39 protein-coding genes are annotated in these 50,818 nt (G+C 71.7%); 8 read left to right on the top strand and 31 right to left on the bottom strand.

Going from position 1 to position 50,818, the window contains the following annotated elements; translation table 11 throughout:
• Nucleotides 1–207 precede the first annotated feature (207 nt).
• A complete protein-coding gene (locus FNH09_RS12910) occupies nucleotides 208–3,228 on the bottom strand; it encodes a glycoside hydrolase family 3 protein (protein WP_152887289.1) in 3,021 nt (1,006 codons plus the stop codon).
• A gap of 288 nt (nucleotides 3,229–3,516) precedes the next feature.
• Here FNH09_RS12910 and FNH09_RS12905 point away from each other — a divergent pair, with 288 nt between their 5' ends.
• Nucleotides 3,517–5,382, top strand: a complete 1,866-nt coding sequence (locus FNH09_RS12905; RefSeq protein WP_152887287.1) for a ricin-type beta-trefoil lectin domain protein — start codon at nucleotides 3,517–3,519, stop codon at nucleotides 5,380–5,382.
• Between the two features lie 58 nt (nucleotides 5,383–5,440).
• Here the strand turns inward: FNH09_RS12905 and cimA are convergent, their stop codons facing one another.
• The 5 genes from cimA to ureA form a co-directional block, all read right to left on the bottom strand.
• Complete coding sequence (gene cimA, locus FNH09_RS12900; RefSeq protein ID WP_152887285.1) at nucleotides 5,441–7,045, bottom strand: citramalate synthase; 1,605 nt, start codon at nucleotides 7,043–7,045, stop codon at nucleotides 5,441–5,443.
• 376 nt (nucleotides 7,046–7,421) lie between these two features.
• Complete coding sequence (locus FNH09_RS12890; protein ID WP_152887283.1) at nucleotides 7,422–8,042, bottom strand: TetR/AcrR family transcriptional regulator; 621 nt, start codon at nucleotides 8,040–8,042, stop codon at nucleotides 7,422–7,424.
• Between the two features lie 17 nt (nucleotides 8,043–8,059).
• Complete coding sequence (locus tag FNH09_RS12885) at nucleotides 8,060–9,097, bottom strand: agmatine deiminase family protein (RefSeq protein ID WP_152887281.1); 1,038 nt, start codon at nucleotides 9,095–9,097, stop codon at nucleotides 8,060–8,062.
• Nucleotides 9,098–9,105: 8 nt separating this feature from the next.
• Nucleotides 9,106–10,815 carry an urease subunit alpha gene (locus tag FNH09_RS12880; RefSeq protein ID WP_152887279.1) on the bottom strand — a complete coding sequence of 570 codons (1,710 nt, stop codon included), beginning with the start codon at nucleotides 10,813–10,815 and terminating at the stop codon, nucleotides 9,106–9,108.
• Nucleotides 10,812–11,516 (bottom strand): urease subunit gamma, encoded by a 705-nt coding sequence (gene ureA, locus FNH09_RS12875; protein WP_162468507.1) that lies wholly within the window; start codon nucleotides 11,514–11,516, stop codon nucleotides 10,812–10,814. The genes FNH09_RS12880 and ureA overlap by 4 nt, the downstream gene beginning before the upstream one ends.
• 178 nt (nucleotides 11,517–11,694) lie before the next feature.
• Between ureA and FNH09_RS12870 the strand changes: the two genes are divergently transcribed.
• Nucleotides 11,695–13,134 carry a cytosine permease gene (locus FNH09_RS12870; RefSeq protein ID WP_152887275.1) on the top strand — a complete coding sequence of 480 codons (1,440 nt, stop codon included), beginning with the start codon at nucleotides 11,695–11,697 and terminating at the stop codon, nucleotides 13,132–13,134.
• A 16-nt stretch (nucleotides 13,135–13,150) separates the two neighbouring features.
• Here the strand turns inward: FNH09_RS12870 and FNH09_RS12865 are convergent, their stop codons facing one another.
• Together FNH09_RS12865 and FNH09_RS12860 are read right to left on the bottom strand one after the other, a co-directional pair.
• The gene (locus FNH09_RS12865) at nucleotides 13,151–14,239 is read right to left on the bottom strand and encodes a branched-chain amino acid aminotransferase (RefSeq protein ID WP_152887273.1); all 1,089 of its coding nucleotides are present in this window, start codon (nucleotides 14,237–14,239) and stop codon (nucleotides 13,151–13,153) included.
• A 251-nt stretch (nucleotides 14,240–14,490) separates the two neighbouring features.
• Complete coding sequence (locus FNH09_RS12860; RefSeq protein ID WP_152887271.1) at nucleotides 14,491–15,534, bottom strand: 3-isopropylmalate dehydrogenase; 1,044 nt, start codon at nucleotides 15,532–15,534, stop codon at nucleotides 14,491–14,493.
• Nucleotides 15,535–15,676: 142 nt separating this feature from the next.
• On the opposite strand from FNH09_RS12860, the gene FNH09_RS12855 reads away from it, so the two are divergent.
• Nucleotides 15,677–17,275, top strand: a complete 1,599-nt coding sequence (locus FNH09_RS12855; RefSeq protein ID WP_152887270.1) for a purple acid phosphatase family protein — start codon at nucleotides 15,677–15,679, stop codon at nucleotides 17,273–17,275.
• A gap of 64 nt (nucleotides 17,276–17,339) precedes the next feature.
• Here the strand turns inward: FNH09_RS12855 and FNH09_RS49470 are convergent, their stop codons facing one another.
• From FNH09_RS49470 to FNH09_RS12835, 4 genes are all read right to left on the bottom strand, one after another.
• The gene (locus FNH09_RS49470) at nucleotides 17,340–17,471 is read right to left on the bottom strand and encodes a hypothetical protein (RefSeq protein ID WP_152887268.1); all 132 of its coding nucleotides are present in this window, start codon (nucleotides 17,469–17,471) and stop codon (nucleotides 17,340–17,342) included.
• A gap of 181 nt (nucleotides 17,472–17,652) precedes the next feature.
• A complete protein-coding gene (locus tag FNH09_RS12845) occupies nucleotides 17,653–18,534 on the bottom strand; it encodes an alpha/beta fold hydrolase (RefSeq protein ID WP_152887266.1) in 882 nt (293 codons plus the stop codon).
• An 81-nt stretch (nucleotides 18,535–18,615) separates the two neighbouring features.
• Complete coding sequence (gene pruA / locus FNH09_RS12840; protein WP_152887264.1) at nucleotides 18,616–20,247, bottom strand: L-glutamate gamma-semialdehyde dehydrogenase; 1,632 nt, start codon at nucleotides 20,245–20,247, stop codon at nucleotides 18,616–18,618.
• Nucleotides 20,248–20,285: 38 nt separating this feature from the next.
• Nucleotides 20,286–21,212: a proline dehydrogenase family protein gene (locus tag FNH09_RS12835; protein ID WP_162468506.1), complete on the bottom strand. Its 927-nt coding sequence runs from the start codon at nucleotides 21,210–21,212 to the stop codon at nucleotides 20,286–20,288.
• A 163-nt stretch (nucleotides 21,213–21,375) separates the two neighbouring features.
• Between FNH09_RS12835 and FNH09_RS12830 the strand changes: the two genes are divergently transcribed.
• Nucleotides 21,376–22,617 (top strand): PucR family transcriptional regulator, encoded by a 1,242-nt coding sequence (locus tag FNH09_RS12830; RefSeq protein ID WP_152887262.1) that lies wholly within the window; start codon nucleotides 21,376–21,378, stop codon nucleotides 22,615–22,617.
• Nucleotides 22,618–22,677: 60 nt separating this feature from the next.
• Here the strand turns inward: FNH09_RS12830 and FNH09_RS12825 are convergent, their stop codons facing one another.
• Complete coding sequence (locus tag FNH09_RS12825; RefSeq protein WP_152887260.1) at nucleotides 22,678–23,250, bottom strand: TetR/AcrR family transcriptional regulator; 573 nt, start codon at nucleotides 23,248–23,250, stop codon at nucleotides 22,678–22,680.
• 97 nt (nucleotides 23,251–23,347) lie between these two features.
• Between FNH09_RS12825 and FNH09_RS12820 the strand changes: the two genes are divergently transcribed.
• On the top strand, nucleotides 23,348–24,910 hold the full coding sequence (locus FNH09_RS12820; RefSeq protein WP_152887258.1) for an MFS transporter: 1,563 nt from the start codon (nucleotides 23,348–23,350) through the stop codon (nucleotides 24,908–24,910).
• A gap of 141 nt (nucleotides 24,911–25,051) precedes the next feature.
• Here the strand turns inward: FNH09_RS12820 and serA are convergent, their stop codons facing one another.
• From serA to FNH09_RS12785, 6 genes are all read right to left on the bottom strand, one after another.
• Complete coding sequence (gene serA / locus FNH09_RS12815; protein WP_162468505.1) at nucleotides 25,052–26,641, bottom strand: phosphoglycerate dehydrogenase; 1,590 nt, start codon at nucleotides 26,639–26,641, stop codon at nucleotides 25,052–25,054.
• A gap of 301 nt (nucleotides 26,642–26,942) precedes the next feature.
• The gene (gene ilvC, locus FNH09_RS12810; protein ID WP_162468504.1) at nucleotides 26,943–27,941 is read right to left on the bottom strand and encodes a ketol-acid reductoisomerase; all 999 of its coding nucleotides are present in this window, start codon (nucleotides 27,939–27,941) and stop codon (nucleotides 26,943–26,945) included.
• Nucleotides 27,942–28,060: 119 nt separating this feature from the next.
• Nucleotides 28,061–28,585: an acetolactate synthase small subunit gene (gene ilvN / locus FNH09_RS12805; protein ID WP_152887256.1), complete on the bottom strand. Its 525-nt coding sequence runs from the start codon at nucleotides 28,583–28,585 to the stop codon at nucleotides 28,061–28,063.
• Between the two features lie 20 nt (nucleotides 28,586–28,605).
• Nucleotides 28,606–30,462 (bottom strand): acetolactate synthase large subunit, encoded by a 1,857-nt coding sequence (locus FNH09_RS12800; RefSeq protein ID WP_152887254.1) that lies wholly within the window; start codon nucleotides 30,460–30,462, stop codon nucleotides 28,606–28,608.
• A gap of 235 nt (nucleotides 30,463–30,697) precedes the next feature.
• Nucleotides 30,698–33,715, bottom strand: a complete 3,018-nt coding sequence (locus tag FNH09_RS12795; protein WP_152887252.1) for a putative bifunctional diguanylate cyclase/phosphodiesterase — start codon at nucleotides 33,713–33,715, stop codon at nucleotides 30,698–30,700.
• Nucleotides 33,716–34,168: 453 nt separating this feature from the next.
• Complete coding sequence (locus FNH09_RS12785; RefSeq protein ID WP_152887250.1) at nucleotides 34,169–35,119, bottom strand: 2-hydroxyacid dehydrogenase; 951 nt, start codon at nucleotides 35,117–35,119, stop codon at nucleotides 34,169–34,171.
• Between the two features lie 74 nt (nucleotides 35,120–35,193).
• Between FNH09_RS12785 and FNH09_RS12780 the strand changes: the two genes are divergently transcribed.
• Together FNH09_RS12780 and FNH09_RS12775 are read left to right on the top strand one after the other, a co-directional pair.
• Nucleotides 35,194–36,192 (top strand): aldo/keto reductase, encoded by a 999-nt coding sequence (locus FNH09_RS12780; protein WP_162468503.1) that lies wholly within the window; start codon nucleotides 35,194–35,196, stop codon nucleotides 36,190–36,192.
• A 152-nt stretch (nucleotides 36,193–36,344) separates the two neighbouring features.
• A complete protein-coding gene (locus tag FNH09_RS12775) occupies nucleotides 36,345–37,514 on the top strand; it encodes a PQQ-dependent sugar dehydrogenase (RefSeq protein ID WP_152887248.1) in 1,170 nt (389 codons plus the stop codon).
• A gap of 19 nt (nucleotides 37,515–37,533) precedes the next feature.
• Here the strand turns inward: FNH09_RS12775 and FNH09_RS12770 are convergent, their stop codons facing one another.
• From FNH09_RS12770 to FNH09_RS12715, 12 genes are all read right to left on the bottom strand, one after another.
• The gene (locus FNH09_RS12770) at nucleotides 37,534–37,761 is read right to left on the bottom strand and encodes a DUF6191 domain-containing protein (RefSeq protein ID WP_162468502.1); all 228 of its coding nucleotides are present in this window, start codon (nucleotides 37,759–37,761) and stop codon (nucleotides 37,534–37,536) included.
• A gap of 36 nt (nucleotides 37,762–37,797) precedes the next feature.
• On the bottom strand, nucleotides 37,798–40,902 hold the full coding sequence (locus tag FNH09_RS12765) for a helix-turn-helix transcriptional regulator (RefSeq protein WP_152887300.1): 3,105 nt from the start codon (nucleotides 40,900–40,902) through the stop codon (nucleotides 37,798–37,800).
• Between the two features lie 212 nt (nucleotides 40,903–41,114).
• Nucleotides 41,115–41,300, bottom strand: coding sequence for a hypothetical protein (locus tag FNH09_RS12760; protein ID WP_152887245.1), 186 nt, complete (start codon nucleotides 41,298–41,300; stop codon nucleotides 41,115–41,117).
• A gap of 216 nt (nucleotides 41,301–41,516) precedes the next feature.
• Entirely contained in the window at nucleotides 41,517–42,125 is a 609-nt protein-coding gene (locus FNH09_RS12755; RefSeq protein WP_152887243.1) for a hypothetical protein, read from the bottom strand.
• Between the two features lie 55 nt (nucleotides 42,126–42,180).
• A complete protein-coding gene (locus FNH09_RS12750; protein ID WP_162468501.1) occupies nucleotides 42,181–44,427 on the bottom strand; it encodes an MMPL family transporter in 2,247 nt (748 codons plus the stop codon).
• Between the two features lie 192 nt (nucleotides 44,428–44,619).
• Nucleotides 44,620–45,195, bottom strand: coding sequence for a hypothetical protein (locus FNH09_RS49795; protein ID WP_338017551.1), 576 nt, complete (start codon nucleotides 45,193–45,195; stop codon nucleotides 44,620–44,622).
• Nucleotides 45,196–45,485: 290 nt separating this feature from the next.
• Nucleotides 45,486–47,003, bottom strand: coding sequence for an Asp-tRNA(Asn)/Glu-tRNA(Gln) amidotransferase subunit GatB (gatB, locus tag FNH09_RS12740; RefSeq protein WP_338017552.1), 1,518 nt, complete (start codon nucleotides 47,001–47,003; stop codon nucleotides 45,486–45,488).
• A 12-nt stretch (nucleotides 47,004–47,015) separates the two neighbouring features.
• On the bottom strand, nucleotides 47,016–47,258 hold the full coding sequence (locus FNH09_RS12735) for a hypothetical protein (protein ID WP_162468499.1): 243 nt from the start codon (nucleotides 47,256–47,258) through the stop codon (nucleotides 47,016–47,018).
• Complete coding sequence (gatA, locus tag FNH09_RS12730; RefSeq protein WP_152887241.1) at nucleotides 47,255–48,748, bottom strand: Asp-tRNA(Asn)/Glu-tRNA(Gln) amidotransferase subunit GatA; 1,494 nt, start codon at nucleotides 48,746–48,748, stop codon at nucleotides 47,255–47,257. Before gatA ends, FNH09_RS12735 begins: the two co-directional genes overlap by 4 nt.
• Nucleotides 48,749–48,755: 7 nt before the next feature.
• A complete protein-coding gene (gatC, locus tag FNH09_RS12725; RefSeq protein WP_015036350.1) occupies nucleotides 48,756–49,052 on the bottom strand; it encodes an Asp-tRNA(Asn)/Glu-tRNA(Gln) amidotransferase subunit GatC in 297 nt (98 codons plus the stop codon).
• Nucleotides 49,053–49,154: 102 nt separating this feature from the next.
• Nucleotides 49,155–49,646, bottom strand: coding sequence for a cupin domain-containing protein (locus FNH09_RS12720; RefSeq protein ID WP_152887239.1), 492 nt, complete (start codon nucleotides 49,644–49,646; stop codon nucleotides 49,155–49,157).
• 53 nt (nucleotides 49,647–49,699) lie between these two features.
• Nucleotides 49,700–50,071 (bottom strand): DUF4267 domain-containing protein, encoded by a 372-nt coding sequence (locus FNH09_RS12715; RefSeq protein WP_162468498.1) that lies wholly within the window; start codon nucleotides 50,069–50,071, stop codon nucleotides 49,700–49,702.
• Nucleotides 50,072–50,158: 87 nt separating this feature from the next.
• Between FNH09_RS12715 and FNH09_RS12710 the strand changes: the two genes are divergently transcribed.
• A complete protein-coding gene (locus FNH09_RS12710) occupies nucleotides 50,159–50,743 on the top strand; it encodes a TetR/AcrR family transcriptional regulator (protein ID WP_152887237.1) in 585 nt (194 codons plus the stop codon).
• Nucleotides 50,744–50,818: the final 75 nt, after the last annotated feature.

The following is a 50,818-nucleotide window of genomic DNA, read 5'->3' as shown; positions in this document are numbered from 1 at the left end:
GGCCGCGACGCCACCGGGGGTGTCCGAGGCGGTGGGGGCGGCCGAAGCGGGTGCCGGGCCCGCCCACACCGCGGCGAGGGCGGCGAGCAGGAGGGCCGGCACCAGCCGGGGGAGGCTTCGGGTCCGTACCACGTCCGTCATGGTTCGAAGTTACCCGAAGCCTCCCAAAAGAGGGCATTCACTCGTACGGGAGACGCGGTGCCCGGGTCAGGCCGCCCGGTACGCCTCCGTCAGCTTCCGCACGGCCGCGCCGTAGCGTCCGGTCAGCAGCAGGTGGTCGGCGTCGGCGAAGGGCTTCGCCAGCGCCGCGGTGATGTGCTGCCCCGCCTTCTGCTGGACGAGCAGCCGGGCCTTCGTGACGAGCGCGCGCCCCGCCGTCCCGCGGTGCGCCCGTTCGGCGGCGGCGGCCGCCAGCCCGAGCGCCTTCAGCGTCGACAGGCCGCCCGCGGGCGTCCTGCCGAGCGTCGTCAGGCCCCAGCCGTACGGGAACTGCGGGTCGTACGCCGAGTCGCCGACGTTGATCGGCAGCTGGGCCTCGGACCTGGGCCAGGTGACGGGGAGCTGTCCGGTGAACGGGCGCCTTCCGTACAGCACGTCGGCCACGCCCGCGCCCTCGGTGCCCGGCAGCCAGGAGGCCACCAGGGCGTCGATGTCACCCAGCCGGTCGCCGATGAGCTGCGGGCGCCCGGAGACGATCAGCACCGCGCACTTCATGGCCGCGCACACCTTGTCCACGGCCGCCTTGTCGGCCGCGGTCAGCTCCAGGTCGTTGCCGTTGCCGACGTCGCCGACGCCCTCGGCGTACGGGGTCTCGCCGACCACGACCACGCCCACGTCGTAACCGGCGGTCGGGGCCGAGGCGTCCTTGGAGTAGGTGACGTCGCCGCCCGCGTCGCGCATGCCCTGGAGGATGGTCGTGCCCTTGGTGATCGGGCCGGACGAGCCCTGCCAGGTGAGGGTCCAGCCGCCGGTCTGGTTGCCGAGGTCGTCGGCGTTCGAGCCGGCGACGTACACCTTCTGCGACTTCTTCAGGGGCAGTACGGCGTCCGCGTTCTTCAGCAGGACCTGGGACTCGGCGGCGGCCTGCCGCGCCACCGCCCGGTGCGCGGCCGAGCCGATCCGCGAGGCGCCGCCCGTGTCCGCGTAGGGCTTCTCGAAGAGGCCCAGCTCGAACTTCTGGGTCAGGATGCGGGAGACGGCGTCGTCGATCCGCCGCTCACTCACCCGGCCCGCGGTCGCCTCGGCGACGAGCGCCGTACGGAAGTCCTTGTAGGAGTAAGGCACCATCATCATGTCGACGCCCGCGTTGACCGAGGTGCGCACGTGCGAGGCGTAGTCGCCGGGGAGCTGGTCGATGGCGTTCCAGTCGCTGATGACGAAGCCGTCGAAGCCCATCCGGCCCTTGAGCACGCCGTTGATCATGTCGGCGCGGGCGTGCATCTTCACCGGTCCCAGGCCGTCGCCGACGATGTCGAGCGAGGAGTAGGACGGCATGACCGTGCCGACGCCCCGGTCGACCGCGGTCCTGAAGGGGGCCAGGTGGACGGCCTCCAGCTCCTGCCGGGTGACCTTGGTGACGCCCTGGTCCAGGGTGTACGAGCCCGTGGTGGACGTGCCGTACCCGGTGCCGCCGTCGCCGACGAAGTGCTTGGCGGTGGCGAGGACCTTGTCGCCGCGCTTGAGGTCCTTGCCGCTGCGGGCGCCCTGGAGGCCCTGGACGATCGTCTCCATGGACTCGACGAGCGCCGGGTCCTCGCCGAAGGACTCGTAGGAGCGGCCCCAGCGTTCGTCGCGCGACACGCACAGGCAGGGCGCGAAGTCCCAGGGGATGCCGGTGGCGCGTACCTCGGCCGCGGTCACCGCGCCCGTCCGCTCGGCGAGGGCCGGGTCACGGGTGGCGCCGATGCCGATGTTGTGGGGCATGACCGTGGCGCCGGCGAGGTTGTTGTGGCCGTGCACCGCGTCCACGCCGTAGATCAGCGGGATCTGGAACCGGGTGGCCTGCGCCCTGAGCTGGAAGCCGTCGATCATCTTGGCCCAGGCTTCGGGGGTGTTGGGGGTCGGCGTGGAGCCGCCGCCGGAGAGCAGCGAGCCGAGGTCGTAGGCGGCGACGTCACCGCCGTTGCCCACCGCGCCCCGCTCGGCCTGGGTCATCTGGCCGGCCTTCTCCGCCAGGGACATCCGGGACAGCAGGTCGGCGACCCGCTTCTTCACGGGCAGTTTCGCATCCAGGTACGGCAGTCCGTGGGCGTCGATCACGACCTGCGGGGTCTCGGCGGGAGCCTTGGCGCCGGTCACCGTGAGCTTGAGCGGGATCGTCTCGGCCGCTTCGGCGGACTTGTCGCGCAGGGTCGGGACCTTGACGACGCGGCTGGTGCCGGACGTCGTGCCCGCCGGGAAGGTGATCTCGCCGTGGACCGGGGTGTAGTCCCGGCCGGAGGTGGCGGTGCCGCCCGCGCTCTCGTAGGCGACGGTCACGGGCTCGTCGATCGGGGCGGCGCCGGTGGTGGCGACGGAGACCTTCACGGCGGCCGTGCCGCCCTCGCGTACCGGGTAGACGGCGGCGTCGGTGGTGACGGAGGCCCGCAGGGACTGGTCGGCCCTGCCGTACAGCTCGACGTCGTCCATGGCGAACTGCCCCTGGAGACCGACCGGGAGGGTGAGGGCGTAGCCCCACATCTGCGTCAGCCCGAGGACGTGGTCGATCCCGCCGACGGGCTGGTAGTCCGTGCGATAGACGAAGTCGGCGAAGGGGATCTCGATCTGTTTCCAGCCGGTGAAGTCGTCGGTGAAGGAGGTCGTCCACAGCTCGGAGGCCTCGCCGTTCGCACCGCCGTCCTTGATCTCGAAGGAGATCTTCCTGGTGGTGTTCCGGCCGTCCCACCAGAAGCGGATGCCCTTGTGGGCGGACCAGTCGTGGGCCGGTTCGGTCGCGGCGAAGTCGTGGGTGAAGCCGCCGTAGCCGCTGATGTCGTAGGTGCCGGTGAGGACCTTGGCGCCCTCGGGGGCGTCGGCGCGCTCGGTGAGCTGGAGGGCGGGCGGGTCGTCGGCGTCGCCGCCCCAGGTGAAGATGCCCTCGGCGGGCTGGCCCGCGAAGGGAACCTCGCCCTCGAAGCGGTCGACGGGGACCGGCGGCGGGTCGGCGGCGCCGGACGCGGTGCCGACGGCGGTCAGCGGCAGCAAAGCGGTGAGCAGGGCGGCGGAGGCGATCAGGGCGGTTCTTCGCATGGACCTTCCCTTTGGCTCTCGTGAGTCCTCTGACGGGCGGCCGGGGTGCGGCCGGCCCCACACGTGACCCAGTCCAACTCACGGCTTAGATCACGGCGTGAGTTAACTGGGGGCTCCGGGCGCCGTCAAGACTTCACACCAGAACCGGTACGCACTCAACTCCCGGCCGGATCTGGCATGTTGATCCTTCAGAATGTGAACGCCCAACCTCTTGACGCCCATCCGAAGCCGTCATTTACTCACGGCTCGCACGCCTCCCCACCCCCACCTCCAGAAGGGCGGCGCTCCATGAGGAGATCGACTCGGGCCATCCGGCTGCTGATCGCCGGGTTGCTCACCACGGCCGGCTTCACCGCGGCCGCACCGGCGCACGCGGCCGGTGAGCAGGTCACGGTCTGGCTCACCACCACCGACGACAGCGGCGGTCGGCATGTGGTCCGCGGCCTCCAGGCGCAGACCCCGTTCGCCTTCCAGTCCGGGACGGGCGGCGGCGGCGGTGAGAACATCACCGTCGACGAGAACACCCGCTACCAGACCTTCACCGGCGGCGGCGCGTCCTTCACGGACACCGCGGCCTGGCTGATGAACGGCAGCGGTGCGCTGTCGCAGTCGACCCGGGACGCGACCATGCGCAAGCTGTTCTCGCCGACGGACGGGATCGGGCTGTCGTTCCTGCGCAATCCCATGGGCGCCTCGGACCTGGCGCGGTACGGGTACACGTACGACGACGTGCCGGCCGGGCAGACGGACGCCTCGCTGTCGAAGTTCTCGATCGCCCACGACCTCGCGGACGTCGTGCCGCTGACGCGGCAGGCCCTCCAGCTGAACCCGTCCCTGACGGTGATGGCCTCGCCGTGGACCGCGCCGGCCTGGATGAAGGACAGCGGGCAGCTCAACGGGGGCTGGCTGAAGGCCGAGGACTACGGGGCCTACGCGTCGTACTTCGTGAAGTACCTCCAGGCGTACCGGGACCAGGGCGTGCCGGTCTCGTACGTGACCGCGCAGAACGAGCCGACGTGCTGCTCGGGGTATCCGTCGATGAGCTGGAACGCCTCGGGGCTGGCCTACTTCACCAAGAGCGAACTGCTGCCGAAGCTGGCCGCGGCGGGACTGTCGACGAAGGTGCTGGCGCACGACTGGAACTGGGACGTGTACGACGGGTACGCGGCGCAGACGGTGGACGACGCGGCGGTCCGCTCGCATCCGAACTTCGGCGGCATCGCCTGGCACGGCTACGGCGGCGACATCGCGAAGCAGACGAGCGTGCACAACCAGTACCCGGGCCTCGACGCCTTCGGGACCGAGCACTCCGGCGGCACCTGGATCGCGAACCAGCAGCGCGAGGACATGCTCAACATCGTCGACTACACCCGCAACTGGGCGAAGTCGGTGACCAAGTGGTCGCTCGCCGTGGACCAGAACATGGGCCCGCACAACGGCGGTTGCGGCACCTGCACCGGGCTGGTCACCGTGCACAACGGGGACGGGGCGAGCGGCACGGTCGACTACACGATCGAGTACTACACGATGGGGCACCTGACCAAGTTCGTCCGGCCCGGGGCGCAGCGGATCGCCTCCACGGCGTCGTCGGCCGTCCCGAACGTCGCCTGGCGCAATCCGGACGGGTCGAAGGCGCTGATCGCCTACAACGACGGCTCGGCGGCGAGGACGGTCACCGTCAACTGGGGCGGCCAGCACGCGACGTACTCGCTGCCCGGCAAGACGTCGGCGACCTTCACCTGGTCGGGGACGCAGTCGGGCGGGGGCAGCCAGTCGGGGGCGTTCGTCGGGCTGGCGGGCAAGTGCCTCGACGTGGCGGGCGCGTCGAGCGCCAACGGCACCGCGGTGCAGCTCTACGACTGCAACGGGTCCACCGCGCAGTCCTGGACCGTGCAGGGCGACGGATCCGTGCGCGCGCTCGGCAAGTGCCTCGACGTCACGTCGGGGTCGACCGCCGACGGTGCCAAGGTCCAGCTCTACGACTGCAACGGTTCGGGCGCCCAGCAGTGGTCGTACAACGCCTCGACCGGTGACGTGGTGAACACGGCGGCGAACAAGTGTCTGGACGTCACGGACAACTCGTCGGCGAACGGGGCACGGGCGCAGATCTGGTCCTGCACGGGCGCCGCCAACCAGAAGTGGCGGCTCCAGTAGTCCCGCGCCTTCGACGCCCCGGGGGTGTCTCCCCCGGGGCGTGCGACAGGGACGGGCTCTACGCCGCGGGTTCCACGCCGGCGCGCAGGAGGCCGTACGTGTACGCGTCCTCCAGGGCCTGCCAGGAGGCGGCGATGACGTTCTCCGCGACGCCGACCGTCGACCACTCGCCCGTGCCGTCCGAGGTGGAGATCAGCACCCGGGTGGTGGACTGGGTGCCGTGCTTGCCCTCCAGGATGCGGACCTTGTAGTCCACCAGCTCCAGCTGGGCGAGCTGGGGGTAGATCTTCTCCAGGGCCACCCGCAGGGCCCGGTCCAGGGCGTTGACGGGGCCGTTGCCCTCCGCCGTGGCGACGATGCGCTCGCCCTTGGCGAAGAGCTTGACCGTGGCCTCGTTGGCGTGCGAGCCGTCGGGGCGGTCCTCGACGATCGCGCGCCAGGACTCGACCTCGAAGTACGTGCGGGCCCTGCCCTCGGCCTCGGCGCGCAGCAGCAGTTCGAAGCTGGCGTCCGCCGCCTCGAAGGTGTAGCCCTTGAGCTCGCGCTCCTTGACCCGCTCGACGACCCGGCCGACGAGCTCGCGGTCGTCGCTGATGTCGATGCCGAGTTCCTTGCCCTTGAGCTCGACCGAGGCGCGGCCGGCCATGTCGGACACCAGCATCCGCATGGTGTTGCCGACCTCTTCGGGCTCGATGTGCTGGTACAGGGCCGGGTCGACCTTGATCGCGGAGGCGTGCAGGCCGCCCTTGTGGGCGAAGGCCGAGACACCGACGTAGGGCTGGTGGGTGGCCGGGGTCAGGTTGACCACCTCGGCGATGGCGTGCGAGATCCGGGTCATCTCCCGCAGCGCGCCCTCGGGCAGCACCTTCTTGCCGTACTTCAGCTCCAGCGCGGCGACCACCGGGAAGAGGTTGGAGTTGCCGACCCGCTCGCCGTAGCCGTTCGCCGTGCACTGGACGTGGGTCGCGCCCGCGTCGACGGCGGCGAGCGTGTTGGCGACCGCGCACCCGGTGTCGTCCTGGGCGTGGATGCCGAGCCGGGCGCCGGTGTCGGCGAGGACGGTGGCGACGACCGCCTGGACCTGGGCCGGGAGCATTCCGCCGTTGGTGTCGCACAGGACCACCACGTCGGCGCCCGCCTCCGCGGCGGTCCGTACGACGGCCTTGGCGTACTCCGGATTGGCGCGGTAGCCGTCGAAGAAGTGCTCGCAGTCGACGAAGACGCGGCGGCCCTGGGAGCGCAGGTAGGAGACGGTGTCGCGGACCATCTCCAGGTTCTCGTCCAGCGTGGTGCGCAGCGCCAGTTCCACATGCCGGTCGTGGGACTTCGCGACCAGCGTGATCACCGGGGCGCCGGAGTCCAGCAGCGCCTTGACCTGGGCGTCCTCGGCGGCCTTGGCGTTGGCGCGGCGGGTGGAGCCGAAGGCGACGAGCGTGGCGTGCTTGAAGTCGATCTCCTGCTGCGCGCGGGCGAAGAACTCCGTGTCGCGGGGGTTGGCGCCGGGCCAGCCGCCCTCGATGAAGCCCACGCCGAAGTCGTCCAGGTGCCGTGCGATGGCCAGCTTGTCGGCGACGGTGAGGTTGATGCCCTCCCGCTGGGCGCCGTCGCGCAGGGTGGTGTCGAAGACGTGGAACGAGTCGTCGAGTTCGCTGGTTTCCGTCATGGGTTCAAGGCTCCTGTTTTGGATCTCGGTCTACCGGAATGACCGGCTCCACCGTCCCCCCACGGTTCCGTGCGCTTCGCTCCCTGGCTGAAGGTGGGCCGGGAAAACGAAAAACCTCTCGCGGGTGCGAGAGGTCTGCGCGCGGGTCGAGGACACGATGGCCGCCCGTACCTGGTCGTACGTGGCGGTCACTGCGGACCGGCGCGCCTGCTGCCAATAATCATGGCGAACGAGAGCACGGCGGCAGTCTGGCACAATTCGCCCCCGTGCTCACCGTCCGTCTCAGGATGCGAACAGCGCGCTGCCCATTCGTGGACACCGCACGGGCCGGGACCGGCCGCGCCGTGGGGCGCCGGCGTACGACCCGGGCGGCCGGTCAGCCGTCCGCGGGCCCGGTCCGCGCCAGCGTCTGGTCCAGGAACTCCCGGGCGTGGCCGAGCACCTGCGCCCGGCCGGTGCCGCGCAGCCCGATCGCCACATGGATGGACAGACCGTCGAGGAGGGCGCGCAGCCGGGTGGCGTAGCGGTCGGGGTCGACCGGGCGGATCTCGCCGCGCGAGATGCCCTCCGCGAGCAGGGCGACGAGGTCGCGGTGCCAGGCGCCCTCGATCGCGGCCTGGCGGTCGCGGGCGTCGTCGTCCGCGTTCTGCGAGCGGTTCCAGACCTCCAGCCACAGGGTCCAGTGCGGATCGTGATGGCCGTCGGGGACGTACAGGTCGACGAACGCGTCGAGGCGTTCGCGGACGGGCGCCGCGCGGGTGAGGAGCCGGCCCCGCTCGGCGCCCAGCCTGCTCTCGCTCCACTCCAGGGTCTGGAGCAGCAGCTCGTCCTTGGAGTGGAAGTAGTACAGGAGGTGGCCGCTGCTCATGCCGACCTCGCGGCCGAGCCCCGCCATGGTGAGCTTCTCCAGACCGCGCTCGGCGATCATGTCCATGGCCGCGGCGAGGACCTCCTCGCGTGGCGGCGCATTCTTGCGCGCCCGCGCCGCACCGGCCATCCCTTGCTCCTGTGGTGTCAGACCTTCGGTTGCTGCTGGGTGATGCAGTGGATGCCACCGCCACCGGAGAAGATCGTACGGGCGTCCACCAGCGTCACCGTCCGCTCGGGGAACAGGCGGCCGAAGATTCCGGCCGCGACCTCGTCCCGCGGGTCGTCGAAGCCGCACAGCACCACACCGTCGTTGCACAGGTAGTGGTTGATGTAGGAGTAGTCGGCCCAGTGGCCGTCGGCCTCCAGGACGGTGGGCGCGGGGACCTCGACGACCTCCAGCGGGCGGCCGTGCGCGTCGGTCTGGGCGCGCAGGATGCCGATGACCTCGCGGGTCACCTCGTGGTCGGGGTGCGCCGGGTCGGGCTGGTGGTGCGCGACCACCACGCCCGGACGGGCGAAGGCGGCGACGATGTCGACATGGCCGAGGGTGCCGAAGCCGTGCGGGGGGTAGTCGCCGGTGAGGCCGCGCGGCAGCCAGATCGCCTTGCGGGTGCCGAGCTGGGCGTGGATCTCCGCCTCCACCTGCTCACGGGTCCAGCCCGGGTTGCGCTCGGGGCCGAGCTGCACGGTCTCGGTCAGCAGGACGGTGCCCTCGCCGTCGACGTGGATCGCGCCGCCCTCGTTGACGAGCTCCGAGGCGTACGTCCGGGCTCCCGCGAGGTCCGAGACCTGCGCTGCGATCTTCGCGTCGTGCTCCCAGCGGGCCCAGTGCTGGGCGCCCCAGCCGTTGAACGTCCAGTCGACGGCCGCGAGTCGCCCCTTGCCGTCGGTGAGGAAGGTGGGGCCGATGTCGCGCATCCAGGCGTCGTCGAGGTCGCGTTCGACCGTGTCGACGCCGGGTCCGAGGAGCTCGGCGGCCTGCGCGCTCTGCCCGGGACCGCACACCACGGTGACGGGTTCGAAGCGGCGGACCGCACGGGCGACCGACGCCCAGGCCGCGCGGGAGGCGGCGAGGTCCTCGGGGTCGTCGAAGGTCGGGTTGGGGCCCGGCCACGCCATCCAGGTGCGCTCGTGCGGGGTCCACTCGGCGGGCATGCGGAAGCCGTCGGCGGCAGCAGACATGGTGATCCTTAGAGGAAGTACAGGCGGTTGAGGGCGACCGAGTCGGCCGGTTCGGAGCGGACGGGTTCGCCGTCGAGGGTGACCAGGCCGGTGCGCTGGTCCACGTCGACCGCTCCGGTGCGGGAGTTCAGGCGCAGGTCGGCGGGGCCGATGCCCCGGGTGCCGCGCACCGCGACCCGGCGCCGGCGGGTCGGCATCGTGTCGTTGCCCTGGTCCAGGGCGGCCCGGGCGACGAAGGCGACGGAAAGGTCGGCGGGCGTGGCGCCGTACGCGCCGAACTGCGGCCCGAGGACGAGCGGTTCGCAGGTGTCGGTGGCCGCGTTGGGGTCGCCGACCACGCCGTACGCCGGGAAGCCGGCCTTGAGCACGAGCTGCGGCTTGGCGCCGAAGTACTCCGGCCGCCACAGCACGATGTCGGCGAGCTTGCCGGTCTCGATGGAGCCGACCTCGTGCGCGAGACCGTGCGCGATGGCGGGGTTGATGGTCAGCTTGGCGATGTAGCGCAGGACCCGCTCGTTGTCGTGGTCCTCGGGGGCGCCGAACTCGGCCTTCATCTTCCCGGCCATGGCGAACGTACGGCGTACGGTCTCCCCCGCGCGCCCCATGCCCTGCGCGTCGGACGAGGTGATGCCGATCGCGCCCAGGTCGTGCAGCACGTCCTCGGCGCCCATGGTGCCGGCCCGGATGCGATCGCGGGCCATGGCGGCGTCGCCGGGCAGGTCGGTCTTGAGGTCGTGGACGGAGACGATCATGCCGTAGTGCTCGGCGACCGCGTCCCGGCCGAAGGGCAGGGTGGGGTTGGTGGAGGAGCCGATGACGTTCGGCACGCCCGCCATCTTCAGCACGTTCGGCACGTGTCCGCCGCCGCAGCCCTCGATGTGGAAGGCGTGGATGGTGCGGCCCTCCAGGACCCGGAGGGTGTCCTCGACCGACAGGCACTCGTTCAGCCCGTCGCTGTGCAGGGCGACCTGGACGTCGTGCTCCTCGGCGACGCGCAGCGCGGTGTCCAGCGCCCGGGTGTGGGCGCCCATGTCCTCGTGCACCTTGAAGCCGGAGGCGCCGCCCTCGGCGAGCGCCTCGACCAGCGGGGCCGCGTGCGAGGAGGAACCCCGGCCCAGGAAGCCGATGTTGACCGGCCAGGCGTCGAAGGCGTTGAAGGCGTGCCGCAACGCCCACGGTGAGTTGACGCCGACACCCCACACCGGCCCGAACTCCTGGCCGATGATCGTGGTCACGCCGGAGGCCAGCGAGGCCTCCATGATGCGCGGCGACAGCAGGTGGACATGGGTGTCGACGGCCCCGGCGGTGGCGATGAGCCCCTCGCCGGAGACGATCGAGGTGCCGGTGCCGACCACCACGTCGACCCCGTCGAGGGTGTCGGGGTTGCCGGCCCGTCCGATGGCGTGGATGCGGCCTTCCCGGATGCCGATGGAGACCTTGCGGATCCCCTGCACGGCGTCGATCACGACGACGTTGCTGATCACGACGTCGCAGGTGTCGCGGACCGCGGCCGCCTTGAGGTGCAGACCGTCGCGGGCGGTCTTGCCGAAGCCGGCCAGGAACTCGTCGCCGTAGTGCTGGGCGTCGGACTCGACGCGGATCGTCAGACCGGAGTCGCCGAGGCGGACCCGGTCGCCGGCCCGCGGACCGTGGGTGGCGGCGTACTCGTACGGGGTGAGACGGCGGGTGTCGGCGGGGTGGCCTCCGGGGCGGCTCATCGCTCGGCCTCCTGGTCAGGGGTGTGCGGTACGCCGAGGTAGCCGCAGGCGGCGGCCCGGCGCAGGGCCTCCCCCCGGGCTCCCGGCGCGTCGAGCGGCCCGTCGACCAGGCCGGCGAAGCCGATCGCGATCCGCTCGCCGCCGATCGGCACGAGCCCGACCTCGGCGCTCTCGCCGGGGCCGAAGCGCACCGAGGATCCGGCCGGGACCGCCAGCCGCATCCCGTAGGCCTGTCCGCGCGGGAAGTCGAGGCGCGGGTTGGCCTCGAAGAAGTGGAAGTGGGAGGTGACCGAGACCGGGACGGCCGCGGTGTTGGTGACCGTCAGCCGGACGGCGGCCTCGGGCTCGGCGTGCTCGGGGCCCGGCAGCAGCGCGCCGGGTCCTTCGTCGCCCAGTCCGCCGCCGATCGGGTCGCTGACCACCGCCAGACGTGAGCCGTCGTCGAACACGGCCTCGACGTGCACCTCGGTGACGATGTCGGCGACGCCCGGCAGGACGTCCTGCGGCCCGAGCACGGACCGGGCCGCGGCGATCGCCTCCGCCAGCCGCCTGCCGTCGCGGGCGGCCTCGCAGACGGTGTCCGCGATGATCGCGGTCGCCTCCGGCACGTTCAGCCGCAGACCGCGGGCGCGGCGGGCACGGGCCAGTTCGGCGGCCCCGAAGAGCAGCAGCCGGTCACGTTCGGTGGGAGTCAGTCTCACGGCACGGCACCTCCTTGCCTTCCTCAGGTTAGAGCATCACTCTAAACGTCGGATTCATTCAACCGAAACATTGACGGTCGACCTTCGAACACGTCACATTGAGCGTCGCTCAAACTGTGCCCGGGTGGCACGCACTCATCCCTGCCCGAGGTTTGTCGTAGGTCGAAGGAGACCGGTCATGCCGATAGAACAGCGCGGAGTCGACACCATCCCCGACGAGGAACGCACCAGCGGGCCGCGCGACCTCGTGTCGATCCTGCTCGGCTCCAACCTCTGCCTCGGCGTGATCATCTTCGGCTGGCTGCCGCCGTCCTTCGGGCTCGGCTGGTGGGCCTCGGTCAGCTCGGTCGTGGTCGGCACGCTGGTCGGCACCGCCCTGACGGCCCCGCTGGCACTGGTCTCGCTGCGCACCGCGACCAACCTGTCCACCTCCTCCGGCGCCCAGTTCGGGGTGCGCGGCCGGCTGGTCGGCTCGGTCGTCGGGCTGCTGCTCGCGCTCGGCTACACCGCGCTGACGGTGTGGATCGGTGGCGACGTGATGGTCGGCGTGCTGCACCGGCTGTTCGGGATGTCGGCCTCCGGGACCGCGTACACCCTGGTGTACGGGCTGCTCGCGGCCGCGACCGTGGCCGGCGCGGTCTACGGCTACCGGGTGCTGCTGGCCATGTCCCGCGCCCTGGCGATCGTCATGACGGCCCTGCTGGTGCTCGGCGTGATCGCGTACGCCCCGCACTTCACCACCGCCGCGCTGCCGGAGGCCGGCGGCTATCTGCTGGGCGGGTTCTGGCCCACCTGGCTGCTGGCGACGGTGGCCGCCGGTCTGTCCGGGCCGATCGCGTTCATCACCCTGCTGGGCGACTACACCCGCTACATCTCCCCCGCCCGCCACACCTCCCGCCGGGTCCTGCACGCCACCTGGCTCGGCCTGATCCTGGGCCTGCTCGTCCCGCAGCTGTTCGGCACCTTCACGGCGTACGCGGCGGGCGCGGCCCTCGACTACGCGGGCCCCCTGGTCGACGCCTCCCCCGGCTGGTACCTGGTCCCGCTGCTGCTCTCCGCCTCGGCGGGCTCGGCCGGCAACGCGGGCCTGATGCTCTACTCCATGGGCCTGGACCTGGACGCCATCCTGCCCCGCGCCTCCCGCGCGCGGGCCACGGTCACGGTCGCGGTGGTGGCGACGGCCTGTGTGTTCATCGGCCACTTCGCCTGGAACGCCCAGTCCGCGATGACGTCCTTCGTGCTGCTGCTGACCGCGATCGGCACCCCCTGGGCGGTCATCACCCTCATCGGCTTCGTGCGCAGCGGCGGACACTACGACTCCGACGCGCTCCAGGTCTTCAACCGGCGCGCGCGGGGCGGGATCTACTGGTACCGGGCCGGCTGGAACGTAGCGGCCACGGTCTCCTGGGCGCTGGGCGCGGCGGTCGGCCTGCTGGCGGTGTCGCTGCCGTCGTACGAGGGTCCGCTGCTGTCGCTGACCGGCGGGGTGGACTGTAGCTTCCTGCTGTCGGGGCTGGTCGGCGGGGCGGTCTACCTGCTGTGGACGGCCCGCGCCGCGAACGGCGGAGCCGCCGCGGACGAGGAGTCCACGGCGGCCCTGGTGAGCAGCGAGGCCTGAGGGCCCCGGCGATTTCCTAGCCCAGCTCGTGCATCCAGCCGTGCTTGTCCTCGGCCGTGCCGCGCTGGATGTCGAGCAGCGCCCGGCGCAGGCGCATCGTGACCTCGCCGGGCTCGCCGCCCGACTGGCTCCACTCGGCGCCGGCCCGCTTGACCTTGCCGACCGGGGTGATGACGGCGGCGGTGCCGCAGGCGAAGACCTCGGTGAGGGTGCCGCTCTCGGAGTCGGCCTGCCACTGCTGGATGGAGACGCGGGCCTCCTCGGCCTCGTAGCCGAGGTCGCGGGCGACGGCCAGCAGGGAGTCGCGGGTGACGCCCTCCAGGATCGAGCCGCTGAGGGTCGGGGTGACGATCCGGTTCCCGTACACGAAGTACAGGTTCATGCCGCCGAGTTCCTCGACCCACTTGTGCTCGACCGCGTCGAGGTAGCAGACCTGGTCGCAGCCCTGGGCGGCCGCCTCGGCCTGGGCGAGCAGGGAGGCCGCGTAGTTGCCGCCGGTCTTGGCGTCGCCCATGCCGCCGGGGACGGCGCGGACACGGTCCTCGGACGCCCAGATGGAGACCGGGCGCACACCGCCGGGGAAGTACGCGCCGGCCGGGGAGGCGATGACGATGAACAGGTACTCGTTGGCGGGCTTGACGCCCAGCCCGACCTCGGTGGCGATCATGAAGGGGCGCAGGTAGAGGGACTCCTCGCCGCCGTGCGCCGGCACCCAGTCCTTGTCCTGCTGGACCAGCAGGTCGCACGCCTCGATGAAGGTCTCGACCGGCAGCTCGGGCATCGCAAGGCGGCGGGCGGAACGCTGGAACCGCAGGGCGTTCTGGTCCGGACGGAAGGTGGCGACCGAGCCGTCGGGGCGGCGGTAGGCCTTGAGCCCCTCGAAGATCTCCTGGGCGTAGTGCAGGACGTTGGTGGCCGGGTCCAGCGGGATCGCCGCGTACGGAACGAGCTGGCCGTCGTGCCAGCCGCGCCCCTCGGTCCACTTGATCGTCACCATGTGGTCCGTGAAGTGGCGGCCGAACCCGGGGTTCTTCAGGATCGCCGCACGCTCCGTGGCGGAGAGCGGGTTGGCGGAGGGCTTCAGCTCGATCGTGGGCGTCGTCATGAGTAGGTGTCCTTCACCGGTTGTAGTGACGGGCCGCGCTCACTCCCGCACGGCCGGTGGCCAGTGCTAGGACGTCCGAGCATTCCCTCATGCCGCGGCTCCGCGTTCGATTATCGCGCGGGGGCTGCGGCGGAAGAAAACGGGGTGAATGCGGCCCAGGGGTTGATGGTGGCACCCCGGCGAGGCATACGGAAAGCCGCCGGGTGCTGATGCGACCCGGCGGCTTCGAGTGAATCGAGTGGCGCGGCGGGTCAGCCGGCTACTCGTACGGAGAGGGCGTCGCCGATCTCCGTGGTGCTGCGGGCGGGCTGCCCGACGCGCTCCGCGAGGTCGGCGGAGACGGCGTCCTCGATCCGGGCCGCCTCGGCCTCGTAGCCGAGGTGGCGCAGCAGCAGGGCGACGGACAGGACCGTGGCGGTGGGGTCGGCCTTGCCCTGGCCGGCGATGTCCGGGGCCGAGCCGTGCACCGGCTCGAACATGGACGGGAACGCTCCGGTCGGGTTGATGTTGCCGGAGGCGGCGACGCCGATGCCGCCGGACACGGCCGCGGCGAGGTCGGTGATGATGTCGCCGAAGAGGTTGTCGGTGACGATGACGTCGAAGCGCTCGGGCTGGGTGACCAGGTAGATGGTCGCCGCGTCGACGTGGATGTACTCGGTGGTGACCTCGGGGAACTCCTCGGCTACCTTGTTGAAGATGTTCGTCCACAGGTGCCCGGCGAAGGTCAGCACGTTGTTCTTGTGGACCAGCGTGAGCTTCTTGCGCGGGCGGGCCTGGGCGCGGGCGAACGCGTCGCGGACCACACGCTCGACGCCGAAGGCCGTGTTCACCGAGACCTCGGTGGCGACCTCGTGCTCGGTGCCCTTGCGGATGGTGCCGCCGTTGCCGGTGTACGGGCCCTCGGTGCCCTCGCGGACCACGACGAAGTCGATCTCGGGCTGGCCGGCCAGCGGCGTGGCGACACCCGGGAGCAGCTTCGAGGGACGCAGGTTGACGTGGTGGTCGAAGGCGAACCGGAGCTTGAGCAGGAAGCCGCGCTCCAGGACACCGGACGGCACCGAGGGGTCGCCGATCGCGCCGAGCAGGATGACGTCGTGCTGCTTGAGCGCGTCGAGGTCGGCGTCGGTGAGGGTCTCACCGGTCGCGTGGTAGCGCCGGGCGCCGAAGTCGTACTCCTTGGTCTCCAGCTTCACATCCTGCGGAAGGACGGCGGAGAGGACCTTGAGACCCTCGGCCACGACCTCCTGGCCGATGCCGTCACCGGGGATCACTGCGAGATTGATGCTGCGAGACATGCGGGCACCCTACTCCTCGTCCCATGGAATGACATGGGGCGTCCGCGATACGGACACTCCGATGGCGCACGGACTCATCCCGTCGAGTGGCGTTCACCCCCGCGTACGGCAGGTGTTGGCGCGCGCCGGGAAGTTCACCGCCATGGACCTTCCCGATGTCGGCATCCCGCCGCGGCTCGCGCGCCGGATGAGCATGGCGGAGCAGTACGAGTACCTGCGCACACGGCCGACCAGGCGCCGCGCGCTGGTGACCGCGGGCGCGGTGGCGGGCGGTCTGCTGACCGGCTGCTCCGCGCCAACTGCCGCCGGAACGACGGCGAGCCCGGCCGGCGGGGCGACCGCCGGGACGGTGGCCGCGGGTCCGGTACCGACGGCTTCGCGGGTACCCGGGTCCGCCGTCGTGCCCTTCGGGCGGCATCTCGCCTTCGGCGCCGATCCACGGACCGGGATGCGGGTCTCCTGGCAGGTGCCGGCCGCGGTGCACCGCCCGTATCTGCGCCTGGGGGCGCGGCCGGACGAGCTGGGCACCCGGATCCAGGCCGAGGTGCGCGCCCTGCACACACCGGGGGTGCCGGGGGTGCGCCCGGCGGTGGAGCAGTACTACGTGCACGCGGCGCTGGACGGCCTGCTGCCCGGCACGACCTACTACTACGGTGTCGGCCACGACGGCTTCGACCCGGCCGCGATCGGGCACCGCGCCACGATCGCCTCCTTCCGCACGGCACCCGCGGACCCGGGGACGTTCGTGTTCACCGCCTTCGGCGACCAGGGGGTCTCCCGGGCGGCGGCCTCCTGCGACCGGCTGCTGCTGACCCGCGCCCCGGCCTTCCATCTGCACGCAGGCGACCTCTGCTACGCGGACGGCAACGGGCAGGGCAAGCCGTCGGACGGCTACGACCCCACCGCCTGGGACCTGTTCCTCAGGCAGAACGAGCCGGTGGCCCGCTCCGTGCCGTGGATGGTGACCACCGGCAACCACGACATGGAGGCCTGGTACTCCCCCGACGGCTACGGGGGCCAGCTGGCCCGCTTCTCGCTCCCGGACAGCGGCTTCGACCCGCGCACCGCGCCGGGCGTGTACTCCTTCGTCTACGGCAACGTCGCGGTGGTGGCGCTGGACGCGAACGACGTGTCGTACGAGATCCCCGCCAACCTGGGCCACACCCAGGGGCGGCAGACGGCCTGGCTGGAGCGCAGGCTGCGCGAGCTGCGGGCGGCCGACGGCGTCGACTTCGTCGTGGTCTTCTTCCACCACTGCGCCTACTCCACCTCGGCGCACGCCTCCGACGGCGGGGTGCGCGCCGCCTGGGTGCCGCTGTTCGCACGGCACCAGGTGGACCTGGTGATCAACGGGCACAACCATGTGTACGAGCGGACCGACGCGGTGAAGAACGGCGAGGTGGGCAGGCCGGTGCCGGTCGGCGGGTCGACGGATCCGACCCGGGACGGGACCGTGTACGTCACCGCCGGTGGCGGCGGCCGGGACCTGTACGGCTTTCCGGCAGGCGCCGACGAGAGCCACGAGGGCCGGGTGACCCGGCACGAACCGGTCGAGACGTTCCACTGGACGAGGTCGCGGCAGCAGAGCGCCGAGACCGTGGCGTGGTCACGGGTGCGCTACCGCGGCTTCTCCCTGCTGTCCGTGGAGGCGTCCGGCGGGACGACCCCACGGCTGCGGGTGTCGGCGTTCGCCGCGAACGGCAGGCGCGTCGACCATTTCGAGGTGCGGCGCGGGGCGTAGACCCCGCGCCGCAACCCGACGGGTGCGGCTCCCGGCACAGGGCGTTTCAGTACAGGGGTCCGGCTCAGTGGCCGGTCTCGCCGCCGTTGTCACGGCGGTCTAGGGCGCGCTGGAGCGCGGCCGCGGCGTTCTTGCGGTCGGACTCGCTGCTGCGGGAGGTATGACGGACTCGGCGGCGGACGGTCGTCTCGGCCATGGGAAATCGACTCCTTCGAAATCCGGGAGCGCGGAAGGGGGTACGAGACGCCGGAAAGGGCGGGGAGCCTGGCCGCAGGGGTTGCCTGCACGGGGCCCGGCTCACGACCGCCATTCGCTGGATCGAGCGAGACGTTCGGCTCCTACAACGCTAAGGGAGAAGCTCGCGCCTGTCTCTACAATTACTCGGACTTCCTACTATCTGAGACGGCGCGCGCCACCGCCTCCGTGAAACCCGCCGGATCCTCGGTCCACAGCATGTGACCGGCCTCGGTCAGGGTCACCCGGCGCACCCTCGGCAGGGCCCGTTCCAGCGAGTCAGCCGCCGAGCGGGGCCGGATGTCGTGGGCCCCGTCGAGGATCGTCACCGGCACCCGCAGCGCCCGGCAGGCGTCGTACAGCTCCGTCGTGCCGCAGCGCCCACGCCGTTCCCGGTCGAGGGCCCGGTTGCACGCGTCGTTGACCGCGAACCACGGATCGGCCATCCGCCCGGCGAGCTCCGGTGCGCGCTCGCGGTCGGCGAACTCGGCCGACCACTGGAGCACCGCCCGCTCCCGCTCCTGCCCGCCGGTCCGCAGCGGCCGGTCCGTCAGCTCCCGCCAGCGGGCCAGGCGTCCGGGGCGGTCGCCGAGCCGGGCGAGGAAGTTCGCCGTGAAGGCGTCGCGCCAGCCGGCGTCCGGCCCGATGCCCGTCCCGGCGGCATAGACCAGCGCGCTCACCCGCTCCGGGTGCGCGAGCGCGTACTCCAGCGCGAGCTGGGCGCCCCAGGAGTGGCCGAGCAGCGCCATCCGGTCGAACCCGAAGTGGCGTCGTACGGCGTCCAGGTCGGCCACGAAGCGGGCGGCCGTCCACGGTCCCACGCACCGCTCGGACCGTCCGCACCCGCGCTGGTCCCAGCGGACCACCGTGGCCAGGTCGGCGAGCGGCCCGGCCGCGTCGGCGAACATGTCCCACAGGCCGGGTCCGCCGTGGCACAGCACCAGCGGCTCGCCCCGGCCCGAGCCGCTCGCCCACAGCCGTACGCCGTCGTCCGTGGTCACCGTCTCCTGCTCAGCGCGGGCCATGGGGACAGTCTGCCCGCGCACACGCCGACGGGCCGGGCCGGATCGAGTCGATCCGGCCCGGCCCGTGCGGGGTCAGGGATGTCAGCCCATGTGCGGGTAGCCGTACTCGGTCGGCGGGACCAGCGTCTCCTTGATGGCGCGGGTCAGCGTCCAGCGCATCAGGTTCTGCGGGGCGCCGGCCTTGTCGTTGGTGCCGGAGGCACGGCCGCCGCCGAAGGGCTGCTGGCCGACGACGGCGCCGGTCGACTTGTCGTTGATGTAGAAGTTGCCCGCCGCGAAGCGGAGCTTCTCCATCGTGTACGCGGCCGCCGCGCGGTCGCCGGAGATGACCGAGCCGGTGAGGGCGTAGTCGGACGCCGACTCCATCTGGGTCAGCATCTCGTCGTACTTGTCGTCCTCGTAGACGTGCACGGCGAGGAAGGGGCCGAAGTACTCGGTCGTGAAGACCTCGTTCTCCGGGTCCGTGCACTCGACGACGGTCGGGCGCACGAAGTAGCCGACGGAGTCGTCGTACGAGCCGCCCGCGACGATCGTGCAGGTCGGGTCGGCCTGCGCGCGGTCGATGGCCGCCTTGTTCTTGGCGAACGACCGCTCGTCGATGACCGCGCCGATGAAGTTCGACAGGTCGGTGACGTCACCCATGGTCAGCCCGTCGACCTCGGCCGCGAACTCCTCCTTGAAACCGGAGTTCCAGATGGAGGCCGGGATGTAGGCGCGGGAGCTCGCCGAGCACTTCTGGCCCTGGTACTCGAAGGAGCCACGGGTCAGGGCGGTCTTGAGGATCGCGCGGTCGGCGGACGGGTGGGCGACCACGAAGTCCTTGCCGCCGGTCTCGCCGACCAGACGCGGGTAGGACCGGTACTTCTCGATGTTGTTGCCGACCGTCTTCCACAGGTACTGGAAGGTCTTGGTCGAGCCGGTGAAGTGGATGCCGGCCAGGTCGCGGTGCTCAAGGGCGACCTTGGAGACCTCGATGCCGTCACCGGTGACGAGGTTGATGACGCCCTTGGGCAGGCCCGCCTCCTCCAGGAGCTGCATCAGCAGCACGGCGGCGTGGGTCTGCGTCGGGGACGGCTTCCAGACGACGACGTTGCCCATGAGCGCCGGGGCGGTGGGCAGGTTGCCCGCGATCGCCGTGAAGTTGAACGGCGTGATCGCGTAGACGAAGCCCTCCAGCGGACGGTGGTCCATGCGGTTCCACACGCCCGGGGAGTTCGCCGGGGGCTGCTCGGCGAGGATCTGGCGGGCGTAGTGGACGTTGAAGCGCCAGAAGTCGACGAGCTCGCAGGGGGTGTCGATCTCGGCCTGCTGGGCGGTCTTCGACTGGCCGAGCATGGTGGAGGCGGCCAGCGTCTCGCGCCAGGGGCCGGCCAGCAGCTCGGCGGCGCGCAGGATGATCGCCGCGCGGTCGTCGAAGGACATCGCGCGCCAGGCGGGGGCGGCGGCGAGGGCCGCGTCGACGGCGTCCTGGGCGTCCTGCTGCGTGGCGTTGGCGTAGGTGCCGATGCGCGCCTTGTGGTTGTGCGGCTGCACGACGTCGAAGCGCTCGCCGCCGCCCATCCGCTTCTCGCCGCCGATGGTCATCGGCAGGTCGATCGGGTTCTCGGCCAGCTCCTTGAGCTTGACCTCCAGGCGGGCGCGCTCGGGCGAGCCGGGGGCGTAGCCGTGCACCGGCTCGTTGACGGGGGTGGGGACCTGGGTCACAGCGTCCATTTTTTCCGTAACTCCTTGAGTCGAGCGGGTGTTCGGTCTCAGCCCTTGGTGAGGATCGAGCGGGCGAAGAAGAGCAGGTTGGCCGGCTTCTCCGCCAGGCGACGCATGAAGTAGCCGTACCAGTCGGTGCCGTACGCGGTGTAGACGCGCATGCGGTGGCCCTCGGCGGCGAGCCGCACGTGCTCGTCGCTGCGGATGCCGTACAGCATCTGGAACTCGTACTCGTCCAGCTTGCGCCCGGCGGTCCGCGCCAGCTCCTGGGCGATCGAGATGAGGCGCGGGTCGTGGGACCCGATCATCGGGTAGCCCTCGCCCTCCATCAGGATCTTCAGGATCCGGACGTACGCCTTGTCGGTCTCGGACTTCTTCTGGTACGCGACCTCGGCGGGCTCCTTGTAGGCGCCCTTGACGATGCGCACGCGGCTGCCGGCCGCGGCGAGCCGGCGGGCGTCGTCCTCGGTGCGGAAGAGGTACGCCTGGATCACACAGCCGGTCTGCGGGAAGTCCTTCCGCAGCTCCTCGTGGATGGCGAACATCGAGTCGAGGGTGGTGTGGTCCTCGGCGTCGAGCGTGACGGTGGTGCCGATGGCGGCGGCGGCCTCGACGACCGGCCGGACGTTGGCCAGGGCCAGCTCGTGGCCGCCCTCCAGGGCCTGGCCGAACATCGACAGCTTGACCGACATCTCGGCCTTGGTGCCGAGGCCGAGCTCCTTGAGGCGGCCGATCAGCTCCAGGTAGGCGTCCCGGGCGGCGTACGACTGCTCGGGGGTGGTGATGTCCTCGCCGACGACGTCCATCGTGACTTCCAGGCCCTTGCCCGTGAGGTCCTTGATGATCGGGACGACCTGGTCGACGGTCTCACCGGGGATGAAGCGGTCGACGACCGGCTTGGTCACCGGAGCGGCCGAGATCAGACGGCGCATCCGGTCGCTGCGCGACGCGGCGAGAATCACGGGACCCAGCACGGGGCACCTCCACAGACAAGCACGAAACGGCCGCTCACCGACGATTCGGGTACGGCACGGAGAACCACCGTGAAACCTAAGGATCTCTCCGATCGTGGGCCATCGACAGCTGTCACGCATCCGCGCCCCGGTTCTCAGACAGATGTATGAAGAGCCCCTGTACATGCGGGAGAATGCCGGAGTGACGTCGGACGCCGCGCCCTTCCACCACCGGGCTGACTACCAGGAGCTGGTCGACGAGCTCTCGGAGCTGCTGGGCGCCCCGGCGACGCTGGAGAACCGCGACTTCGAGCTGATCGCCTTCGGCGCCTACGACAGCGAGGACGAGCTGGACGCCGCGGCCCTGGACCCGGTGCGCACCCGCTCGATCCTGACCCGCCGCTCCACGACGGCGGTGCGCACCTGGTTCGAGGGCTTCGGCATCACCCGGGCGGCCGGTCCGGTACGGATCCCGCCGACCCCGGAGGCGGGCGTGTACCGGGGCCGTATCTGTCTGCCGGCCCGTCATCGGGGTGTCGTCCTCGGCTACGTATGGCTGCTGGACGACGACCCGGGCCCCTCCGAGGCACAGCTGGCCGCCGCCATGCGGGTCGCGGGCCGGATCGGGGAACTGCTGGCCGACGAGGCACAGCACGGCGCCGATCTGTCCCGGGAGCTGCGGGCGGTGCTGACGGCCGAACGCGGCTGGCAGCAGGAGATGGCGGTGGCGGAGCTGCGCACGGCACTGGGCCCCCGCGCGGACGGCCTGCACACGGTCGTCTGCGTGGCCCCCTGGCGGACGTCCGATCCGCAGGGCGCGCCGTCGGCGCGGGCGGTGCCGCACGCCACCGCCCTGTGCACGGTCCCCTGGGGCGCCACCGGGCAGAGCCTCGCGGTGCTGGTGCGGCTGCGGTCCGCGGACGTGCGCGCCCCCGCGCTGACCACGGCCGCCCGGCTGCTGAAGGAAGGGGCGGCGGGAGCGAAGGAGGGGGCCGCCGCGGCCGGGGTGAGCGAGGCGCGCACCGGACTCGCCGAGCTGGCCGCCGCTTGGCACGAGGCCGCGGCGGCGGCGCGGGCCGCGCGGGCGGAGCCCCGGCTCGGACCGGTCGCCGAATGGTCGGCCATCGGGCCGTACCGGCTGCTGACCGCGCTGCCCCCGGCGGCCGCCCGCGACAGCGCCGTTCAGGCCCTGCTGTCCCCGGCCCAGCGGGATCTCGCGCGCACCGCCGAGGCCTACCTCGACTGCGCGGGCCAGGCCGGGCGTACGGCGGCGGAGCTGGGCATCCACCGCCAGACCCTGTACTACCGGCTGTCCCGGGTCGAGCAGCTGACGGGGCTGGACCTGGACGACGGGGAGGACCGGCTGCTGCTGCACATGGCGCTGAAGGGCGCGCGGCTGCGCGACGACGGGGCCGACGCGCACTGAGCGCTGCCGGCCCCGGCACCCCGCCGACGCGTCAGGTCCGGGTGGCGGCCTCGATGAGCGTCAGGTCCGGGTGGCGGCCTCGATGATCTGCCGCAGCCCCTCCGTCAGCACGTCCCCGTCGGGCGCGGTCTTCGGGTCGAAGGTCCACTGCGCGATGAGGCCCGACATCAGCGTCATGTAGAAGCGGCCCAGCGTGTCGGCGGTCTCGTCGGACACCTCCTCCTCCGGCACGCCCATGAGGAGTGAGACGAGGCCCCGGCCGCCCTCCCGCTGGGCGCGGGCCAGATGGTCGCGCACCTCGGGCAGGTCGATGGTGATGACCTCCATGCCGAGCCGCCACATCGAGCCGGGCTGCCGCATCGACTCGGCGATGTTCGACCACACCTCACGGAAGCGCTCCAGCGAGCCGGGCGGGGCGCTGATCCCGGCGTCCCCGTCCCCCTCGAAGGACATCTCCTCCACCAGGGCCAGGTACGCCTGTGCGAGGAGCGCGTCCTTCGACCCGTAGTGGTAGCCGATGGACGCGAGATTCGTCCCCGACTCCTTCACGATGTCGCGCGCCGTGGTGCGCGCGAAGCCCTTCGCCAGCAGGCAGCGCTTGGCGCCTTCGAGCAGATCCTCACGATGTCCCATGCGGAACACCCTACCGCCGATCCATACACCCGTCCTAGACGCGTGACTTATACAAGCGTTCTAGACAACCGTTTAATACGTGCGTACATTCCTCGACATGACGAACTCGCCGAGCACGAACCGACCCGGCACCGACCCGACCGACACCCTCGCGACAGGCACCGCCACTCCCTCGGCCGCCCGCGCCGGCCGCCGCGAGTGGACCGCCCTGGCCGTGCTGATGCTTCCGCTGCTGCTGGTCTCGATGGACGTCTCCGTCCTCTACTTCGCGATCCCGGCCATCAGCGCGGACCTGGCGCCCAGCGGCACCCAGCAGCTGTGGATCTTCGACATCTACGCGTTCGTCCTGGCGGGCCTGCTGATGACGATGGGCTCGCTCGGCGACCGCATCGGCCGGCGCAGGCTGCTGCTGATCGGCGCCGCCGCCTTCGGCACCGCCTCGGCGGTGGCCGCCTACGCGAACAGCCCCGAGACCCTGATAGCGGCCCGCGCGGTCCTCGGCATCGGCGGCGCGACCCTGATGCCCTCGACCATGGCGCTGGTCCGCACGATGTTCACCGACCCCGGTCAGCGCGCCAAGGCGATCGGCCTGTGGTCCGGCGTGATGACCGCCGGGATCGCGCTCGGCTCGGTGCTGAGCGGGGTACTGGTGCAGTTCTTCTGGTGGGGCTCGGTGTTCCTGGTCAACCTGCCCGCGATGGCACTGCTGCTGGTCCTCGGCCCGGTCCTGCTCCCCGAGTCCAAGGACCCGCGGCCCGGCCGCTTCGACTGGCCGAGCGTCCCGCTGTCCATGGCCGCGGTGCTCCCCGTCGTCTACGGCCTGAAGGGCATCCCCTCCGACGGCTGGAACGTCCGGTACGTCGTCGCGATCACCGTCGGCCTGCTCTTCGCGGCCCTCTTCGTCCGCCGCCAGCGCACGGTCGAGCACCCGATGATCTCTCCGGCCCTGTTCCGCGGCCCCGGCTTCGCCCCGGCCGTCGTCCTCAACCTCGTCTCGTCCTTCGCGATACTGGGCTCGGCGTTCTTCACCACCCAGTACCTCCAGTCGGTGCTGGACAAGAGCGCGATGGAAGCGGCCCTGTGGTCGCTGCTGCCGTCCGTGCCGATCGGCATGGCCGCCCCGGCGGCGACCGCCCTGGTCCAGAAGGGCGTCAACCGCGCCTACGTCGTCACCGCGGGCCTGGTGATCGGCGCGGCCGGCTACGGTCTGCTCGCCCTGGCCGGCACCGACTCGCTCTGGCTGGTCCTGACCGCGTGCGGGGTGCTCGCCTCCGGCATCGTCATGGTCATCTCCCAGATGATGGACCTGGCGCTGAGCGCGGCCCCGGCCGAGAGCGCGGGCGCGGCCGCCTCCCTCCTGGAGACCGGCGCGGAGTTCGGCGGCGCCCTGGGCATGGCGGTCCTGGGCTCCATCGGCACCGCGGTCTACCGCCACTCGATGCCGTCCTCGGCGCCGGCCGGAGCCCGCGAGACACTGGGCGGCGCGCTCGCCCTCGCCGGCCGGCTCCCGGGACGCACGGGTGACGCCCTGGCGGCGGCGGCGCGAGCGTCCTTCACCGACGGGATGCAGGCGGCCGGGATCGCGGGGGCGGCGCTTCTGATCGCGGCGGCGGTACTGGCGGCGGTGACCCTGCGGAAGATCCACGTCAAGGCCGGCTGACGGCAGCGGAGGCGACAACGCGCGGGGCGACGGCACACGAAAAGGCGCCGGGCGGGCTGAGGATCCTCAGCCCGCCCGGCGCCTTTCGCATCCGGTTCGCGGGAGCCCGGGGGCGCCGGCCCCCGGGCGTGCCGGTCGGACTCAGACGAGGTTGACCGAACGGGCCGACGTCGCGCCGATCTCCGCCGAGACCTCGGCCAGCACCGTCGGCGGCACCGTGTCGTCCACGGTCAGCACGGCCAGCGCCTCGCCGCCGACCGCCGCACGGGCGACCTGCATACCGCCGATGTTGATGCCGGCCTCACCGAGGATGCGGCCCACCGTGCCGACGACACCCGGACGGTCCTCGTAGCGCAGCACCACCATGTGGTCGGCGAGCGCCAGGTCGACGTCGTAGTCACCGACGGCGACGACCTTCTGGAGGTGCTTGGGACCGGCCAGCGTGCCGGAGACGGAGACCTCCTCGCCGTTGCCGAGGGTGCCGCGCACGGTGACCACGTTGCGGTGGTCGGGCGACTCGGAGCTGGTGGTCAGCCGCACCTCGACGCCACGCTCCTGCGCGAACAGCGGGGCGTTGACGTAGGAGACCGTCTCGGCGACGACGTCCTCGAAGACGCCCTTGAGCGCCGACAGCTCCAGCACCTTCACATCGTGCTGGGTGATCTCGCCGTACACCTCGACGTCGAGGCGGACCGCGACCTCGCCGGCGAGGGCGGTGAAGATGCGGCCGAGGCGCTCGGCGAGCGGCAGGCCCGGCTTGACGTCCTCGGCGATGACACCGCCCTGGACGTTGACCGCGTCCGGCACGAGCTCGCCGGCGAGGGCGAGGCGCACGGACCGGGCGACCGCGATGCCCGCCTTCTCCTGCGCCTCGTCGGTCGACGCGCCGAGGTGCGGGGTGGCCACGACCTGGTCGAACTCGAACAGCGGGGAGTCCGTGCAGGGCTCCTTGGTGTACACGTCGAGACCGGCACCGGCGACCCGGCCCTCCTTGAGGGCGGAGTACAGCGCCTCCTCGTCGACGATGCCGCCGCGCGCGGCGTTGACGATGCGCACGCTCGGCTTGACCTTGCGCAGCGCCTCGTCGCCGATCAGACCGACCGTCTCGGGGGTCTTGGGCAGGTGGACGGTGATGAAGTCGGAGACCTCCAGCAGCTCGTCCAGCGACAGCACCTTCACGCCCATCTGGGCGGCGCGCGCGGGCTGCACATAGGGGTCGTAGGCGACGACCTTCATGCCGAACGCGGACATGCGCTGCGCGACGAGGGCGCCGATGCGGCCCAGACCGACGACGCCGAGGGTCTTCTCGGCCAGCTCGACGCCGGTGTACTTGCTCCGCTTCCACTCGCCGTTCTTCAGGGCGGTGTTGGCCTGCGGGATGTGGCGCGCGGTGGCCAGGAGCAGACCGCAGGCGAGCTCGGCTGCGGTCACGATGTTCGAGGTGGGGGCGTTGACGACCATCACGCCGGCCTTGGTGGCCGAGGAGACGTCCACGTTGTCCAGGCCGACGCCGGCTCGCGCGACGACCTTCAGCTTCTTCGCGGCCGCGACCGCCTCGGCGTCCACCTTGGTGGCCGAGCGGATCAGAATCGCGTCGACGTCGGCGATGGCCGGGAGCAGTTCGGCTCGGTCGGCTCCGTTGCAATGCCGGATCTCGAAGTCCGGGCCCAGCGCCTCCACGGTCGCGGGCGACAGCTCTTCAGCGATCAGTACGACAGGTTTCGAGCTCACGTGAGTCCTCACAAGTCTGGGGCACCTCCCATGCCCGCCAGGCCATGGGGGCGCGTGCGGACGGCCGTCCCGACGGCCGCAGGCGGAGGAGGGGGCTAGCCGCGTGGAAGCGCACGACGCTGTGGGCCTGACGCGTATGTAGTGGAGCAGTGTAGTAGCGCGGCAAAGGCTGTCTTGCGCCTCTGCGTAAGGATCACCCGTCCGTGGCTGGACGGGTTGGACAACACACTGATTCCCGGTGTTACCCGGGGTCTGCCGAAGGGGCCGGAGCGCGCCGCCCCGGCCCCTTCGGTCGGGAGGCTTACGCCTCCTCGTCGACCCAGCTCATCAGCTTGCGCAGCTGCTTGCCGGTGGTCTCCAGCAGGTGCTCGGAGTCCTGCTGCTTGTACTCGTTGTACTTCTTCAGACCGCCGTGGTACTCGTCCATCCAGTTCTTGGCGAACGTGCCGTCCTGGATCTCGGCGAGGACCTGCTTCATCTCGGCCTTGGTGGCGTCGGTGATGATGCGCGGGCCGGTGACGTAGTCGCCCCACTCGGCGGTCTCGGAGATCGACCAGCGCATCTTCTCCAGGCCGCCCTCGTACATGAGGTCGACGATCAGCTTCAGCTCGTGCAGGCACTCGAAGTACGCGATCTCCGGCTGGTAGCCGGCCTCGGTCAGCGTCTCGAAGCCCGCCTTGACCAGCGCGGCCGTACCGCCGCAGAGGACGGCCTGCTCACCGAACAGGTCGGTCTCGGTCTCCTCGGTGAAGGTCGTCTTGATGACGCCGGCCCGGGTGCCGCCGATGCCCTTGGCGTACGACAGCGCCAGCGCGAAGGCGTTGCCGGTGGCGTCCTGCTCGACGGCCGCGATACACGGAACGCCGCGGCCCTCCTCGTACTGACGGCGCACCAGGTGGCCCGGGCCCTTCGGGGCGACCATGCAGACGTCCACGCCGGCCGGGGGCTTGATGAAGCCGTAGCGGATGTTCAGGCCGTGACCGAAGAACAGGGCGTCGCCGTCCTTCAGGTTCGGGGCGATGGACTCCTCGTAGACCTGGGCCTGGATCGGGTCCGGCACCAGGATCATGATGACGTCGGCCTCGGCGGCGGCCTCGGCGGGCGTCACCACACGCAGGCCCTGCTCCTCGGCCTTCGTCTTGGACTTGGAGCCCTCGTGCAGGCCCACCCGCACGTCGACACCCGAGTCACGCAGCGACAGGGCGTGCGCGTGGCCCTGGCTGCCGTAGCCGATGACCGCGACCTTGCGGCCCTGGATGATGGACAGGTCGGCGTCGGCGTCGTAGAACAGCTCGGCCACTTTGGGTTCTCTCCTTGGTGTGCAGGTGTTGCTCTCACCGTATGACGATGAGGGGAAGGGTAGGTTTCGGGTCTCGGTATACGGGCGGCCCGCCGACGGCCGGCCGCCCCTACCCAGACTTACGCAGATCGGTCCAGGGCGCGCAGCGACCGGTCCGTGATCGAGCGGGCGCCGCGGCCGATGGCGATCGTGCCGGACTGGACCAGTTCCTTGATGCCGTACGGCTCCAGCATCTTGAGCATGGCCGACAGCTTGTCGCCGCTGCCGGTGGCCTCGATGGTCACGGCCTCCGGGGAGACGTCGACGGTCTTGGCGCGGAACAGCTGGACGATCTCGACGATCTGGGAGCGCGTCTCGTTGTCGGCGCGCACCTTCACCAGAACGAGTTCGCGCTGAACGGCCGAACCCGGCTCCAGTTCGACGATCTTGAGCACGTTGACGAGCTTGTTGAGCTGCTTGGTGACCTGTTCGAGCGGCAGGTCCTCCACCTGCACCACGATGGTGATGCGGGAGATGTCGGGGTGCTCGGTGACACCGACCGCGAGCGAGTCGATGTTGAAGCCGCGGCGGGAGAACAGCGCGGCGATCCGGGCGAGGATGCCGGGCGTGTTCTCGACCAGGACGGAGAGCGTGTGCTTGGACATTGCGGTGTGGTCTCTCTCGCTCAGTCGTCTTCGTTGTCGCCGAAGTCGGGGCGGACGTCCCGGGCGGCCATGATCTCGTCGTTGGAGGTTCCGGCGGCGACCATCGGCCACACCATCGCGTCCTCGTGGACGATGAAGTCGACGACGACCGGGCGGTCGTTGATGGAGTTCGCCTCCTCGATGACCTTGTCGAGGTCGTCCGGCGACTCGCACCGGATGGCGTGGCAGCCCATCGCCTCCGACAGCTTCACGAAGTCCGGGATGCGGGTGCCGGCGCTCGGCTCCTTGCCGGTGGCCCCCGGGCCGGAGTGCAGCACGGTGTTGGAGTAGCGCTGGTTGTAGAACAGGGTCTGCCACTGGCGGACCATGCCCAGGGCGCCGTTGTTGATGATCGCGACCTTGATCGGGATGTTGTTCAGGGCGCAGGTCGTCAGTTCCTGATTGGTCATCTGGAAGCAGCCGTCGCCGTCGATCGCCCAGACGGTCCGGTCCGGCACGCCCGCCTTGGCACCCATGGCCGCGGGCACCGCGTATCCCATGGTCCCGGCACCGCCGGAGTTCAGCCAGGTCGCGGGCTTCTCGTACTGGATGTAGTGCGCCGACCACATCTGGTGCTGGCCCACGCCCGCCGCGAAGACCGTGCCCTCGGGGGCGAGCTGGCCGATGCGCTGGATGACCTGCTGCGGGGAGAGCGAGCCGTTCTCGGGCTGCTCGTAACCCAGCGGGTAGGTCTCACGCCAGCGGTCGAGGTCCTTCCACCAGGCGGTGTAGTCGCCCTTCTGGCCCTCGCTGTGCTCCTTCTGCACCGCCTGGACCAGGTCCGCGATCACCTCACGGGCGTCACCGACGATCGGCACGTCCGCCTCGCGGTTCTTGCCGATCTCCGCGGGGTCGATGTCCGCGTGGACGATCTTGGCGTGCGGGGCGAAGCTGTCCAGCTTGCCGGTGACACGGTCGTCGAAGCGGGCGCCGAGGGCGACGATCAGGTCGGCCTTCTGGAGCGCGGTGACGGCGGTGACCGACCCGTGCATGCCCGGCATCCCCACGTGCAGCGGGTGGCTGTCGGGGAACGCGCCCAGCGCCATGAGGGTGGTGGTGACGGGCGCTCCGGTGAGCTCGGCGAGGACCCTCAGCTCGGCGGTGGCCCGGGCCTTGAGCACCCCGCCGCCGACGTAGAGGACGGGCCGCTTGGCGGAGGTGATCAGCTTGGCGGCCTCGCGGATCTGCTTGGCGTGCGGCTTGGTCACCGGGCGGTAGCCCGGCAGGTCCATCACCGGCGGCCAGGAGAACGTGGTCTGCGCCTGGAGGGCGTCCTTGGCGATGTCGACCAGGACCGGTCCGGGGCGGCCGGTGGAGGCGATGTGGAACGCCTGCGCGATGACCCGCGGAATGTCCTCCGCCTTGGTGACCAGGAAGTTGTGCTTGGTGATCGGCATCGTGATGCCGACGATGTCCGCCTCCTGGAACGCGTCGGTCCCGATCGCCTTGGAGGCGACCTGGCCCGTGATCGCGACCAGCGGCACGGAGTCCATGTGGGCGTCCGCGATCGGCGTGACCAGGTTGGTCGCACCCGGTCCCGAGGTGGCCATGCACACGCCGACCCGGCCGGTGGCCTGCGCGTACCCGGTGGCCGCGTGGCCTGCGCCCTGCTCGTGGCGGACCAGGACGTGGCGCACCCGGGTCGAGTCCATCAACGGGTCGTAGGCGGGGAGGATCGCACCGCCGGGAATGCCGAATACCGTGTCGGCCCCGACCTCCTCAAGGGAGCGGATGAGGGACTTCGCGCCCGTGACGTGCTCGACGGACGCGGACTGTCCTCCGGATCGGGGCCGCGGCTGCGGATGGTGGGCCCCGGTGGCCTGCTCGGTCATCGTCATTCTCTTCTCGATGCTGAGGGTTTTTGCGAAGTTCGTGCGGTGTGCGGCTGTTGCACGCCAGGCTCTGTGCAACAAAAAACCCCTCGTGCCGAAAGGCAAGCGAGGGGAGCGCGCCGGGGAGGTCGCTGGGGATTCCGGATCCTCTCCGGTCGTTCCCAGCTCAGCCGACGCGCTGTCCAAGTACGAGAATTCGGGTGCGCATGGAACTGACCCTCCCCCCGGCGCACATCCACTGTCAAGTGGGTGGGACGGGAGTCTCATTATGTGAGCGGAGAGCTGTCCCGCCCCCGAGGACGGCGGCCACCCCACCTGGGTACACCCCGGCACCGCCGCCCGCGAACGCGGGCTCGGCCGGTCCGTGCGGCACCGGATAGTGGCCGGAGGCGAGCGCCCGGCGCAGCCGGTACTCGTCCAGCGGGCCGGAGAACGCCATGCCCTGGCCATGGGTGCAGCCCATCGCGCGCAGGGCGACGACCTGCTCCGGAAGGTCCACGCCGTCGGCCACGGACTGGAGTCCCAGATCGCCGGCGATCCGCAGCAGCCCGCTGGTGATCTTGTGCAGCCGGGCCGACTCCACGACCCCTTCGACGAGCGAGCGGTCGAGTTTCAGCACGTCGACGGGGAGTCTGCGGAGCGCCGTGATGGCCGCGTAGCCGCTGCCGAAGCCGTCCAGGGCGATACGGACACCCAGGCGCCGCAGGGCGCTCAGACGGCGCTCCAGCTCATCCAGCGGCACCCTGGGCTCGGTGTCGGCGAGCTCTATCACCAAGGACCCCGACGGCAGGCCGTGCCGGGTCAGCAGTGCCTCGACGGAACCGAGCGGCATCGAGCGGTCGAGCAGCCGGCGGGCGCTGACCCGCACGACCACCGGCACACCCAGGCCGGTCCCGATCCGTTCGGCTGCCTGTTCGACGGCCTCCTCCAGGACCCAGCGGCCCAGCTCGGCGGTCTTGTCGCTGTCCTCGGCGACCCGCAGGAACTCGGCGGGTGTGAAGAGCACCCCCTGGGAGGAGCGCCAGCGGGCCTGGGCGGTGACCGAGGTGATCCGGCCGTCCTCCAGGCCGACCACGGGCTGGTGCAGCAGCGCGAACTCGCCGTCGTGCAGCGCGGCACGCAGCCGCGTGGCCAGTTCGGCCTTGCGTACGACGTCCTGCTGCATCTGCGGCTTGTACAGCTCGACCCGGCCCTTGCCGGCCGCCTTGGCGCGGTACATGGCGAGGTCGGCGTTGCGCAGCAGTTCGCCCGCGCCGAGGCCGGGCTCGGCGAAGGCGACGCCGATGGACGCGGCGACGCGGACCTCGTTGCCGTCGATCACGTACGGCTGCGAGAGCGTGATCCTGAGGCGGTCGGCGAGCTCCAGGATGTGACGTTCGCGGGCGGTACGGTCGCGGGTTCCGTCGCCGGTGATCAGGGCCGCGAACTCGTCGCCGCCCAGCCGCGAGGCGGTGTCCCCGTGCCGGACGGCGTCCTGGAGTCTGCGGGCGGCCTGGACCAGCAGTTCGTCCCCCGCCTGGTGCCCGATCGTGTCGTTGACGGCCTTGAAGCCGTCGAGGTCGATGAAGAGCACGGCGGTGCCGCGCAGGGCGGTGCGGTCGGCGGCGCGGCGGCCCGACAGCGCCTGCTGCACCCGCCTGGTGAACAGCGCGCGGTTGGGCAGGTCGGTGAGCGGGTCGTGCTCGGCGTTGTGCTGGAGCTGCGCCTGCAACCGGACCCGCTCGGTGACGTCCCGGCTGTTGAAGATCAGACCGCCGTGATGGCGGTTGACGGTGGACTCGACGTTCAGCCAGCCGCCGTCGCCCGACCTGAAGCGGCACTCGATGCGGGTGGTGGCCTCCTCCAGGGGGCTGGCGGCGAGGAAGCGGCGCACCTCGTGCACCACGCAGCCCAGGTCCTCCGGATGGATGAGACCGGCCAGTTCGGTGCCGACCAGGTCCTCCGCGGGCCGTCCGTAGACCCCGGCAGCGGCCGGGGAGACGTACCGGAGGATGCCGTTCGGTGCGGCGATCATGATGACGTCGCTGGAGCCCTGCACCAGGGAGCGGAAGTGGTTCTCCTGCTGCGCCAGTTCCTGGGTGAGGGTGATGTTGTCGAGGAGCATGATGCCCTGGCGCACCACGAGGGCGAGGACGACCGTGCCGCCGGTGAAGAGCACCACGCGGTCGACGCTGTGTCCGTCCAGGACGTTGTAGAGGATGCCCAGGGTGCAGACGGCGGCGGCCAGGTAGGGCGTGAGGGCGGCGAGGGAACCGCTGATGGGTCGGGTGACCGGATACCGGCTGTGATCACCTCCCTGCGGCGCCCCGGGGGACGCTCCCTCGGGGGTCTCCCGGGAGGCGCCCGGCGGTGTGCCCGGCTCCGTGCCGCGCGGTGTCTCCTGCGGCGGCTCGGCGGGGTGGCCGCCGGGACGCTGTCCGGGCAGGTGCTCGCGCACCACGCGCGTGTGCCCTTCGTCGCCCGCCGGATCCTTCGGCCGGGGCGCGGCCCAGGGGGCGTACGCGAGCAGCAGGGAACCGGCGAACCAGCCCGCGTCGAGCAGTTGGCCGGAGCGGTAGGTGTCGTGCAGCAGCGGCGAGGTGAACAGGGCGTCGCACATCACGGTCAGGGCGAGCGCGCCGATCGCGGTGTTGACCGCGGTGCGGTTGACCGCCGAGCGTCGGAAGTGCAGCGCGAGCACCATGCTGACCAGGGCGATGTCGAGCAGCGGATAGGCCAGCGACAGCGCGGTGTGGGCCACGCTCGGCCCGTCGAACTTCGCCGCCTGGGCGAGCGCCAGGCTCCAGGACAGCGTGACGAGCGAGCCGCCGATCAGCCAGGCGTCCAGGGCCAGACAGACCCAGCCGGCCTTGGTCACCGGCCGCTTGGCCAGCACCAGCAGCCCCACGATCGCGGGCGGGGCGAAGCACAGGAAGAACAGGTCGGCGTAGCTGGGGCTGGGCACGGGCCGCTCCAGGACGACCTCGTACCACCCCCATACGCCGTTGCCCAGCGCGGCCATCGCCGAGGACAGGGCGAACAGCAGCCAGGCCGACCGGAAGCGGACGCGCCGGGTGCGCGCGTAGAGGAAGCACGACACGGCGGCGCTGCCCGCCGCGGCGCTCAGCCCGAAGTCACCCATGATCAGCGCGACTTGTCCGGAGCCCCAGCCGAGCGCGGATCCGACGGCGTAGACCGCGCACGCGAGGGCCAGGACGAGCTGGTGGACCAGGCTCGATCCGCCGCCGGGGACCGACGGGCCGAACAGTGTCGTCCGCATGGGAGGCTGCGCGCGCAGCGTCCCGTCGAGGGTGGTCACGGAAGGCCGGAGCGAACTCACCGGTCCCTCCCGCTCCGCGCGGCTCCCGGGTCCCGCGGGTCCCGGTGCGCTGGATGCGCTCTCCTGCGACAGCTGTGCCTGCGGTGGTGATGGCTGTGGTTACCACTGTGATCGGCATGGTGACCGCGTCGTCTGCGCGCGGCCGTGCGCCAGGGCCGCCGTCGGCGGTCCCGACGCGTCGGGTCGTTCGTCCATAGGCCGTGCATCGCCCGTCGCCCCCCTCACAAGTCTGAAATATCCATCCCCGGCGCCGAACGGTGCGCGGCGCAGCCCCTGTCGGGACGATACACCAGTCCCGTCACTCAGGGACATAGTTCCTCTACGCTCCGTGACGACGCAGGACAGGCGGGCACGCACCGCGCCCGCGGGACTGCGGAGGGTGCTCGCCGTGGATCACATGTCGGTCGTGCCTGTCGTACGGATCACGTGGCGCAGCGGCTGCCGGTTCACGAATCGCCCCAACTGGTCGACCAGCAGCCGCTTGGCGCGGGGCAGGAACGCGGACGTAGGACCGCCGACGTGCGGGCTGATCAGCACGCCCGGCGCGTGCCACAGCGGGTGGCCCGGGGGCAGCGGTTCGGGGTCCACGACGTCCAGGGCGGCGGTGATGCGGCCGCTCTCCAGTTCCCCGAGCAGCGCCTCGGTGTCGACGACCGGCCCGCGGGCGACGTTGACCAGCAGCGCGCCGTCCTTCATCCGGGCCAGGAAGTCCCCGTCGACCAGGCCGCGGGTGCTCTCCGTGAGCGGGGTGGACAGGACGACGACGTCCGCCTCCGGGAGCAGGGCGGGCAGTTCGGCGAGCGGATGCACCGGGCCGCGCGCCGTGGTGCGCTCGGAGCGCGCGACTCGCGCCACCCGCGCCACCTCGAACGGGACGAGCCGGTCCTCGATGGCCTCGCCGATGGCTCCGTATCCGACGACGAGGACGTTCTTGTCGGCGAGCGCCGGCCGGAAGCCACCGGCCCACCGGCCCTGGTCCTGGGCCCGCACGAAGTCGGGGATGCCCCGCAGCGAGGCGAGGATGAGCGCCAGCGCGAGTTCGGCCGTGCTCGCGTCGTGCACTCCGCGCGCGTTGCACAACTGGACGCCGGGGCGCAGGTGCTTGAGACCGGGCTCGACATTGTCGGTGCCGGCGGACAGCGTCTGGACCACCTGGAGGGAGCTCATGGCCGGAAGGGGGCGGAGGCCGACGGCGGCGGGTTTCATGTAGGGCACGACATAGAAGGCGCAGTCGGCCGGGTCCGCGGGGAAGTCCGCCTCGCCGTTCCAGAACAGGTATGCGGGCCCTTGCGGAAGACCCTCGATCTCGTCCGGCGGAATGGGAAGCCATACGTCAGCACTCATGGTCAGGAGGCTATGTCAGGCCAACCGGAGGCAGAGGTTAGGTTGGAGTCCGGGCGAGGGAGGTTCACGAGCAGGTGGAGCGCAGGACGATCGGTGCGGGCGCGCTCGCGACGGGGGCCGTCGGACTCGGGTGCATGCCGATGAGCTGGTCCTACAGCGGGTCGCGGCAACGTGGCGAAGAATCGCTGAGGGCGGTGCACCGGGCCCTGGACCTGGGCTCGACGCTGCTCGACACGGCGGACATGTACGGCCCGTTCACCAACGAGCTCCTGGTGGGGCGGGTGTTGAAGGAGCGGCGCGGCGACGCGTTCGTGTCCACCAAGGTCGGCCTGCTGGTCGGCGAGCAGCACATCGTGGCCAACGGGCGCCCCGGATACGTGAGGAGAGCCTGCGACGCCTCGCTGCGCCGGCTCCAGACGGACGTGATCGACCTCTACCAGCTGCACCGGGCCGACCCCGAGGTTCCCGTCGAGGAGACCTGGGGCGCGATGGCGGAGCTGGTACGGGCGGGGAAGGTGCGGGCGCTCGGGCTGTGCGCGGTGGGCGCGCGCGGCGGACGCCGGTCCGGGGCGCGGCTGCACGATGCGACGATCCGTCAGTTGCAGCGCGTGCAGCAGGTGTTCCCGGTGAGCGCGGTGGAGGCCGAGCTGTCCGTGTGGTCGCCGGAGTCCCTGGACGCGCTGCTGCCGTGGTGCGCGGCGCGCGGGGTCGGCTTCCTGGCGGCGATGCCGCTCGGCAACGGCTTCCTGACCGGCACGCTGACCCCCGGCGAGGGCTTCGAACCGGACGACATGCGTGCCCGCCACCCCCGCTTCACCGCCGAGATGATGGCCGCGAACCAGCCGATCGTGGCCGGTCTGCGCCGGGTGGCCCGGCGGCACGGCGACCACGTCACGGCGGCCCAGGTGGCGCTGGCCTGGGTGCTGGCCCAGGGGCCGCACGTGCTGCCGGTACCGGGTGCGAAGCGGGAGCGGTGGGTGACGGAGAACGCGGCGGCGGCGGCACTGCGGCTGACGCCCGACGACCTGGCGGAGGTGGCCGCGCTGCCGGGGGCGATGGGGTCCTGGGACTGAGCCGGAAGCCCGCGGGGCAAACGCGGGATTCATTCGCACAAGAGTTCCCCCGCGGCGCGCGCGGGGACTCGTACGGGCGTTGCAACCCTCGCTCGGGAACCCTTCGAGCGGGAGCGGCGTAGACAAGGAGAACCCTCCGCGTCGAAGGGACCATGATCGTGCAACGTCGAGTTGTGACGTCCGTGTTGGCCGCGGGCACCCTCCTGTTGACGGCCGGCTGCTCCTCCGGCGCCGAAGGATCCGGCCAGGAGCCGTCGGGCGCCGCGTCGGACCGTACGAGCGCGGCGGCGTCCGCCGCCGGCCCGGCGGCCGAGGAGACACCGCCCGCGAAGGGCTCGGTGAAGGTGCTGCGCACGGTCGCCGAGGGTCTCAAGACCCCCTGGGGGCTGGCCCCGGTCCCCGGCGGCGGCCTGCTCGTCTCCTCCCGGGACGAGGGGACGATCACCCTCGTCGACGAGGAGACCGGCAAGAAGACGGAGCTGGGCGAGGTGCCGGGGGTGTCCCCCGCCGGCGAGGGCGGCCTGCTGGGCATCGCGCTCTCCCCGGACTTCGCCTCGGACCGCATGATCTACGCCTACTTCACCTCCGCCTCCGACAACCGCATCGTCCGGATGCTCTACGACCCCGCGAAACCGGCGGGCGAGCAGCTGGGCGCGCCCGACACGGTCTTCAAGGGCATCCCCAAGGGGATGATCCACAACGGCGGCCGGATCGCCTTCGGCCCCGACCGGATGCTCTACGCCGGCACGGGCGAGAGCGGCGACCGGGGCCTGTCGCAGGACCGGAAGTCGCTGGGCGGCAAGATCCTGCGGCTGACCCCGGAGGGCGAGCCCGCCCCGGGCAACCCGTTCCCGGACTCCCCCGTGTACTCGTACGGGCACCGCAACGTCCAGGGGCTGGCCTGGGACGCGAAACAGCGGCTGTTCGCCTCGGAGTTCGGCCAGGACACCTGGGACGAGCTCAACGCGATCAAGCCGGGCGCCGACTACGGCTGGCCGGACGCCGAGGGCAGGTCGTCCGACCCGAAGTACCAGAACCCGGTGGCCCAGTGGCACACGGACGACGCCTCCCCCAGCGGGATCGCCTACGCGCAGGGCTCCGTCTGGATGGCGGGTCTGAAGGGGCAGCGCCTGTGGCGCGTCCCGCTGAAGGGGACCGAGACCTCGGCGGCCCCGCAGGACTTCCTCGCCGGCACGTACGGCCGGCTGCGCACGGTGGTGTCGGCGGGCGGCGACAAGCTGTGGCTGGTCACCAGCAACACGGACGGCCGGGGCGACCCGAAGCCGGGGGACGACCGGATCCTGGAGCTGGAGGTGAGCTGAACCGCCCGTTCCCGGCCGCTCATCCGTCGCCGGGGCCGGGTGCGTCCGGTGCCGGTGCCGCCTCCGGCGCGTCCGGTGCCGGTTCCGGCGGGGGCAGGCGTACGACGACCTTCCCGGACGTGAGGTCTATCGGCCCGCGTCCGGGATCGCTGTCCCCGGTGTCCTCGCGGGTCAGCTCCAGCCGGTTCTGTTCGTCACGGGTGTGCTTGCGGCCCGGTGCGAAGAGTTCCGCGAAGGCATCGAACACAGGTCCTCCTCCTGGCGGTTTCCTCCACCCTACGACTCAGGTCCGCGGACCCGAGGGCGACCGGTCGGCGGGCGGCGGGCCGGCCGGGAACAGTCCCGCCCGGTGCGCCAGCGCGGCCGCCTCTCCTCGGCCCGAGACCCCGAGCTTGCCCAGGATGTTGGAGACGTGGACGCTGGCCGTCTTCGGGGAGATGAAGAGCTCCTCGGCTATCTGGCGGTTGGTGCGCCCGGCGGAGACCAGGCGCAGCACGTCGCGCTCCCGGCCGGTCAGACCTAGGGCTTCGACGGGGTCGGCCGGCCGCTCCGGGGCGCGGGCCGCCGGAAGGAGGCGGGCGCCCCGGGCGAGCCGGGTGACGTGGTCGGCCAGCGGGCGGGCGCCGAGCTCCTCGGCGACGGCGTGGGCGAGGCGGAGCAGCTCGGCGGCACGGGCCCGCTCGTCGCCGCCGTCGGCGGGGGTGCCGCCCGGACGCTCGGCACCGGTGGCGAGCAGCGCCTCGGCGAGCCGGTACCGGATGCGGGCGAGGTCGTAGGGACGTTCCAGCCGTTCGAAGGCGGTGACGACCTCCGACCAGGTCTCGACGGTGGCCCGGCCCTCGCTCGTGCGCACCTCGGCGCGCACCCACCGCTCGTGGGCGAGCCAGACGGGCGCGTCCGTGGTGAGGTTCTTCGCGGACTCCAGGATGCGCTCCAGGGTCCGGCGGCGCCCCTGCTGTGCGGCGGGCAGGGCGCGGGCGTCGGCCTCGGCGGCGGCCGCGGCCAGCAGCAGGGGCCAGGCGTAGCGCTGGGTGCCGGTGGGGAAGCCGGTGTCGAGGGCGTTGTCGAGTACGGCGCGGGCGTCGAGCAGACGGCCCTCGGCGGCGGCGAGGCCGACGCTGACCAGGGCCACCGGGATCGACTGCATGCGTGCGGCCTCGAAGGAGCCGAAGTACGCCGCCGCTCCCTTCAGTTGGCGGCCCGTCTCGGCGACATCGCCCCGGGAAAGGGCGAGTTGGGCGAGCAGGAGGGAACTGTCGGCCTGCGGCCGGCCATTGCAGCCGAGGCGTACGGCGTTGCGTGCCGCGTCGACGGCCTCGTCCCAGCGGCCGAGCGAGTACAGGGATTCGGCGAGGTTGCCCCACACCCAGCCCTCCGACTCCACCAGTCCGAACTTCCTGGTGTAGACGGCCCCTTCCTCCAGGATCGGGACGGCCTCCCGGGAGCGGCCGACCGCCTCCAGCTCGGTGGGCAGGTTCACATAGGCGCGGCCCGCGACATTGACGAGCCCGAGGCGGAGCGCCCGTTCCTTGACGTCCCTCATCTCGGCGAGCCCCGCCTCGATGTCCCCGGCGTCGACCATGAGGCCGCCGAGGGTGAGGCGGTCGTTCAGTTCGATCTCGTCGGCCCCGACCATGCGCGCGTACTCCACGGCGCGCTCGGCGGCCGCGAGGGCCTCCGGGCCGGGCGCGTGCGACATCAGCCAGGCGGCCACGCTGCCCAGCACCTCGGCGTGCACCAGCGAGGGCGGCAGACCGCGTACCAGCTCCTGGGCGGTGGCCAGCTCCGTCCAGCCGTCGCCGCGGGCCTGCGCCTGCAACAGCCGGGAGCGCTGGACCCAGAACCAGGCGGCGCGCAAGGGGTCCTTCTCCTCGTCCAGCAGGCGCAGCGCCCGCTTGGTGATCTTCAGGGCGCGTTCGCGCTCGCCGCAGAACCGGCCCGCGACGGCCGCCTCGGCCAGCAGGTCGAGGTAGCACAGGGGCGTCCCGTCGTACCCCTCCGCGCCGTCGTGACCCTCGTGGCCGTCGGCCGGATAGGCCGGCACATGGTCCGGCGGGCGCAGCCGGGACCGTACGGCCTCGGGGGCGGCGTCCCACAGTTCCATGGCGCGTTCCAGCAGCCGCAGCTGCTCGCTGTAGGCGTGCCGGCAGCGGGCCGTGGCGGAGGCTTCGAGGACGGCGGGCAGGGCCTTGGCCGGGTCGTGGGCGTGGTACCAGTAGCTCGCCAGGCGCATGACACGTTCGTCGGCCGGCACGAGCGTGGGATCGGCTTCCAGTGCCTCGGCGTAGTGACGGTTGAGGCGGGCGCGCTCGCCGGGCAGCAGGTCGTCGCCGACCGCCTCGCGGACCAGGGAGTGCCGGAAGCGGTAACCGTCGCCGGCCGGGGCGACGAGCAGGATGTGGGCGTTCACGGCGGCGCGCAGCGCCTCGATGAGGTCGTCCTCGGTGAGCCCGGCGACGGCGGCGAGCAGCCGGTACTCGACGGTGGAACCGCCCTCGGCGACGATCCGGGCGATGTTCTGGGCGCACTCGGGCAGGCTCTCGACCCTCACCAGCAGCAGGTCGCGCAGCGAGTCGGTGAGTCCCGTGGCGCAGCCCGCCCCGGCGGCCACGGCGAGTTCCTCGACGAAGAAGGCGTTGCCGTCGGAGCGCTCGAAGATGTGGTCGACCTGGGCGGGGTCCGGTTCGGTGGCGAGGATGCCGGCGATCTGGCGGCTCACCTCCGCCCGGTCGAAGCGGGCGAGTTCGATCCGGCGGACCGTGCGCTGCCGGTCCAGCTCGGCGAGCAGGGGCCGCAGCGGATGCCGGCGGTGGATGTCGTCGGCGCGGTAGGTGGCGAGGACGACGAGCCGGCCGGTACGCAGGGTGCGGAAGAGGTAGGCGAGGAGGTGGCGGGTCGAGGCGTCGGCCCAGTGCAGGTCCTCCAGAACCAGGACCACGGTGCGGTCGGCCGCGAGCCGCTCCAGCAGCCGGGCGGTGAGTTCGAAGAGACGGGCCATGCCCTCCTCGTCGTAGCGGCCGAGGACGCCCTCGCCCAGCTCCGGCAGGAGCCCGGCCAGCTCCTCCTGGCGTCCGGCGGCCGCGGCGGCCAGCGCGTCGGGCAGTTCCCGGCGCAGCGCGCGCAGGGCGCCGGAGAACGGCGCGAAGGGCAGTCCGTCGGCGCCGATCTCGACACAGCCGCCGACGGCGACGACGGCTCCCCGGCCGCGGGCGGCGGTCGCGAACTCCTCGACGAGCCGGGTCTTGCCCACCCCGGCCTCACCGCCGATCAACAGCGCCTGCGGCTCGCCCGCGACGGCCCGGGCCAGCGCGTCGTCCAGGGTGCCCAGCTCCGCGGCACGGCCGACGAACACGGGACTGACGGAACTGTTCTGCACGGGCCCGAGCATCGCACAGGGCACGGTCCGGGCCCGGTCGGACGACGGGAAGGAGCGGGCCGGTACGGTCCCGGCGCCCACTCCCCCGTCGGCCCGCTCCGCTCCCCCGGCCCGCTCGGCTCCCTCGGACCGCTCGGGCCGCTCGGGCCGGCGCTCCGTCCGGGCCCCGGCCTCGCCCCCGGCCTGCTGCCGGGGGCGTCCGGCCGCCGGGGGCCCGACCGCGTTCACGCGGCGCGGGTCAGCCGCAGCCGCCGGAGACGGTGGGTATGCGACTCACCGCGCGGGAGCCGTTGCGCGGCCTCCCGGCGGGCGGCGCGGCGGCCGCGGACGGCCGCGCGGGCCAGCCGCTCCTCGTCGGCGCGGCGGATCAGCTCGGCGGAACGGATCTGCTGGAGGTCGTACTCGTACATGGTGTGTCCCCTGTGCGGTGAGTGTCGGTGTCGTGTCATCGCTCGCTGCGATGACTCCACCTTCGTCCGCCAGGGGGGTCCGCCACATCGGGAGAGTTCCGCATCTTCCGGGGGCGACGGGGCCTTAGACGCGCGTGCGGGGCCCTACGGCGCGCATAAGGCACTTACGTACGCCGTAGGACCCCTGGGGGCTGCGAGGCTGCGGGGCCCGGGATGTCAGCTCGCGGAGGGCAGCCCGAGCAGGATGTCCGTGTACTTGAGGACGGCCAGCAGCAGGCCCACCACGCCCAGCGAGACGCCGGCCCAGGCGACCGACTTGATCCACGGCGCCTGCGGCTTGCCAGGGGCGCCGAACGCGGGCCGGACGAGCACCACGACAGCGACGATCAGGGCGGCCAGCGCGAACACCCCGCCCCACAGGGCGGTGGTCTGCCAGGCGTCGCCGTAGATCTCCTTGATCTGCGTGGCGACGCTCGCGGACGACGAGGTCTTGAGCTGGCCGATGAGGGTCTCGCGCGCGGCGGCCACCGTGGAGACCCAGCTGCCGGTGAGCGAGACCAGGCCGAGGGCCGCGGAGACCACGGCGACCGCGCCCTGGCCGACCCCGGAGGGCCCGTCCTCCCGCGGCACGTCGACAGCCTCGACGTCCACGTCGTCCACGTCGTCGGCGTCGTCCGCGTCGTCCTCCGCGGCCGATTCCTCGGCCTCGGCCCCGGTCACCCCGTCCGCGGTGGCGCCGTCGGTCGTGACGTCCTGCTTCTCCTCGTCGTTCGTCGCCTCGGCGCCCGTCTCGGCACCGGTCTCGTCAAGTGTCTTCGTTCCCATGGCCCGCACCGTACGGACGGAGTCTGAGAGCTCTCTTAACGATCGTTGTGAGCGGCTACTTCGCCGGTACGTCCGTCTCCGGTACGGCGCCGGTCTCCATTGCGGCGACGGCCTCCGGTACGCCCGTGAGGTCCATGAGCCGCTCGTGCGCGGCTCGGCACTCGGGGGGTTCGATGCTGATGCGCGGCAGTCTGCGGTCGAGCCAGCCCGGCAGCCACCAGTTGGCGCCGCCGAGCATGTGCATCAGGGCCGGTACGAGCAGGGTGCGCAGGACGAAGGCGTCGATGGCGACGGCGGCGGCGAGGGCGATGCCGAACATGGCGATCACCCGGTCACCGCTGAGCACGAAGGCGAGGAAGACCGAGATCATGATGACCGCGGCGGAGTTGATCACCCGGCTGGTCTCGGCGAGGCCGACCCGGACGGCACGGCGGTTGTCGCCGGTCTCCAGCCACTCCTCGTACATCCGGCTGACCAGGAAGACCTGGTAGTCCATCGAGAGGCCGAAGAGCACCGACACCATGATCACGGGCAGGAAGGGCTCGATCGGGCCGGCCCGGCCCAGGCCGAGCAGTTCGCTGCCCCAGCCCCACTGGAAGATCGCGACGACGACACCGAAGGCGGCGGCGACGGCGGCCACGTTCATCGCGGCGGCCTTGAGCGGGATGCCGATCGAGCGGAAGGCGAGCAGCAGCAGGACGCAGCCGAGCCCGATGACGACCCCGACGAACAGCGGCAGCTTGCCGACGATCACGCCCGCGAAGTCGTCGTACGACGCGGTCACCCCGCCGACACTCACGTCCAGGCCGGTGCCCTGCTCGGCGCGCGGCAGCACCTCGGTGCGCAGCCGGTCGACGAGGTCGCTGGTGCTGCGGGACTGCGGCGCGGAGTCGGGGACGACGGTGAGGTAGGCGGTGCGGCCCTGGGCGTCGTAGGTGACCGGCGTCACGGCCGCGACGCCCTCGGTGCTGCGCAGCGTGGCGTCGAGGTTGTCGAGGGCGACCCTGTCCTCGGCCCCGCCGACCCCGGTGACGAGGGTGAGGGGACCGTTGACCCCGGGGCCGAAGCCGTCGGCGAGCAGGTCGTAGGCGTGGCGGGTGGTGGCGGTCTTGGGGTTGTTGCCCTGGTCGGAGGTGCCCAGGTGCAGGGAGAAGGTGGGCAGCGCGAGGACGGCGACGACGGCGACGGCGAGGGTGCCGAGCAGCTTGGGGTGGCGTTCGACGAACGCCGACCAGCGGGCGGCGAACCCGGTCGGCAGCTCCGGCTGGGGGCCGAGCTCCAGGAGCCGACGGCGCTCACGGCGGCTGAGGGAGCGCGGGCCGATGAAGGACAGCAGGGCGGGCAACAGGGTCACGGAGGCCGCGACCGTCAGCACCACGGTGAGGGCGGCGGCTATCGCGACGCCGTTGAGGAAGCTCAGCCGCAGGATCAGCATGCCCAGCAGGGCGATACAGACGGTGGCTCCGGCGAAGACGACGGCCCGTCCGGTGGTGGCGACGGCGTTGGCGACCGCCTCGTCGACCGGGAGGCCGCGTTTCAGGCCGCGCCGGTGCCGGGTGACGATGAACAGGGCGTAGTCGATGCCGACGCCCAGCCCGACCAGCATGCCGAGCATGGGGGCGAAGTCGGCGACGGTCATGGCGTGCCCGAGCAGCCCGATCCCGGCGTAGGCGGTGCCCACGCCGACCAGGGCGGTGGCGATGGGCAGCAGCGAGGCGGCCAGCGAACCGAAGGCCAGGAACAGCACGACACCGGCGACGACCACGCCGACGATCTCGGAGACGTGCCCGCCCGAGGACTCGGTGAGCGCGATCGCGCTGCCGCCCAGCTCCACCTGGAGCCCGTCACTGCGGGCCCCCTCGGCGGTGTCGACCACGGGCCGCACCTCGGACTTGGTGAGCTGTTCGACGGGGCGGTCGAAGGTGACGGTGGCGTACGCGGTCCGCCCGTCGGCGCTGATCCGGCTCGCGCCCTGGTCGCCGTAGGGGCTGTCCACGGAGGCCACCCCGGGCAGGTCCGCGATCTTGTCCAGGGTGCCGGTCATCGTCTGTTCGACGTCGGCGGCGCGGACGGTGCCGGAGGTGGTGTGCCAGACGACCGTGTCGCTGTCGCCGCCGAGGCCGGGGAAGCCGTCCTTGAGCAGCTCTGTGGCGCGGCCCGCCTCGGTCCCGGGGACCTCGTAGTTGTTGGTGTACGCGGAGCCCGCGACGGACGCGCCCGCGGTCATCCCGGCGAAGGCGAGGAGCCACAGTACGACGACGAGGACGCGGTGTCGGACACACCAGCGCGCGAGGGCTGCCACAGTCGTGCTCCCGGATTACATCGTTTGGATCTTTGACCGGGAACAGCTACGAAGAACTGAAGAGCCAGCAAAGAACACATGAGCGGTGCGTTGCCACTCTTGCAGGCTTAAGCGATCGTTTGTCGGATTCATTGCCTTCTGGGAGGCAAGTCACAGCGTGCCGCGGGGGTCTCCACCACCCCTTCGGTAACGTCAGTCGACCTGGTCGCCGACCGCCATCACCATCACGCCGGCGATCAGCAGCCACAGCGCCCGCCGGGTGTGTCCGCGGTGTCCCAGGACGGCGGCGGGCGCGCAGACGACGGCGCCGAGGGCGTAGGCCGCGGGGGCGAGGGCCGGTGCGGGACCGGCGCAGCGCAGCAGGGCCGCGGCGATGCCCATCAGGGTCAGCAGGACGCCGGTGACGGACGCCGTCCACCGAGCCCGCCGCGCGTCCTCGGCGTGGTCCTCCAGGTCGTCCGGGTCGTCCAGGTCGTCCGACTCCTCGGGACCGCCCGACCCCTCGGGACCGTCCGAGCCCTCGGGACCGCCCGAGCCCTCGGGGCTCTCCGAGACCGCAGCGCCCTCGGGGTCCGCCGCGCCCGCCCGATCTTCCGGACCCTCCGGGTCCTCCGAGTCCTCCGAGTCCTGCGGACCGTCGGGCCGGTCGCCCTCGTCCTCCACCTCGGTGCCGGACTCGGCCCCGATTCCGGTCCCGGTCCCGATCGGCGTCTCGGCTATGTCGGGGTCCCTCTCGGTGTCCGGCGTGGAATCAGTACGTCCGCTCATGGCGGGCGAGCGTAGTCGCTCCGGCCGGGGAACCCGGCCGCGGGGCGGGTCGGCATCCGCCCGCATTCCGGCCGTCCACCGCCCCCGGCGCATCGCCGCCCGCCCGGGCGGGTGCGTTTTTGGACGGTTCGACCGAGCTGCCGCGCCACCCGTTCCCCTCCGGAGGGTCGGAGGAGCCGGTTCACCATGTCCGAGATCACATCCCGGACCGGACCGCGGGCCGGCCGATCACGCACCCGGGGGGATGCATCGGTGTCGATGCATCCCCCCGGGGTTCACAGATTCGGGACTCAGCCCTCGCTGACGCCCAGCTTCTCCAGGATCAGCTCCTTGACGCGGGCCGCGTCGGCCTGGCCGCGCGTGGCCTTCATGACCGCGCCGACCAGGGCGCCGGCCGCGGCCACCTTGCCGCCACGGATCTTGTCCGCGACGCCCGGGTTGCCCGCGATGGCCTCCTCGACGGCGGTCGTGAGCGCGCCCTCGTCGGAGACGACCTTCAGACCACGCTTGTCGACGACCTCGTCCGGGGTGCCCTCGCCCGCGAGGACGCCCTCGATGACCTGGCGCGCCAGCTTGTCGTTCAGGTCGCCCTTCGAGACCAGCTCGGTGACCCGGGCGACCTGCTCCGGCGTGATGGCCAGCTCGTCCAGCGCCTTGCCGGATTCGTTGGCGCTGCGCGCCAGCTCGCCCATCCACCACTTGCGGGCGGAGGAGGCGTCCGCCCCGGCGTCGATCGTCGCGACGATCAGGTCCAGGGCGCCGGCGTTGAGGATCGACTGCATGTCGGTCCCCGAGACCGCCCACTCCTCGCGGAGCCGGTTGCGGCGCACCAGCGGCAGCTCGGGCAGTCCGGCGCGGATCTCCTCGACCCACTCGCGGGACGGCGCCACCGGCACCAGGTCCGGCTCGGGGAAGTACCGGTAGTCCTCGGCCTCCTCCTTCACGCGGCCCGAGGTCGTCGACCCCGTGTCCTCGTGGAAGTGCCGGGTCTCCTGGACGATCGTGCCGCCGCTGCTCAGCACGGCCGCGTGCCGCATGATCTCGAAGCGGGCCGCACGCTCCACGGACCGCAGCGAGTTCACGTTCTTCGTCTCGGAGCGGGTACCGAACTTTTCGGTGCCGTTCGGGCGCAGCGACAGGTTCACGTCGCAGCGCATCTGCCCCATCTCCATGCGGGCCTCGGAGACGCCGAGCGCCTTGATGAGCTCGCGCAGCTCGCGCACGTACGCGCGGGCGACCTCGGGGGCCCGCTCGCCCGCGCCCTCGATCGGCTTGGTGACGATCTCGATGAGCGGGATGCCGGCGCGGTTGTAGTCCAGCAGGGAGTGGGACGCGCCGTGGATACGGCCGGTGGCGCCGCCGACGTGCGTCGACTTGCCGGTGTCCTCCTCCATGTGGGCGCGCTCGATCTGGACGCGGAAGGTCTCCCCGTCCTCCAGCTGCACGTCGAGGTAGCCGTCGAAGGCGATCGGCTCGTCGTACTGGGAGGTCTGGAAGTTCTTCGGCATGTCCGGATAGAAGTAGTTCTTCCGGGCGAAGCGGCACCACTCGGCGATCTCGCAGTTCAGCGCGAGGCCGATCTTGATGGCGGACTCGACGCCGGTCGCGTTGACGACCGGGAGGGCGCCGGGCAGGCCGAGGCAGACCGGGCAGGTCTGCGAGTTGGGGTCGGCCCCCAGCTCGGTCGAGCACCCGCAGAACATCTTCGTCTTGGTGCCGAGTTCGACATGGACCTCAAGGCCCATGACGGGGTCGTACGACGCCAGCGCGTCCTCGTACGACACCAGGTCGGTCGTGGTGGTCACGATGAAACTTCCCTCTCAGCCCAGCAGGACGTCGTCGTCGCCCAGCCGCTTCAGCTCGCGATAAAGGATGGCGAGGCCGGTGACGATCGCGACGGCGGACACCGTGGCGTCGACCAGGCGCAGCGTGTCGTGCTCGGCGCGGGCCTTCTTGATCTGCTTGGCGACACCCAGTGCGCCGAAGGCGGTGGTGGCCATGGACAGGTACGTGCCGGACTTCGACTTCTTGAAGCCCTTGGCCTTGGACAGTGCCTTGCTCACAGCGACGGAGCCTCCTCGATCAGCGGGTGCCCCCACCTTTCCACGAAGGCGGCCTCGACGGCGGCGCCGACCTTGTACAGCCGGTCGTCCTTCAGCGCCGGGGCGATGATCTGGAGACCGACCGGGAGGTTGTCCTCCGGGGCGAGGCCGCACGGCAGCGACATGGCCGCGTTGCCCGCCAGGTTGGTCGGGATCGTGCACAGGTCCGCGAGGTACATCGCCATCGGGTCGTCGGCGCGCTCGCCGATCGCGAAGGCGGTGGTGGGCGTGGTCGGCGAGACGATCACGTCGACCTGCTCGAACGCCTTCTCGAAGTCCCGCGTGATGAGCGTGCGGACCTTCTGCGCGGAGCCGTAGTACGCGTCGTAGTAGCCGGAGCTCAGGGCGTACGTGCCGAGCATGATGCGGCGCTTGACCTCGGGGCCGAAGCCCGCCTCACGGGTGAGGGAGGTGACGTCCTCGGCCGAACGCGTGCCGTCGTCGCCGGTGCGCCGGCCGTAGCGCAGGCCGTCGAAGCGGGCCAGGTTGGACGAGCACTCCGAGGGCGCGATCAGGTAGTACGCCGACAGGGCCAGGTCGAAGGACGGGCAGTCCAGCTCGACGATCTCCGCGCCCAGCTCCTTGAGCAGCTCGACCGACTCGTCGAAGCGCTGGATGACACCGGCCTGGTAGCCCTCGCCGCGGAACTGCTTGACGACGCCGACCCGCATGCCCGCCACGCTGCCGTTGCGGGCGGCCTCGACGACCGGCGGGACCGGGGCGTCGATGGAGGTGGAGTCGAGCGGGTCGTGCCCGGCGATCACCTCGTGCAGCAGCGCCGCGTCCAGGACCGTGCGGGCGCAGGGGCCGCCCTGGTCGAGGGAGGAGGAGAAGGCGACCATGCCGTAGCGGGAGACCGCACCGTAGGTGGGCTTGACGCCGACCGTGCCGGTGACGGCGGCCGGCTGGCGGATGGAGCCGCCGGTGTCGGTGCCGATGGCCAGCGGGGCCTGGAAGGAGGCCAGGGCGGCGCTGGAGCCGCCGCCGGAACCGCCGGGGATCTTGGTCAGGTCCCAGGGGTTGCCGGTCGGGCCGTAGGCGCTGTTCTCGGTCGAGGACCCCATGGCGAACTCGTCCATGTTGGTCTTGCCGAGGATGACCACGTCGGCGGCCTTCAGCCGCTTGGTGAGGGTCGCGTCGTACGGCGGGATCCAGCCCTCGAGGATCTTCGAGCCGACGGTCGTCGGGATGCCCTCGGTGGTGAAGATGTCCTTCAGCGCGAGCGGGACGCCGGCCAGCGGGCCGAGCTTCTCGCCGCGCTCGCGCTTGGCGTCGACGGCACGGGCCTGCGCCAGGGCGCCCTCGCGGTCGACGTACAGGAAGGCGTGCACCTTCTCGTCGACGGCCTCGATCCGGGCCAGGTGGGCCTCGGTGACCTCGACGGCCGTGAGCTCGCCGGAGGCGATCTTCGCCGCGGTCTCGGCGGCGGTGAGCTTGATGATGTCCGTCATGATGGTCTTAGTCCTCCCCCAGGATCTGCGGCACCTTGAAACGCTGCTGCTCCTGGGCCGGGGCGCCGGAGAGCGCCTGCTCGGGGGTGAGCGACGGACGGACCTCGTCCGCCCGCATGACATTCGTCAGCGGGAGCGGGTGCGAGGTCGGCGGTACGTCTTGGTCGGCGACCTCGCTGACGCGGGCCACCGCGCCGATGATGTCGTCCAGCTGTCCGGCGAAGTGGTCGAGCTCTTCGCCCTTCAGCTCCAGACGCGCCAGCCGAGCGAGGTGGGCGACCTCCTCGCGCGTGATGCCAGGCATGCAGCGTTCCTCTGGGGTGAGTGAGTGGTTTGGCCCCAATCCTAGGGGGCCGGGCGCGGTGCACGCGCAACGGTTTCCCCCGGACCGGCCCCCGGACCCTCGTCAGCGGCGACCGTCCCAGGCCTCGCTGCGCAGGAAGTGGTTGTCGTAGAGCTCCTGCACCTCCAGCAGACTCTCCGGGCCGACCTCACCCAGGCGGATGCGCTGGAGGTGGTGGAAGTAGCCGAAGCGCTCGACGCCGGGGGTGATCACGACGAGGATGTCGGCCGCGCCGCCGGGGGCGGCGGCGAAGGCGTGCGGCCTGCCCGGCGGGACGATCACCAGGTCGCCGCGCTCGGCGGTGACGACGTCGTCGCCGGAGAGCAGTTCGGCGGCGCCGTCCAGCATGAAGAACATCTCGGCGGAGTTGCGGTGCAGGTGCGGGCGGGCGCCGTCGGCGCCGTCCGCGAGAGTGATCCGTACGGTGGACAGCGCCCCGCCGCAGGCGCTGCTGTCGGCCAGCAGCCGGACGGCGACGGGATCGTCGCCGAGCTTCTCGGCCTCCGCCTCACGGACGATCACGGACGAATCGAACTTCGGTACGAACATCGACATGGTCGAACCCCCTGCTGGTCGTAACGGTGCGCGAGTGGACGTGACGGTGGGACTCAGACCGCGAAGAGCAGTCCGGCGCTGATCAGCACCACGACCGCGGTCGCGAAGTGGATGCCGAAGGCGGTCGCCTTCGGGCCGCCGTGGCGCAGCACTATCAGCGTGTCGCCGAGCGGCAGGATCGCCACGACGAGCATGAACCACGCCTCGGCATGGGCGCCGACGAACGCGAGAAGAGCCAGCCCCATCAGGCCGAGGACGCCGTCCCGCGCCCCCTTGATCGTGAGGTAGGCGGCGGCGTCGCCGGCGGGGTCGGCGGGGACGCCGTAACCGGCGGCGGCGGGGCCGGGCTGGAACAGGAACCGGTATCCGATGAACACGACGAACAGGTCGAGCACGACAGCCAGGGTGTACGCGGTGACGGTCACGTCGGATCTCCTTGCTAGCAGCGCTAGGGACAAGAGCGAAGCTAGCAGAGCGGCGACAGAATGGCTAGCGCTGCTAGAATCTCGGTCATGTCGATCCAGACGCGCCGGGAGCGCGAACGAGCGGAACGCGAGCGGCTGATCGTCACGGTCGCGCGGGAACTGGCCGAGGCCGAGGGCTGGGACGCGGTCACCACACGGCGGCTGGCCGCCGAGATCGAGTACAGCCAGCCCGTCCTCTACAGCCACTTCAAGGACAAGGGCGCCATCATGGCGGCGGTCGCGGTGCAGGGGTGCGCGGAACTGGCCGTCGAGCTGCGCGCGGCCCGTACGGCGGCGGTCGGCGCCCGGGCGGCACTGGCGGCAGTCGGTGAGGCGTACGCCACTTTCGGGCGGCGGCGGCCCGCGCTGTACGACGCGATGTTCACGCACCTCGTGGACCTGCCCTTCGCCACGCCAGAGGCTCCGCCGGAGCTCCAGGAGGCGTTCGGGGAGCTGTACAGCGCCGTGCAGCCGATCGCGGCCGAAGGCGACGATCCGGGTCTGCTCACGGAGACGTTCTGGGCGGGGCTGCACGGGCTGGTGACCCTCATGCGCAGCGGCCGACTGCCCGAAGCCGCCCACGACCGCCGCCTGGCCCTCCTGATCGGCCACTTCACGGCGGGGGCGTCCTGATCGTGCGCTTCACGGCGGGAGCGTCCTGAACCGCCGCTTCACGGCGGGGACGTCCTGAACCGGACGGGGCGGGCG

Source organism: Streptomyces adustus (genome assembly GCF_009377175.1).
Classification (GTDB): domain Bacteria; phylum Actinomycetota; class Actinomycetes; order Streptomycetales; family Streptomycetaceae; genus Streptomyces; species Streptomyces adustus.
The sequence above is the reverse complement of the archived record's forward strand: the minus strand, read 5'-3'. Positions and strand labels throughout refer to the sequence as shown.

Excerpts from the sequence above, each read along its gene's own strand:
- FNH09_RS49470 (WP_152887268.1), bottom strand. The coding sequence starts at position 17,471 with ATGGCCGAGACGACCGTCCGCCGCCGAGTCCGTCATACCTCCCGCAGC.
- FNH09_RS12785 (WP_152887250.1), bottom strand. The coding sequence starts at position 35,119 with ATGAGTGCTGACGTATGGCTTCCCATTCCGCCGGACGAGATCGAGGGT.
- FNH09_RS12800 (WP_152887254.1), bottom strand. The coding sequence starts at position 30,462 with ATGACGATGACCGAGCAGGCCACCGGGGCCCACCATCCGCAGCCGCGG.
- FNH09_RS12720 (WP_152887239.1), bottom strand. The coding sequence starts at position 49,646 with ATGTCGATGTTCGTACCGAAGTTCGATTCGTCCGTGATCGTCCGTGAG.
- FNH09_RS12775 (WP_152887248.1), top strand. The coding sequence starts at position 36,345 with ATGATCGTGCAACGTCGAGTTGTGACGTCCGTGTTGGCCGCGGGCACC.
- pruA (WP_152887264.1), bottom strand. The coding sequence starts at position 20,247 with ATGGACGCTGTGACCCAGGTCCCCACCCCCGTCAACGAGCCGGTGCAC.
- FNH09_RS12880 (WP_152887279.1), bottom strand. The coding sequence starts at position 10,815 with ATGAGCCGCCCCGGAGGCCACCCCGCCGACACCCGCCGTCTCACCCCG.
- FNH09_RS12865 (WP_152887273.1), bottom strand. The coding sequence starts at position 14,239 with ATGACGACGCCCACGATCGAGCTGAAGCCCTCCGCCAACCCGCTCTCC.
- FNH09_RS12855 (WP_152887270.1), top strand. The coding sequence starts at position 15,677 with ATGGACCTTCCCGATGTCGGCATCCCGCCGCGGCTCGCGCGCCGGATG.
- FNH09_RS12910 (WP_152887289.1), bottom strand. The coding sequence starts at position 3,228 with ATGCGAAGAACCGCCCTGATCGCCTCCGCCGCCCTGCTCACCGCTTTG.
- FNH09_RS12890 (WP_152887283.1), bottom strand. The coding sequence starts at position 8,042 with ATGGCCGGTGCGGCGCGGGCGCGCAAGAATGCGCCGCCACGCGAGGAG.
- ilvN (WP_152887256.1), bottom strand. The coding sequence starts at position 28,585 with ATGTCCAAGCACACGCTCTCCGTCCTGGTCGAGAACACGCCCGGCATC.
- FNH09_RS12830 (WP_152887262.1), top strand. The coding sequence starts at position 21,376 with ATGCGGGAGAATGCCGGAGTGACGTCGGACGCCGCGCCCTTCCACCAC.
- FNH09_RS12795 (WP_152887252.1), bottom strand. The coding sequence starts at position 33,715 with ATGCGGACGACACTGTTCGGCCCGTCGGTCCCCGGCGGCGGATCGAGC.
- FNH09_RS12870 (WP_152887275.1), top strand. The coding sequence starts at position 11,695 with ATGCCGATAGAACAGCGCGGAGTCGACACCATCCCCGACGAGGAACGC.
- FNH09_RS12710 (WP_152887237.1), top strand. The coding sequence starts at position 50,159 with ATGTCGATCCAGACGCGCCGGGAGCGCGAACGAGCGGAACGCGAGCGG.
- cimA (WP_152887285.1), bottom strand. The coding sequence starts at position 7,045 with ATGACGGAAACCAGCGAACTCGACGACTCGTTCCACGTCTTCGACACC.
- FNH09_RS12755 (WP_152887243.1), bottom strand. The coding sequence starts at position 42,125 with ATGGGAACGAAGACACTTGACGAGACCGGTGCCGAGACGGGCGCCGAG.
- FNH09_RS12860 (WP_152887271.1), bottom strand. The coding sequence starts at position 15,534 with ATGTCTCGCAGCATCAATCTCGCAGTGATCCCCGGTGACGGCATCGGC.
- FNH09_RS12820 (WP_152887258.1), top strand. The coding sequence starts at position 23,348 with ATGACGAACTCGCCGAGCACGAACCGACCCGGCACCGACCCGACCGAC.
- FNH09_RS12760 (WP_152887245.1), bottom strand. The coding sequence starts at position 41,300 with ATGTACGAGTACGACCTCCAGCAGATCCGTTCCGCCGAGCTGATCCGC.
- FNH09_RS49795 (WP_338017551.1), bottom strand. The coding sequence starts at position 45,195 with ATGAGCGGACGTACTGATTCCACGCCGGACACCGAGAGGGACCCCGAC.
- FNH09_RS12825 (WP_152887260.1), bottom strand. The coding sequence starts at position 23,250 with ATGGGACATCGTGAGGATCTGCTCGAAGGCGCCAAGCGCTGCCTGCTG.
- FNH09_RS12905 (WP_152887287.1), top strand. The coding sequence starts at position 3,517 with ATGAGGAGATCGACTCGGGCCATCCGGCTGCTGATCGCCGGGTTGCTC.
- FNH09_RS12885 (WP_152887281.1), bottom strand. The coding sequence starts at position 9,097 with ATGTCTGCTGCCGCCGACGGCTTCCGCATGCCCGCCGAGTGGACCCCG.
- FNH09_RS12765 (WP_152887300.1), bottom strand. The coding sequence starts at position 40,902 with ATGCTCGGGCCCGTGCAGAACAGTTCCGTCAGTCCCGTGTTCGTCGGC.
- gatA (WP_152887241.1), bottom strand. The coding sequence starts at position 48,748 with ATGACGGACATCATCAAGCTCACCGCCGCCGAGACCGCGGCGAAGATC.
- gatC (WP_015036350.1), bottom strand. The coding sequence starts at position 49,052 with ATGCCTGGCATCACGCGCGAGGAGGTCGCCCACCTCGCTCGGCTGGCG.
- FNH09_RS12845 (WP_152887266.1), bottom strand. The coding sequence starts at position 18,534 with ATGGCCCGCGCTGAGCAGGAGACGGTGACCACGGACGACGGCGTACGG.